The sequence below is a fragment of the Moraxella haemolytica genome (assembly GCF_030177935.1).
GTDB classification, from domain to species: Bacteria; Pseudomonadota; Gammaproteobacteria; order Pseudomonadales; family Moraxellaceae; genus Moraxella; species Moraxella haemolytica.
Genome location: NZ_CP089974.1, coordinates 1 through 57,671 on the forward strand (window position 1 = coordinate 1; position 57,671 = coordinate 57,671).

Sequence of the window (57,671 nt, forward strand, 5' to 3'; positions counted from 1 at the left end):
ATGTACTTGTTTGATGAAGATGGGGAGAGCCCGCCTAAGTTGCCTAAATCGCAACCGACTTCGGTAGAGTTTTGGCAACAGTGCTTAGAATTTTTGTCTTCTGAGGTGTCAGAGGTGGATTTTACAAGCTGGCTTGCCCCACTACAGCCGAGCTTAGATGGCGGTGCGTTGGTGTTATCTGCCATCAATCACTATTTTGTAGAGCATGTCAATAAGCATCATCTTGAGCTGATTAAAGAGGCTGTCAAGCGTTGTGCTCCACCAGAGGTAGGTGAGGTTCGTTTGGCGGTTGCCAAGGTAATTGAGGCTGAACCAAAAGGCGATAAGCCTACTTTGAAAAAAAGCAAGGTAAGTACGCAGATTGATGAAAGTGAGCAAATAGAAGAGCATTATACTTTTGATGCTTTTGTTAAGGGTAAGTCTAACGCCTTTGCTTATAATGCTTGCTATGATTTGGGAAAAAAGGCAGGGAGTAGTCTATACCCTTTGGTGTTTTTGTATGGCTCATCAGGATTGGGTAAGACGCATCTGATGCATGCGGTGGCACACCGTTATCAAAAAGCTGGGTTGAAGTTTTGTTGTTTAACCAAAGACCACTTTTTTCGCATCACCAAAGAGGCATTTCGAGATAATAAAGTGGACCAGTTGGTCAAAAGGATTTGTAAGGCGGATTTGCTGATTATTGATGATATTCATCTAATTAACGCCAAAACCGCACCACAAGTATCTGAGCTACTGTTGACAATTTTTAGTGAATTTGGCAAAAATAAAAAACACCGCATTATTTTGGCATCGGACAGACAGCCAACCCAACTAAATAACTTTGATGAACGCTTTAAATCACGGTTTTCTGGTGGGCTAAACTTACTGATTGAGCCACCTGATATTGATATGCGGGTGCAAATTTTGGAAAAAAAGGCAAGTATCTTAAACATGGAGCTGCCTAAGGAATGTGCATTATTTATCGCCCAAAATGTCGCCCCTGATGTTCGCCGCTTAGAGGGTGCGTTAAATCAGGTGCATGCAAGTTTCACCATGTCAGAGGAGCCTGTTAGTTTATCCTTAGTGCGTCACGCCATTAAAGATCATGTTGAGGCACGAGCTAGGGCGGTTAATGCTGATAATATCCGTGATTTGGTCGCTCAGTATTATGGTGTGTCCGCCAAGGATTTGATGGGTAAAAAACGCAGTCGTAATATCGCAAGACCACGCCAGATGGCGATGGCATTGATTCGTGAGTTAACTCAAGACAGCTTTCCTGAGATTGGACAGTTTTTTGGTGGGCGAGACCACACGACCGTAATGCACGCTTGCAAGGCGATTGAAGAGTTGCGTTCAAGTGATGTAAAGGTGGAAAAAGCCTATCAAGCCTTAAAAGCAACATTGGAATTTGAATGATGAATGCTGTAGCCAAACAAAACTTGTGTTTGCCTTAAAAAATGAGTAACATAGATACACTAAAAATTAGGAAGTAGCAATGAAATTAACCATCAATCGTAACACCCTGATTAATGCCATCAGCCTTGTGGCCAAGGCGGCAGATAAGCATCATCGCTTAGGACCTATCTTGGCAAATATTAAGTTTGTTTTGGAAGATGATCTGTTGACTTTGGTGGCGTCTGATTTGGAGCTTGAATTAACCGCTCGGGTGCATCTACCAGAAGGTGCTTGCATTGAAGCAGGTGAGACCACTTTACCTGCCGAAAAACTGTTTGTGATTTGTAAGGCGTTGTCTGATGAAGTGGTAACGCTTGATGTTGGTGATTCACGCTGTTTGGTGGTTGGTGGCAAGATTAAATATACCTTAAAAACCTTGCCTGCTAAGGATTTTCCAAGCATTGGCACACCAAGCGTGGCTACCGCTATTGATATTAATCGTGCTGCCTTATTTGATTTAATTAATCACACCCGTTTTGCCATGGCAACCCAAGATGTCCGCCATTATTTGACAGGTATGCTGTTTGAGATTCATCAAGACAAACTGACGGTTGTGGCGACAGATGGGCATAGATTGGCGGTGGCTCACAGAGTATTGAGCGCCAGTTATGATGAACGCCGTGTTATTATCCCTGGTAAAGCGGTGGGTGAGCTTGAAAGACTACTGAGCGAAATTGTTAAGTTTACAGAAGATGAGGTGGTGTCGCTAGGCTTTGATGAGCAGTTTTTGCAGGTATCTTTGACATTTAGTAGTGACAGTGATTATGCAGGTATGCAGGTAACTATGGTGGCACGCTTGATTGAGGGTAAGTTCCCAGACTATCGCCGAGTGTTGCCACCAAGCTATGATAAGGCAGCGGTATTTAATAAAGATGAGGCGGTTGAGGTATTGCGTCGTCTGTCGGTATTGGTCAGTAAAGAGTCGCCAGGCGTGCTGTTTGATTTTGCAGAGGCTGATAAAGTCAAAGTAAGCGTACGCAACCAAAGAGAGCAAGATGAAGCAGAAGAGTATCTTTCTGTCAGCTATCAAGGTGAGCCACTTGAGGTGTCATTCAATGAAGCCTATCTGCGTGCAGTACTAAGAGTCTTGCATGGCGATATTCGCATTGAGATGACTGAGTCGGTAAAACCTGCACTCATCTACCAAGTGGGTGATGAGATGAATTATCAATATGTTGTTATGCCGATGCGTGTATAGTTATGATTCATCAATTACGCGTTCATACACTGCGTAACTTGCATCAAGTTTCACTGTCATTGGCGGATTGCAATCTTATCATTGGTCAAAATGGCAGTGGCAAAACATCGCTTTTAGAGGCGGTGTTTTTGCTTTCTCGAGGCAAAAGTTTTCGCCATCATGAGCCCAGACGGTACATCACACATCACACTAAAGCCTGTACCATTTGGGCAAGGATTGATGGTGATAAGACCATTGCCATCCAAAAGCAGTTGGATGCTGCTTCGCTTGCCACCACGACACTAAAAGTTGATCACAGCGTGGTTAATAGCCAGAGCATCTTGTCATTTTTATTACCAACCTTATTGATTGATCCGGCTGGCATGGCGGTATTAGAAGAGGGTAGTGCCAATCGCAGACAGTTGCTTGATTGGCTATCGTTCCATGTGGAACCAAAGTTTTATCCTGCTTGGCTAGCCTATCAGCGTCTATTAAAACAGCGTAACACCTTGCTAAAATCCGCCTATCTACCCATCAATGAGCTAGGGGTGTGGGATAGAGAGTTATCGTCTTATGCTTCTGTTTTGCACGAGCATCGGCGAGCGGTGTTTGATGAGTGGCGAGGTTTTTTTGATGCGATGGTGGGGCGACTTTTACCCAGTTATCAAGAGCGGATTTATCTTGCTTATCAAGCAGGGTTTGATGATAAGTTGGGGTTGTTTGATATACTGCAATCTCGGTCTGCTCAAGATAGAGAGCTTGGATATACACGCATCGGAGCACATCGTGCTGATGTTACCATACTGTTAAAGCAGACGAATGAGCAGGGCGAAAAAATCAGAGAGCAGGCGGTTAATGTCTTGTCTCGTGGTGAAAAAAAACTGCTGATTACCGCCCTAAAACTCTCACAATTACAGATGATTTGTCAGTATTTGGATGGTATAAAGCCCGTGGTGCTGATTGATGATATTGATGCAGAGCTTGATGAGCAGGCGGTGGATTTATTGCTTGGGGTTTTGCTATCACTGCCTTGTCAGGTATTCATCACAAGTTTGCAGATGGACATCAAAGATAAAATTACTGATAAACTGCGACATCTTAATAGGGGTTCTGGGCAGTTTAAGGTGTTTCATGTGGAACAGGGTGATGTGGAGATGGGTTAGGTTTGAAGTGATATATAACCGCCGTCCGTGCAAATTCATGACTTTTTGCGAAAAAAAATGCTATAATAGACAATCATTTTAATTTTTAGTCATGCCTTTGCAGGCAAAAAAATTAAGCATAAATCTTAAGGAAGTTTCATGATTGAGCAGCCACAACACGGTGATTCTACCGATACCCAGAATACTGAATACAGCTCAAAAAATATCCGAGTTTTGCGTGGGCTTGAGGCTGTGCGTGTCAGACCAGGTATGTACATCGGTGATACAGATGATGGTACAGGCTTGCATCACATGGTGTTTGAGGTGGTGGATAATGCCATTGATGAGGCATTAGCTGGGCATTGTGATGAGATTAACATTGTCATTCATGAAGATGAATCAGTTTCGGTCATGGATAATGGTCGTGGCATTCCTGTAGATATTCATCCAGAAGAAGGGGTGTCGGCAGCTCAAGTGATTATGACCGTGTTGCACGCAGGTGGTAAGTTTGATGACAATTCCTATAAGGTGTCAGGCGGTCTGCACGGTGTGGGTGTGTCGGTGGTCAATGCTTTATCCAAGAAACTCACCCTAAACATCTGGCGTGATGGTTATTTGTACACCCAAGATTACACTGATGGTGTGCCCAACTTTGATTTAAAGCAGGTTGAACCTACTGATAAGACTGGCACACAAGTGAGATTTTACCCAAGCGGTGAAATTTTTAGTGGTACGGTGTTTGATTATGATATTCTTGCCAAACGCTTGCGTGAATTATCTTTTTTAAATTCAGGTGTACGCATCGTCTTAACTGATGAGCGTGATGATAAGGTGCAGGTTTTTGAGCATAAAGGCGGTCTGTCTGAGTTTGTTACTTTCATCAATGAAGGTAAACAAGCGCTCAATGATATTTTCCATTTTACCGCGCAGACAGCAGATGGTATAGGTGTGGAGGTAGCACTACAGTGGTCGGACAGCTATAATGAAAAAGTGTTGTGCTTTACCAACAATATCCCCCAAAAAGATGGTGGTACTCACCTGTCGGGTTTTCGTTCAGCACTTACTCGCTGTTTAAATCACTACATGGAAGCTGAGAATATTGGTAAAAAAGAAAAAACTCAGATAACAGGTGATGACGCACGAGAGGGTTTGGTTGCGATTGTTTCGGTTAAGGTTCCTGACCCAAAATTTAGTTCACAAACCAAAGATAAGCTAGTTTCTAGCGAGGTAAAATCAGCGGTTGAAGCCACCATGCATGAACGATTGAGCGAGTATCTGCTTGAAAATCCAGCCGCAGCCAAAGCGATTGCAGGTAAAATTATTGATGCTGCTCGTGCTCGTGAAGCGGCTCGTAAGGCACGAGAAATGACTCGCCGTAAGACTTCGCTTGATATTGCAGGCTTGCCAGGAAAGCTGGCGGACTGTCAAGAAAAAGATCCTGCTTTGTCTGAATTGTATATTGTCGAGGGTGATTCGGCAGGTGGCTCTGCCAAGCAGGGTCGCAATCGTAAGATGCAGGCAATCTTGCCACTTAAGGGTAAGATTTTAAATGTGGAGCGTGCTAGATTTGACAAGATGTTATCATCTGCTGAGGTGGGCACGCTGATTACAGCACTTGGTACAGGCATTGGTGCTGATGAATATAATGTTGAAAAACTTCGCTATCATAAAATCATCATCATGACCGATGCCGATGTGGACGGCTCGCATATTCGCACATTGCTATTGACTTTCTTTTTCCGTCAAATGCCAGAACTCATTGAGCGTGGGCATATTTATATTGCTCAGCCACCACTTTATAAGGTTAAAAAAGGCAAGCATGAGCTGTATTTAAAAGATGATGAAGCATTAAAATCATATCTGTTATCATCAACCATTGATGATAATCAGTTGTTCTTGGACCAAAATACCCCTGCGGTAACGGGCGTGGCACTAGAAAAGTTGCTTAATGACTACAACCAATCACAAGTCATCAAACATCGCTTGCAGAATAAATATCCATCAGAGTTGCTAGATGCACTGACGCTCATCCCAAAATTCTCGGCTGATTTTGGCAATCAAGCTGTCATGCAGTCATGGGTAGATGAGCTGCAAATAAAACTAAACCAATCAGCAGGGCATTTGTCGCCGAAGGTGGAGTTGATTGAAGTAACAGGTGGTGATGATGCCCAAAAGCAACGATGGCTGCCACGAGTAACGATATTTGTCCATCGTTTGCCACAATATTATACGCTAGATTCAGCATTCCTAAACTCATCGGAATATGCCCGATTGCTTAAATTTTCTAGCCAGTGGAATACCGTGCTTGGCGATGGGGCGTTCTTGCGTCGTGGCGATAAAGATTTGGTCATCAAAGATTTCCATCATCTGTGGGAATACATGATGACAGATGCACGCCGTGGCATGACCATTCAGCGTTACAAGGGTTTGGGCGAGATGAATGCTGATCAGCTTTGGGAGACGACAATGGATCCTGAAAATCGCCGAATGTTAAAAATTACCATTGAAGACGCCATCGCTGCCGATCATCTGTTTAATTGCTTGATGGGTGATGAGGTTGAGCCACGCCGTATATTCATTGAGGAGAACGCACTCAACGCTGAAGTGGATGCTTAATCAAATCAATAAAAAGCCCAAATTTATGTTTGGGCTTTTTTATGGCGATGGGAAGCACCAAGCATTGCTTTTTTGGTGCTGTCATTAGAATTATTGGGTGGGCAAGTAGTGTAGTGGTCGCCATTTTCTCTAAAAAATGCTAAAATAGCCATATTATCTTTACGCATCACAAAGGACGCACCATGACCGCAAACATCACCACCGACCGCATTTTGATTTTGGATTTTGGCTCGCAGTACAGTCAGCTCATCGCCCGCCGTGTGCGAGAGGCTGGTGTGTATAGCGAAATGTATGCCTATGACATCACGGATGAAGAGATTCGTGCTTTTGCTCCTAAAGGCATCATCTTATCAGGAGGTCCTGAGAGTGTGCATGAGGCAGGCTCACCACGTGCACCAAAAGCGGTGTTTGAATTGGGTGTGCCTGTACTGGGCATTTGCTATGGTTTTCAAACGATGACCGAGCAATTAGGCGGTAAGGTTGAGGCGGGCGACATCAAGGAGTTTGGCTATGCCAAAATTGATATTGTCCAAAACGATGGCTTGCTTAATGGCATGGCGGATGCACAAAATCAATCGCAAGTGTGGATGAGTCATGGCGATAAAGTCACCAAACTTGCTGAAGGTTTTGGTGTTACCTCCAGTACGCCAAGCTGTCCTTTTGCGTCTGCCTCCGATGAAAATCGCAAACTGTATGGCGTGCAATTTCACCCAGAGGTTACCCATTCAGAAAAAGGCGAACAGCTGATTAGCAACTTTGTGCATGGCATCTGTGGCTGTGGCAATGCGTGGAATTCGGATAATATTATTGAGCTTCGTATTCAGCAGTTGCAAGAGCAGATTGGCGATAATCAAGTATTGCTGGGTCTATCAGGTGGCGTGGATTCATCGGTGGTGGCAGCACTCTTACACCGTGCCATTGGCGATAAGTTGACTTGTGTGTTTGTGGATAATGGACTGCTGCGTCTCAATGAAGGCGATCAAGTCATGCAAATGTTTGCTGACAATATGGGCATTCGCGTGATTCGTGCCGATGCTGAAGAGCGTTTTTTAAATGCACTGGCTGGCGTAACTGACCCAGAAGCCAAACGCAAAATTATTGGTCGTGAGTTTATTGAAGTATTCTCAGAAGAAGCTCGTAAACTAGATGGCATCAAATTTTTGGCACAAGGCACGATTTACCCTGATGTCATTGAGTCTGCCAAATCCAAGCATGGCAAGGCTCATGTGATTAAGTCTCACCATAATGTTGGTGGTTTGCCCGATGATTTGGCGTTTGAGTTGGTTGAGCCTTTGCGTGATTTATTCAAAGATGAAGTGCGTAAACTTGGCGTGGCATTAGGCATTCCTAAACATATGATTTATCGCCATCCGTTCCCAGGGCCGGGTTTGGGTGTGCGGATTTTGGGCGAAGTCAAGAAAGAATATGCCGATATTTTGCGTGTGGCGGATGATATTTTTATGCAAGAGCTGCGTGCAAGCGGTTGGTATGATAAGACCGCCCAAGCCTTTGCCGTATTTGAGCCTGTTAAGTCGGTTGGTGTGGTGGGCGATGGTCGCCGCTATGCGTGGGTGATTGCCCTTCGAGCGGTGGAGACGGTGGATTTTATGACCGCTCGTTTTGCTCATCTGCCTTATGATTTAGTAGATAAAATCTCAACTCGCATCATGAATGAGATTGCCGATGTCTCTCGTGTGGTCTATGATGTATCAAGTAAGCCGCCTGCGACGATTGAGTGGGAATAATCATGGTCTTGGCATTGTAGAACGCCATAAACAAACCCCCTTGTATCATAAGGGGGTTTATTGTTGGTGCTATTTAAGAAGTTCTTTTACTTTGTCTTCAAATGCCGGTAAGTGTTTTTTTGTTGCTTCTTCAACCTTTTGTAAAAACTTCGCATCTTTACTGATAATGTCAATCGCTTTGTTGCTTACCTCATTCATTATCATATTTTCTTTAACGACAATATCCTGACCGATGGGGGATTGATAAAAATTAATCATCGCATCAACTTCTTGTTGGGTGTGGTGCTTTTTGGCGACCTGTAGATAAATTTGTTTGGTCTTTTCAAAAAGTTCGATGGTGTCATCAATGTCTTGCCATACGGTTTCGCCAAATTCGTTGAATAGAATTTCAAGCTGTGCTTTTTTGTCATCAGGCAGGTGTCGAAAGCCAGGTCCGAGTAAAGCTGATTGGGTCAATGAGCTGGTAAAACCAAGCTTCATGCTATCTTTTAAAACTTGCTCGGCATGAGTAACTTGCATCAATTGGTCTAATGATGTATCGCTAGGGGTCTGGGCAATGGCATAAGTGCCAAATGTTAATCCTGCCAATAAATATGCTGTGATGATGCCTTTTTTGAGTGTCATGATAATTCCTATTAAATGCAAATCATTATCTATTATATCAAAAAGATGGATTCTGTCAAGAAGACTGGCTGTTTGCACCAAAAACAAAACCCTAAATCGTATATGATTTGGGGTTTTGTTTTTGGTGGTTAAAATGGTTGGGTTTATTCCATCTCACCTAAAAACCCACCAGATTGCCTTGCCCAAAGACTGGCATAGACGCCGTTTTTGGCGATGAGTTCATCATGGCTGCCCATCTCAATGATTTGTCCTTTGTCCATCACCACCAGCTTGTCAAGACTTGCAATGGTGGATAGACGATGAGCGATGGCGACAACGGTTTTGCCCACCATCATGTCATCTAGGCTTTGGGTGATGGCATATTCAACCTCACTATCTAGGGCGGATGTCGCCTCGTCCAAAAGAAGAATTGGGGCATTTTTGAGCATTACACGAGCGATGGCGATACGCTGACGCTGACCACCAGAGAGTTTTACGCCACGCTCGCCCACTTGGGTATCTAGCCCTGTGTTGCCGTATTTATCTTGTAGGGTTTGGATAAAGTCCCATGCGTGTGCAGCTTTGGCAGCGGCGATGATGTCTTCATCGGTGGCATCGGGTTTGCCATAGGCGATGTTTTCACGGATGCTGCGGTGCAATAGGGCGGTATCTTGGGTTACCATGCCAATGTTCTTGCGTAGGGAAGTTTGGGTAACATGGCTGATGTCTTGACCATCAATATAGATGCCACCACTATTGATGTCATAAAAACGAAGTAGTAGGTTAACCAAGGTGGATTTTCCTGCACCGCTTCTGCCGACCAAGCCGACTTTCTCGCCTGCTTTAATGCTTAAATGAAACTGCTTGAGCAACTGGCTTTGGTTGTCATCTTTGCCATAATTAAACGACACATTGTCAAAAACAATCTCACCACGAGTAACGCTAAGTTCATGAGCATCTGCCCTGTCAGTAATGGCGTGGATGGTGGTTAGTGTACTCATGCCATCTTGTACTGTACCGATATGTTCAAATAGGCTTGCTACCTCCCACATGATCCACTGAATCATTGCTTTTAGGCGTAGGGCGATGCCAGATGCAACTGCAATCGCTCCGACTGTTACCTCGCCCATCATCCATAGATATACACCAATGGCGGTGCTACCGACAATCATGAATAATGAGACTGTTTCACTGGTGGTACTAAGCATGGATACCCATCGCATTTGAGCGTGTACTGTTACCATAAACTCTTGCATGGCGGATTTGGCATGGCGAAGTTCACGGTTGGAATGGCTAAATAGCTTGACCGCACTGATATTGGCATAAGCATCGGTTACACGCCCTGTCATTAAGGCACGAGCATCTGCTTGGTTGCTGGCGGTTTGTCTTAGGCGTGGCAAAAAGAACTTTAGCATTGTTGTTACAACAATCAGCCATAGGACAAATGGGGCAAATAACCAAATATCCAACCCTAACAAAATCACGCCACTGGTAATCAAATATGCCAAGACGAATGACACCATCTCTGCCATCGTCATGATGGTATCACGCACGCTCAAGGCAGTCTGCATGACCTTGGCAGAGACTCGTCCGGAGAATTCGTCTTGATAAAACTGCATGGATTGTCCTAGCATGTGCTTATGAAACCACCAACGCAGTCGCATGGGAAATACGCCTTGTAGTACTTGAAAACGCACCAGATTACCGATAAATTCGCCAATGATTGACAGTATGCACAGACCCAGTATCATGATGATGGTCTGCCCTTTTTCCTGCCAAAGGGTTGTGGGTGTATAAACAGTCAGCCAATCCACCACATCACCTGCCCAAGCAAATAGCAACGAGCCAAATACCCCAAGCAGAATTGATAGTATCATGCGAATAAAAATCCAAAATCTCGCCCCTTCGCTACACGCCCACAGGAATGAAAAGAGCTGACCTTTGGTCATGATGGGCATGTCGTTGTCTGGATATGGATTGATTTTGCGTTCAAAATAAGAAAATAAAGACATGATTTGGCTGTTTATTATAAAAATTGGTTTTATTATAGCAGATTTTGATTGGCGGTTTTGTGCTTTAAGTTGGACAAAAACCACACCCAAAGAGTGTGGTTTTATGAAAAGGTCTATATTTTTGATGGGTGTATTACCCAGTATCAAAGCTTATTTTGTGTTGGCTAACCAATCTTGCATTTGTTTGATTTCTGGCGTTTGGGCGTTTTTGATTTGAGTTGCCAGTGCTTTGATATTAGCATCTTTGCCATATTTTAGTTCGATGTCTGCCATTTCAATGGCACTTTGATGATGGGGAATCATGCCTTTAGCAAAAGCGATGTCAGGATTTTCATCCATGATGCCATTCATCATCTCGTCATGACCTGATAATTGTTCATAATCTTGAATGTGCGAGCTGTCATCACTGGTTAATGACGCATTGTCTTTTAGCCATGATTGCATGATGTCAATCTCTGCTTGCTGACCGTCAATGATGGCTTGAGCCAATTTTCGAAGCTCACCATCTTTGCCATATTTTAGTTGGATTTGAGCCATGGCAACTGCACCTTCGTGATGGGGAATCATGCCTGCCACAAATGCTGTATCAGGGTGGGCGTGCTTCATGGCGGCGGTCATTTTATCGTGCATGACCTGCATGGCTTCCATGTATTCTACAGCATGTGCAGGTGCGTTATCGGCATGATGATGTGCATGGCTGTCCGTTTCGGTGTGTTGGGCGGTGTCTGTGGCAACGGGTGCGTCAGATGTTGCTTCTTGTTTAGGCTGACTACAAGCGGTTAAAGCGATGAGTGTAGAAATTGTCAGTATGGCGTGATAAGTTTTCATTAGATAACCTTTAAAATGGATAACAAAACAGCTCTTGGCGGTCTTGCTTTTTAGTGTGGATTAAGAAATATTATAACAAAAGATACTATAACATAAGTATGAAGATTGTCAAATTAGGCGATGAGTTCTAATCAGACGACCTTGAAAAATTTGTCAAATCGGTGCTAATGGGTGGATTGATATATCTTTGAATTTAAATGATATAATCACTCTTTGCGATTAGGGCGATTAGGCTTGGGTTTGTTTGGATTGATTTTTTGCAAATGTCTTGTTTTCGCTGTGGGTATGATATAGAATATCTGTAAGGCTTGCTATTGGCAAGCTATTTTATTTTGCCCCTTGTTTTATTATTGTTCATATATAAGGACTGTTATGAAGATACTTATCTTGGGCGGCGGTGTGATCGGTGTAACATCCGCTTATTATCTTGCTAAAATGGGCGTAGAGGTCACTGTCATAGACCGTCAGCATGATGTTGCTGAAGAGACGAGCTTTGGTAACGCAGGACAAATATCCCCTGGTTATTCAACCCCTTGGGCAGCCCCTGGTATTCCTATCAAGGCCGCCAAATGGCTTGTGCAAAAACACGCACCATTTTCCATCAGACCTGATGGCTCATGGTGGCAGGCAAGTTGGGCAATGCAAATGTTTGCTAACTGCAATGAGTCTTGTTATGCCATCAACAAAGAGCGAATGATGCGTGTTGCAGAATATAGCCGTGATTGCTTGCGAACATTAAGAGATGAGACAGGCATTCAGTACGAACACCGCACCAAAGGTACGCTACAGCTGTTTCGTAAGCAGGCACAGTTGGATGTTGTTGGGCGTGATATTGAGGTTTTAAAAGAATGTGGGGTGGCTTATGAGCTACTCAACAAAGACGACCTAGTAAAAGCTGAGCCTGCCTTGATTCATGCCAAAGATAAACTGGTTGGGGGTCTAAGACTACCCCATGATGAGACAGGTGATTGTAATTTATTCACAAAACGCCTAGTGGACATTGCCAAAGGACTGGGTGTAAAATTCTTGTTGAATAACAACATTCACGCCATTCATCACAACGGCAATCGCATCACAGGCGTATTGACGGATGAAGGTATGTTAACCGCTGATGGTTATGTACTGGCGATGGGTAGCTATTCACGAGAAATGGGACAAACTTTGGGTTTGGATTTACCTATTTATCCTGTAAAAGGTTACTCGCTGACCATACCTATCATTGATGCTGACAACGCCCCTGTATCAACTGTACTTGATGAAACTTATAAGATTGCCATTACTCGCTTTGATGACCGCATTCGTGTGGGTGGCATGGCAGAATTAAGCGGATTTAACCTGATGCTAAATCCTGCTCGCCGTGCTACGCTTGAGATGGTGGTGAGTGATTTATTTACAGGAGGTGATTTGTCAAATGCGACTTTTTGGACAGGGCTTCGTCCAATGACTCCAGATGGCACACCCATCATCGGTGGTACTAAGTTTGATAATTTATTCATCAATACAGGACATGGTACGCTTGGCTGGACGATGGCGTGTGGTTCAGGCAAACTTATTGGCGATATCATCACAGGGCAGATGCCTGAGATTAGCCTTGATGGGTTGTCGCTGGCACGGTATTGAGAAAATTTGGTTATTTTATTAGGAGAGAATGATGACAACCATCACCAAACTAGACAGTAATGCCACTTTAAGTGAAATTGCCATTCATGGTGGCGTGGTTTATTTGGCAGGGCAAGTACCCAATGATGACAGCCTAGATATTACAGGTCAATCCAAAGAGGTGTTTGCCAACATTGATGCTGCTCTGGCTAAGGCAGGTTCAGACAAATCAAAAATGCTATCAGCACAGGTGTTTATTACCGACCTTGCCAACTTTGATGCTTTTAATACAGCATGGAATGAGTGGATAGATGGTGTTACACCGCCTGCTCGTGCAACCGTTGAGGCCAAGCTAGTCAATCCAAATTGGTTGATTGAAATCATGGTCATTGCCGCGATTTAATTGCCTAGCTAAACTAAACCCCTTGAATCATTGATGTATTTTAATGCTTCAAGGGGTTTTTATTGGGTTGGTCAAGGGTGTGGGTGGTGCTTAGCCTTGTTGATAAATTTTTCTTACCACTTCACCAATAGTAGCAATGCCTTTGATTAGGGTGTCATCATCTTGGGCGATAGATAGGCGGATACATTCATGTGCGTGCGGATAATTATCGGTATCAATGCCTAAGAAAAAATGCTCGCTTGGAATGATGAACGTGCCTTTTTCTTTTAAAATTTCGTACAATTTGGTTGTAGAAATTGGGAAATTTTCAAACCATACCCACAGGAAAATCGCCCCTTCAGGTTTATGAATTTTAACCGGTAAATCACAAAACTGCTCTTTTAAGAGTTTGATGGCAAATTGGGCTTGCTTGGCATAAAATGGACGAATATGCTCATTAGATAGGCGTATGATGCTATCATCGGCGAATAATGGCGTCGCAATCGTTGCTCCAAAACGCACAGGCGAGAGATTGACGATGGCATTCATCGCACTCACGGCACGCACCACATCGCTATTTGCTACATAATACCTGTTCTGGTGCCAGGCAGTCCGATTTTTGATAGGCTAAAACATAAGATCGTCTGTGTATCCCAGTTGAGTGTTGCTTGGGTGTGGATGATGTTGGGAAAGGGAGCACCATAGGCATTATCAATGATCAGTGGAATGTTGTATTTTTTTGCAAGTCGGTCTAATCTTGCCATTTCCTTATCGGTCAGCACATTGCCTGTAGGGTTGGTGGGGCGAGAGCAACAGATTGCTCCGATTTTGCCATTTGTAAGTTCTGGTAGATTTTCAAGTTTGTCAAAATCCACTCGATATTTAAAAAATCCTTCTTCGCCATCGTGATTGATCTCTTCGATGATGGGCGGTATGGATAAAAAATGTGTGTCATCAATATGGGCTTCCGCATAGCCAACATACTCAGACGCCAAAGGCAACAAAATTGCCTTTTCACCATCATCAAAATGCCCAGCAAATAAATTAAATAGATAAAAAAATCCATTTTGTGAGCCGTTGGTTAAGACGATGTTATCCGCTGTCAGTCCCCAACCGTAATGACGATTAAAAAAATCTACCAAAGTGGCGATGAATTTGGCATCACCTTGCGGGGTGGAGTAATTTGCCATGCTCTCTAAGGCGTGTCGGTCATTTGCTATCTTAATAAGAGTGTCTTGAAAGACAGTATTAACCGACCTGATTACTGCTGGATTACCACCACCGAGCATATTGATGGGTTTGTCGCTTGCTAGGGCTTTGCCCAGATCGTCCATCAGCTGTAAAATACCGCTATTTTTGGTGAATTTCTTACCGAAGCTTGAAAATTTCATTGCCTGCCTGCTGGTTGCTTGCTTTGTTGGGGTTTGGTGTCATATTTTATGCCAATTCATCAAAAATTAAAATATAAAGATCATATGTTCCACATGAAACATATGATCTAAAAACATAGCTTGGAATTTACTTAAACTGTTAAGATTTGTCTAAGCCATCTATACGGCGTAAGACTTCTAGCTTCTGTGTACCATCAGGACTTTCTTTTTCTAAGCCACCTATGCGGTGTAAGACTTTTACCTTTTTGCAGTCTTGCTTTTCTTATGTTTCTAAGCCACCTATGCGGTGTAAGACTTAAAATTGTCGCTTTAATGGACAACAAGGGTTTTCTAAGCCACCTATGCGGTGTAAGACTGCAGTTGGCTGGATTGCGGTATTTCCTTAATTTTCTAAGCCACCTATGCGGTGTAAGACTTTTACCTTTTTGCAGTCTTGCTTTTCTTATGTTTCTAAGCCACCTATGCGGTGTAAGACTTAAAATTGTCGCTTTAATGGACAACAAGGGTTTTCTAAGCCACCTATGCGGTGTAAGACTGCAGTTGGCTGGATTGCGGTATTTCCTTAATTTTCTAAGCCACCTATGCGGTGTAAGACTAAGCCGTGAACAGCTGACACAGCCTAATTACTTTCTAAGCCACCTATGCGGTGTAAGACGGACGAGTTCAATTCAGCTAATCAAAGCGTCATTTTCTAAGCCACCTATGCGGTGTAAGACTACGCCTATTGTGATTAACAATGAAACTGGTGTTTCTAAGCCACCTATGCGGTGTAAGACAAAATTTATGCTTAATTGGGGCGACAGGCTCATTTCTAAGCCACCTATGCGGTGTAAGACATTGGATATTGCGATAAATAGGAGCTAGTAATTTTCTAAGCCACCTATGCGGTGTAAGACTCGGGTCAGTAGGCTGATGTCTGATTCGTTCTTTTCTAAGCCACCTATGCGGTGTAAGACATCCGAGTGGTAATCCCAGCTCAAACCCTGTTTTTCTAAGCCACCTATGCGGTGTAAGACACATCGCTGACGTTTGCAATGATATCGTGATATTTCTAAGCCACCTATGCGGTGTAAGACAATAAAACCCCAAAAACCAAAAAGCCAAAGGATTTCTAAGCCACCTATGCGGTGTAAGACTGCCAATGCCCACGACGGATATGTGGTCGCTTTTTCTAAGCCACCTATGCGGTGTAAGACTGTACAAGTCGCCGTCGTTATCTTCCGATAAATTTCTAAGCCACCTATGCGGTGTAAGACGCAATAGTCAAAAATGAATTGATAGACCGCTTTTTCTAAGCCACCTATGCGGTGTAAGACATGGCAAAATGGCAAAAACGGCGTGGAATCGCTTTCTAAGCCACCTATGCGGTGTAAGACACTACATCACAGGCGAATGTGATTTGATAGATTTTCTAAGCCACCTATGCGGTGTAAGACTAGAAGAACGACGCCAATGTTGCGAAAATCACTTTCTAAGCCACCTATGCGGTGTAAGACGTCAATGTGGCACAAGGTGGTACAGACGACAATTTCTAAGCCACCTATGCGGTGTAAGACTTGGCGATATTATGACTAAATCGGTGGCAAGCTTTCTAAGCCACCTATGCGGTGTAAGACACCAAGAATCGGCAAAAACGAATTTCACGTGCTTTCTAAGCCACCTATGCGGTGTAAGACTTTGGGGTATTGGTTGGGCTGGTGCTAGGATTTTTCTAAGCCACCTATGCGGTGTAAGACTGTCAACGATGCCACGAATGCCACGAAAAAATTTTCTAAGCCACCTATGCGGTGTAAGACTAGATATTTTAGATAAAAAACCAATAAAATTCAAGGTAGTTAGCAAATTTTTTGCCAAAAAACCAATGATTTTTTCCCTAATTATAACTTATTGATTTTATTAAGTTTTTAAATAGTGCTAAAAATAAAGGGTGAAAATCACCATCTTTTTACACTTGATTATAAAATAGCTTTGCTCATAATTCAAACCTTCTTGACAATGACCAATCATTGTGGTTGAATTTAAAAAACTTTACATTGAGTTGCGGATAATGGACATCCTTAAACCTACTGACCTAAAAGCCATTCTGCATTCCAAACGAGCTAATATTTATTATCTGCAATATTGCCGTGTGATGCAAAAGGACGGACGGGTATTGTATCTGACAGAAGGTCAAAACGAGAATCTTTATTACAATATTCCAATCGCTAACACCACCTGTATTTTATTGGGTACAGGTACTTCCATAACTCAAGCGGCGATGCGACTATTGGCAAGTGCAGGGGTGTTGGTGGGATTTTGTGGGGGTGGTAGCACGCCTCTTTTTACTGGCTGCGAAATAGAATGGCTCACACCGCAATCTGAATACCGACCAACAGAATATGTACAAGGCTGGTTGTCGTGGTGGTTTGATGATGACAAACGCTTAATCATCGCCAAACAATTACAATTAGCACGACTTTGTTTTTTGCAAAAAGTTTGGCAAAAAGATAAAGACTTTAAATCTTATGGTTTTGATATTAAGGATGAGTTTGTTGCCAAACTGCTTGATCAATATCAAAAAGAGATTGTATTACAAGACAGTAATCATGATTTGCTTGCATTAGAAGGACGAATGACCAAAGAGCTTTATAAAATCGCCGCCCAAAGCACCCGCAATGCAGGATTTCATCGTGATGTTGATGGCATTGATAAAGCCAACCGGTTTTTAAATCATGGCAATTATTTAGCCTATGGTTTGGGGGCAACCACCACTTGGGTGCTTGGCATTCCGCACGGCTTTGCGGTGATGCATGGTAAAACAAGGCGTGGGGCATTGGTGTTTGATATTGCTGATTTAATTAAAGATGCGATTGTGTTGCCACTTGCTTTTATTTGTGCAAAAGACAATGCCAGTGAACAAGAGTTCCGCCAAGAAGTATTAAACTATTTTACCGATTATCATGCACTTGATTTTATGTTTGATACGGTTAAGGAAATGGCATTAACAAAGGATTTTTCAAAAAGAGAGGGGCAATGAATGTTATCTTTATTTCAGAGTGCCAGAAAAAAGCCTTAAATCGTACTCGCAAAGTATTGGATGCTTATGCCAACCGCATTGGCGGTAATGCGTGGCAAACTGCCATCACCGAAGAAGGTTTGGCGATGGTCAAAAAGCTACTTCGCCAATCGGCAAGCAAAAATACGGCAGTGAGTTGCCATCGCATTGCCACTCGAAATCGCACGGAACTGGTTTGGATGGTGGGCAATAAAGACAAATTTAATGAACAAGGGTTTGTACCCGTTAATTATACAGAAAAGGCAGTTTTTATGGATTTACCAATTGAAACCAAAGGTATTTTAGCCAATACACACGGACAACCATTAAGCCAGCATTTATTTGCGGTGGGCTATTTGGCATATCATATTATTGAAAAATTAAATATAGACAACCCTAATTTATCAAAATCAGCATTTATCGCAGGGATATTGCACGATATTGGCAAACTTGACCCCAAATTTCAAGAATGGGTAACAAAAAAATATAGTCCCAATAGCGATGATGAGTTGGATAATATCATATTGCCTGATGATGGTGTACATATTAGCAGTAATGATAAAGGGTTTTCTAAATTTAGTTTTGAAAAATATCCCCGTCATCACGAAATATCTTGGTTGTTGGCAAATTCTTTATTAAGAGATGAAAAATCATTAAATAAAAGTCAATTAAAACAAATCTTTCATGCCATTTATTGGCATCACACTCGTCCTTATCGTAAAAAAGAAGATGAAAAATATTTTGAAACCGCTCGTGGTATTGATAAAAAATGGCAAGAATATGTAAAATTAGCCCCATTAAAGAATCAAATTTCTGCTGTTTTTAAAGACATTCAATCTTATATTGAACATTTTGATTATCCTATTGCCCTACCAAAATTCAATGATGATTATGAATTAAGTGACAATGACCTACCAGATTATAGAGAATATGATAATTTAGCCGATAAAATTGATGAATTTACCGTTAATATTCAAGATAATGCCCTACATAATTTGGTGCGTATGGCGGTAATTAGTGCCGATAGAATGGTCTCTAAAATGTCGCCTGATGATTTGGCAGAATATTTGGCGGAAAAATCCTTAATTCACGCCCTAGATAATGAATTAAATCATGGCAATTTATTATCATCACATATTGAACATTGTTTAAATCAGTTTAATAAAAACCACCCCAATAGCGAAAGAAATAAAGCACAAACAATCTGTGCTGACCAATTAAAGTCGGTTGGCGAATATACAGGCTTTGACAAAAATTATATCGCCGTATTGCAAGGACCTGCTGGCTGTGGTAAAACCAAAATCGCCCTAGAATGGGCGTTTAAAACAGACGCCAAACAAATCATTTGGGTTTGTCCAAGAGTGCAAGTATGTTTGGGGATTTTGCAAGATTTAACAGGAAAAGATTATTTACCAAATGCCAGTATTGAAATTTTTACGGGCGAATACAAAAAGATTATAACAAATCATCAAACATTTGATGATGCATCTGATACCAACCCAAATGATTATTTTTCTGGGGATATTGTGATTACCACCATTGACCAAATGGTAAATCACATTATTTCTCATCAAAAAATTACGGGCTTATTAAAATTTATGCAATCACATATTGTGTTTGATGAGTTTCACGAATTAATTGTTCAGCCTGCCCTAAACTTATTATTTGCTGAACTGATTGAGATGAAAAAACATCAAAAACAGCATGCCAATACATTGCTGGTTTCGGCAACACCGCATTATTATTTCATTCAAAATGTATTGAAATTGGATAATAACGACATTGTCAAAATAGACAGTTTTAATACTGCTCAATATCGTATTTCTTTGCAATCTTATGACGAAACTTGTGAAAATAATCCATTGGTGCATCAAAAACAGGACAGTCAGAAAAAAACCTTTGTGATTAGCAATACCGCCCAAAATGCTCAAATCGGTTTTTTAGTACATCAAAATGATGAAAATGCCATTTTATTGCATTCCAAATATACTCGCCAAGATAAGGCGGATTTATTTTATCAAGTTTTTGAATGTTTTAAACAAAATGGCAATGGCGATTATGACATTTTGCGTAGTGGACCGATTGTACAAGCGTCATTAAATATTAGCTGTGAAAAAATGCTGACTGAAATGACGACCGCCGAAAATTGGTTACAGCGAATGGGGCGACTTGACCGTTTTAATTTAAATGGACAAGTAAATGATTATATTACTATTTACCCAAATTCTGCCATAAGCGGTAAACAAACCAGTAAAACCGCCAAATTTTTAGCCAATATGAATGGCTGGTACAGCAGTGTGGCTTGGCTGAATTTTTTACAAAATTATTTAAAAGATAAAGACACAGATACCGTTTACATCAATGAATTGTATCAAGTTTATGATAATTTTTATCAAAATGCACAATGCCAAGAAAAAATTCAAAACGATGTACTCGGTGCTTTAAAAGAAAGTGTGAAACTTATCAATGATAAAGTTACCGACCCAATCAGTACGCCTGCAAACAAAAAATCAAAAGACGGTGTGATGAAAATGTCTAAAACTTCATTGCGTGGCGATAATTGTTTTGTGCAAATGGCGGTGTGTGAAGTGGACAATCAATTAACACCAACATTTATTGATGAATATGCTTATGATGAAGATACCGACCATAGCGAAATTGTGGTTGGGCTGACTGAAAGCATCAATCGCATTCAAGGTGGGCGTTTTGAAATGCGAGACAGCAATAAAAACCTATTGGCATTTATGCACAAAAAACATCACAATATTATGAATACCAAATTGGGCGATAATCGCATTAAGGCAAGTAAATTTGATTGGGAATTATTAAAATTGGCTCGTTCGCCCCAATACCCAATTTATTTAAGTTATACGCCCAGTGATTTAGAACCGATTGGCGGAGAGCGAGAACGCCATGAGTTTGCGATGTATTATGTTAGATCAACCAAGCAACCTGTGGGAACAATGCCTATTCAGTTATTGAGAACCCCACAATCCGAAGATGGTGGGGTGGATGAAGCAGAATGAAAGAAACCACCTATGCGGTGTAAGAAACATAAAATACCACTATCAATTACTAAGCTACCTATGCGGTAGTTGCGTGTATTTTAGCACCTTTTGAAATATTTTTCTAAAATACCACTATCAAGGATTGATTTTTGAAAGGCAGAGTGTTACCATACAACCTTTGGTAAGGCTTTTGCCTTTTTCAATCGTTATTATTTATCAATGGAGCAAATAATGCAAAAAATTGCTGGTATTAAAAGCGTTGATTTTAAAATTCAAGCGTTTGGACACGGTGTGGTCAATTGGAATGGTCCGACTACATTAAGCAGTGAAGGGCGTACCGTGGATAATCACACTTTGCCTAAATTGCGTGGTTATAGCAATTTAACGGGCAAAATTAAAGATGAAACAGGCTACAAATACAAAAAAGAAGCGACCGATATTGATTTTAAACAAACGCCTTTATATATTAGCCAAAATTGTATTCGTCATCATTTATTCCGTGAACAAGCCTATGATTTGCACTTTGCCAATGACAAAGGCTTGGATAAAGTATTGGCATCGTTAACAGGATTAATTCGTGGTTATGTTGTGCCGGCCAGCCAATGCAAACGCACCAGCCCATTATTGTTGGAAGATTTTGTGGATATTTTGGGTAATGGTAATTTTGAGCAATTTGGACAAGCTGGCGAGAGAGACAGTTCATCGTTTTTCTCCAAAACCACTTTTGGTGATACTGAATATATCGCTTATGGTTCTATTAGCATTGAGCAATTACAATTTATTTCACTGGATAATAAATTTGACCGTTGTGCCATGATTATTAAAGACAACCAAGGCGAACAAATTGCCAAACAAATCCAAGATTTTATTCAATCTTTGGATAATACTCGCACGCCAAAAGCCACATTCCACGCTAATTATGTGCGTAAAGGCACGATTTATGAACAAGGCGAAGTGGGTATTTTATTGGACGATGTGGCGATTGATATTTTGATTGATACCACTTTAAATCTGATTCGTGATTTGGCAATTCGTCAAGCCAAAGGCTATATGTATGTAGATAATATTGAAGTGGATTATAATGACAGCAATAAAATGATGCGAATTAAACGCAGTCCTAATGAAGTCAAACCAGAACAATCAGGTCATTATGCAGTTTATTTTGAAGCCAAATGATATTGGGGGATGAATAATGCGAATTATCATTGAATATGAAGCCTCTTGGCGAAATTCTTTTTTGGACGGCTCTAATGATGAGCCGTTACCCAGAAAGGGGCGTAATTTTATTGGCTCAATGACCGAATTGAAAAGGCCTGAAAACTTTTTGCCTAGAGAAGTTAGTAAAAATACGGTGTTGGGGATTTTAAGTCGTTTGATTGGCGACCAAAGAAAATTGTATCAAGCACGGCAAAGCCAAGATTATTATTTTGCGGATTTGGAAGATTTTATTGATTTTAAAGATAATCCCAACATTATCAATCACGAAATTGCTTATATTCGCAATATGAAAGGCAGTACTGACCAAAATGCCTTTACAGGTATGATTAAAGTTAATGACCCGATATTTTTGTCAGATTATTCTTATGAATTTTGGAATGTATTGTCGTTAAATATTGATGAATTATGTGATTTTATTATCAATGATAAAGCAATTACTGATTTTAAGATTGATAATCCAATTTCACTTGACCCTATTGCTATTTTAAATCGCCTTGAAACCATTGGAAAATCCAAACCAGTGGACTGTATAGATGTCATTAAACGAGCGTCAGACAAATTAGCAAGTTTATTTGATAAATACAAGCCATTGAATACTAAAGGCTTGCAACTGATTTTACCAATGTATTGTTCGGCATTGTATTTGCAGATGCAGCGATTGGCAAAGCGTTTTGACATGACTACCGCCAAGTCTAGAATGGGTGGGATTAGTGGCATTTCTAATAATGGTTTTACGCCCAAAGATTTTATGGACAAATACACAACAGGGGCGAAAAAAATAATTTATGGTAATCCCTATGTGCGTGAAGAGTTTATCAAAGGTGAAGGTAAAATCAACCACACTTTAAAAAAGGTAAGCGGGCAACTGGAAATCATTTTAAATATTGAACCACAAAAAGCCATTGAGCTGAAACAAATGATTGATAATGCAGGCGTATCGTCATTTTATTTGGGCAAGAAGGGCTTGGCGTATGTAACAGACATTCGGGAGAAATAATGAATTATTATCTTGAAATCACGCTGATTGATGGTGAAAAATCATTATACGAATTGTGGGCAGCTTTGTATTTACAAGTGCATTTTTCATTGGTAGCAATGCAAAAAATGAATACTCACAATATTGGTGTCAGCTTTCCCAATTACCGTTTTATACAAAAAGACGGTAGAACTTTTGCCAGTTTGGGTGATAAATTGCGGATTTTTGCTGATGACGAAGAGCTTTTAGGGGTTTTTATGGCGGATTTGCAAAATCGCTTGAATGATTATGTAAAAAATTGGGAAGATTTTTTGCATTTTAAATCGATTAAAGCTGTTCCTGAAAACCATGGCCACGCCATTTTTAAACGCTACCATGCCAAAAACATGGAAAAAGTCGCCCAAGAATTTGCCGAATTTAAGGGTATTGATTTTGATACGGCTTTGACCCATTGCCAAACCCACAAAGCCCAGCCCAAACACCATCCGTTTATCCGCCTAAAAAGCGAAACCACAGGGCAAGATTTTTGTTTGATGATTGAAAAACAAACCGTAGAACAGGCTGTCATTGCTAAGTTTAGCAGTTATGGCTTAGGCGGGGCGAGCGTGCCTGATTTTTCATAACCATAAAAAACACAGTCGTTTTTGACTGTGTTTTTTATGAGTGGTAAGCTTAGCCTTTTTTTGTAATGACTTTGCGTACTTTTTCTCGTGCTCGGTCTTGTTTTAGGCGAGATAAATAGTCCACAAAAACAATGCCTTTTAAGTGGTCAAGCTCATGCTGAATGCACACCGCTAACAAACCGTCTGCTTCAACGCTAAATCCCTGCCCGTTTTCGTCCAGTGCTTCGATTCGCACTCGAGCAGGGCGTTCTACCGTATCGTACACCTCAGGAATGGACAGACAACCCTCTTGATAAGGAACAAGCTCATCGGTCAAAGGGGTAACTTTAGGATTGATATATACTTTTGGTTGTGGCTCTTCATCTTCTTTGGCAAGGTCCATCACCACTACTTGTATATGTCTGTCCACTTGCGTGGCAGCAAGTCCGATACCTCGTGCATCATACATGGTATCAAACATATCCTGAATTAAGGTCTTGATGTCATCATCAATGTTATCCACTTCTTTGGCGACCGTACGCAGGCGTGGGTCAGGGTAATTTAAAATCGGTAATAATGCCATAATAACTGCTCATTTTTTATTAAATCGTCCCATTATAATGCAAAGCCCAATGATTGGCAAAATTTATTGTTATATTGATGATAATTTCCCCAAAAGTCGCTTATTTTTGTGTAAAATGATCAGTTTGTATCATTCACCGGTCTTTTAGCCAAAAATATCTTTATCAGGAATAATGATGACAACACCACGCACCGCCCAGATTACCAGAAATACCGCCGAGACGCAGATTTTTGTGGCCATCAACATTGACGGTACAGGCATTAGTAAACTTGATACGGGTGTGCCATTTTTGGATCATATGCTAGAGCAGATTACCAGACATGGTCTGTTTGACTTAGAAATTAAATGTGTGGGCGATACTCACATTGACGATCATCATAGTGTAGAAGATATTGGTATTGCTTTGGGTCAGGCATTAAAAATTGCTTTGGGTGACAAAAAAGGCATTCGCCGTTATGGTCATTTTTATGCACCACTTGATGAAAGTTTAAGTCGTGTGGTGGTGGACATTTCAGGTCGCCCAAGTTTGCACATGGACATACCGTTCACCCGTGCTTATGTGGGCAAGCTCGATGTGGATTTATTTAGTGAATTTTTTTATGGATTGGTGAATAATGCTGCCATTACTTTGCACATTGATAACCTAAAAGGTAAAAATAGCCACCACCAGATTGAAAGTGTGTTTAAAGCATTGGCACGAGCATTGCGTATGGCGTGCGAGATTGATGAGCGAGCCAATGGTGCGTTGCCATCAACCAAAAATGTATTATAAGGTACTTTTTTATGACAAAAATTGCATTATTAGACTATGGCGTGGGCAATCTGTATTCGGTTGCCAATGCTCTAAAAAAGGTGGGTGCAGATGTCATCATTACTAATGAGCCTGCCAAGATTGATGTCTCTGACAAGGTGCTACTACCAGGGGTTGGGGCAATTGGTGATGCGATGCGTTACATGATGGATGCTGGTGTGGATGTGGCGGTCAAAAAGGCATTAAATGAAAAACCTGTCATGGCAATCTGCGTGGGTATGCAGGCGATGTTTGATTACTCAACAGAAGGTGGGCAAGTGCCATGCCTAAGCGTTATTGCAGGCAGTGTACAGCGATTTGATGCCAGCTGGACAGATAACGGGCAGGCTATTAAGATTCCGCATGTGGGGTGGAATGTGGTAAATGCCGATACCGACCATGTGCTGTGGCAAGGATGTGCTGGTAGGCACTTTTATTTTACACACAGCTACTACTGCGAGCCTAATTTTGATGATGAGAGAAATAAGGATATCATCGTGGCGACTTGTGATTATGGCAAGGTATTTTGTGCCAGTGTCATTAAAGACAATTTGTTTGTCACGCAATTTCACCCAGAAAAAAGCCATGATGCAGGTCTAAAACTACTATCCAACTTTGTTGAGTGGCAACTTTGATGTTTCATGTGGAACATTGATGGTGTCATGGGGTGTATGGTTTTTTGGTGGAATGCCAAACACACATAGAAGGACCAATAAACGCTCAAGAGAGTATTAAAAATAAAATGCACATCACATCCGATGTGCATTTTCATTTAGGTCAATAGCCAGTGGGATAGGCTTTTTTGAATAATGTCATCAGTTTTGCCAGCGGGCAAAGACCAGACTGCCATTTGTACCACCAAAACCAAAGCTGTTGCTAATGGCGTAGTTGAGATTGTTTACTTGTCTGGCTGTATGAGCGATGTAGTCTAGTGTACAGCGTTCATCAGGATTATCTAAGTTGATGGTGGGTGGCAAGGTTTGGTTTTGTAGGGCAAGCACCGTAAAGATTGCTTCAACCGCCCCTGCTGCACCGAGCAGATGCCCTGTCATGGATTTGGTAGAGCTTACCAAGATGTCATCGCCAAAGACGGCTTGAATGGCGGCACTTTCAGCGACATCGCCAGCAGGCGTGCTGGTGCCATGGGCATTAACATATCCAACTTGGTTAGCATCAATACCTGCATCATTTAGGGTATTTTTCATGGCACGCTGTGCTCCTTCACCATTCTCTGGTGGGGAAGTAATGTGGCTTGCATCATCGCTCATGCCAAAGCCAATCAGTTCTGCCAAGATGGTCGCTCCACGAGCCTTAGCGTGAGCTAGACTTTCAAGTACCAACGCACCAGCACCATCACCAAGAACGAAGCCATCACGGTCCTTATCAAAAGGGCGACTGGCTTTAGTTGGTTCGTCATTGCGAGTGGATAGGGCATGCATCGCTCCAAAGCCTGACATGCCAAGAGGTGTAGAGGCTTTTTCGCTACCACCGACCAGTACCGCATCCAGATCGCCATAAGCGATAAGACGAGCTCCAAGTCCGATGGCGTGTGTTGAGGTGGTGCAGGCGGTTGCGGTGGCAAGGTTTGCCCCTTTTAATCCGTGGCGAATCGCAATCAGACCTGCTGGCATATTAACAATTGCACCAGGAATGATAAAAGGTGAGACCTTTTTTACTCCATGTGTTTTTAAGGTGTCTCGGCTGCTTTCAATGGTGCCAATTCCACCGATTCCAGAACCCATCACGACGCCAAAACGCTCACCACCAACATTGATGGGTAGGCGATCGCCTTTGGTGCTGTCAATCAGACCTGCATGATGCAGTGCCTGTGCAGAGGCAACCTGTGCATAGCACATGAACTCATCATAACGGCGGACTTCTTTGGGGTTTAGATGCTCTTTGGCATCAAAGTCTTTCACCATTCCTGCAATTTGTGAGCGTAGTTCTTCAACAGGTGTGCCATCAAAAAAAGCATCAATCTTAGTAATGCCACTGATACCATGAGTAAGGTTATGCCAAATGGTGTCAAGGTCATTGCCCACTGGTGTGATAGCCCCCATGCCAGTGATGACGACACGCTGATGGTCTGGACGCTGGGAGTAAATGATTTTTTGTGTCATGGCGATATTCCATTAAAAATTGACTTGGCATCAAGTGCCAAGAGTGCATTCATGTTTTGTTACAAATTGCCTTATCTTAGCATGATTTTTTAGTGATGAAAAGTTTACAAGTGTATTTTTATGCTAATGGGTTTTATTGATGTTATTTGTTTGGTTGCATAAAATATCGTAGGTCTGTGCCGTGCTTTATCCGAAAACAAGACAATAAGCTATTGAGTTATTTAGAAGATGCTGAATTGATAGGGCTAATGGGTATCTGCTAATGAGTACTTGACTTGCTTTTACCCCTGATTGTTTGAGCTGTTTTGACTGTATTTAACAAACTGAGATAGCCCATAAGTTTGATGAATGCTCTTTATTATCAGATGATGGCTTGTTCAACGCTCACTGCATTAAGAATCATGTTTAATCCAGTGAATATAGGCTTATTTATTGGTAAAGTTGTCATCATGCCTTAAAAATAAAAACCGCAATTTATGTTATGCGGTTTTTGTTTTATGAAACGATAAGTTATTTAAGGAAAGCACACCTGACCTAGCACCACACTTTGACTTGCACCTGTTACACTTGGCAAATTGCCAGTACGCAAGAGCATGGTTTGGCGAGCTAGCCAAGCAAAGGCTAAACTTTCAACAAGCATGGGCGGAACACCCATGTCATCACTCAAATGAATCTGCCAATTAGGCAGATGAGTGGCAAGTCGTTCTATGAGATAGTCGTTTAACGCACCGCCACCACAAACGACCAGCTTGCCGTGCTTGGCGATTTGTAGTAGTGCATGAGCAACGCTGACGGCAGTCAAATCAATGAGCGTGGCTTGAACATCAGCGGCGGTGTAGGGAGTAGGATTTGTCTTGTCAAAGATACTTAGTTCTTGGTCAAGCCATGATAAGTTAAACTCTTCTCGTCCTGTGCTTTTTGGATAAGGTTGCCCAAAAAATGGGTGGGTTAATAGCTGACCAAGTAAATCGGGGATAATTTGCCCAGTTTTTGCCCAGTTGCCATCTTTATCAAAATCTTTCCCAGTATGGCGTTTACACCAGCCATCAAGCAATAGATTGGCACAACCTGTATCAAAGCCAATGGTTGCACGCTCGCCGTTAGATAATAAAGTAATGTTGGCAATACCGCCTAGATTTAGCACGGCTTTTTCGCCGTGTTCGTCAAAGTTGTTAAAAATTGCTTCGTGAAATGCAGGAGTAAGTGGTGCTCCTTGACCACCCACCGCCATATCACGGCGACGAAAATCACTGACGACAGCGATGCCGGTGCGTTCAGTCAATACATTTGGGTCGAGCAATTGGAGGCTAAAATGCCATTTTGGGCGATGACGCACCGTTTGTCCATGACAACCAATCGCACAGACGCTCTCGGCCTCTACTTTTGCCTTATGAAGCAGCTCCAGCACCACAGATGCCGCCAACTCACCATAAAACACACTCGCCCAGCCAAATACATCAAGCTCGCTTTCAAAAGCAAGACAATTTTTCTGAATGTAGTCGCTCACACCATTAGGTACAGTAAGAGCCAGTAGGGCGGCTTTTAGGTCGTCAGGAAAACGAACGCTATGGCTTTCAATGACCACAGGACGCTCATCATCGAATCGACACAAGACCGCATCCAAAGCATCTAAGCTTGTGCCGCTCATCATGCCGATGAAATAAGGCTGATTGTCTATGTTTGCCCAGTCTAAGGATTCGTGTTGTAGAAACTCGTTCATCATGATTTGCCATCGCAAAAAGTCAAAGCATAGCAAATTTTCCAAGAAATTGTAATCATCGTCGTAAAATGTAATGATTTTTTGCAAAAAAGGGATTTTTGGGGTCCAATATTGCTTGGTAGCAATAAATTTTAACCATATTGTGCTACAAACCCTCGCTTTTTAGACCTATAGTTTCATCATGGAACAGTAAGGCTCCATATTCTGTGTATTGTCACTATAAGGAACAATAATGAAAGCTCTAAAAACAATCGCCCCAGTTCTTGCCCTTGGTTTGGCTTTTGCAGGTACTGCACACGCACAAACGATGGACGCTCGTCAAGCCGATGCGACAGCAACCAAAGTTCGCCAAGTAACTTACCAATGCAACGCAGGTGGCAGAGTTACGGTCAATTTTGGCTTTAATAAGCACAATCTGCCAACTTTCGCCGAAGCTCGTTTGGGCGGTAAGACTCGGTTCTTGCCAATCAACTTGTCAGCATCGGATAATGTAGACACCAATTTTGGCGACGAGAACAGCTGGAACATCAGCACCGATGCTTTGACATTGAACAACTACCACAAGTCTAGCTTGATGGTACAAGATTCAGACTCAAGCATCGCTTACAAAAATTGCCGAGTCGTCAGCACTAAGAGAATTAAAGGCTGACAGTCAAAAGCCGATGTTGATTCTACAAAAAACAGCCCACACCCGGGCTGCCCCCCTTAAAAAACCCCATAAAAACCAACCACCTACAAACTTTCTACCACATTCTTAAAAAAACCTCTTTACAACCAAAAAAATCAAGGTATAATACCCACCACTCAAGCACAGCAAGTCATAAAAAACTTATTTAAATTCAATAAGTTAAAAAATTTGAGACGAGAATTAACAAATCTCAAAAAAAACTTTAAAATTTTTAAAAAAAGCTTGACACCAAATAAAAACAGCGTATAATACGCACTCATTCGCTGGACGACAACGAATGACACTATTTAAAATCCAAACTAAAGAACAACTTGTGTGGATTTTTGCTAATACAAGATAATACAAAAATTATCATTTATCAAGCAAAAATACTCAAAGTTAATTCATTTACACGATGAGCAAATTTGCTAGTAATAAATGAGCCAAGATTGACCCACTTAATGGGTTACTTAGAAAGATTAAACTGAAGAGTTTGATCATGGCTCAGATTGAACGCTGGCGGCAGGCTTAACACATGCAAGTCGAACGATGACGCTCTAGCTTGCTAGAGAAGATTAGTGGCGAACGGGTGAGTAATGCTTAGGAATCTGCCTAGTAGTGGGGGATAACGTAGGGAAACTTACGCTAATACCGCATACGTCTTACGAGAGAAAGGGGGCTTTTAGCTCTCGCTATTAGATGAGCCTAAGTCGGATTAGCTAGTTGGTGGGGTAAAGGCCTACCAAGGCGACGATCTGTAGCTGGTCTGAGAGGATGATCAGCCACACTGGGACTGAGACACGGCCCAGACTCCTACGGGAGGCAGCAGTGGGGAATATTGGACAATGGGCGAAAGCCTGATCCAGCCATGCCGCGTGTGTGAAGAAGGCCTTTTGGTTGTAAAGCACTTTAAGTGGGGAGGAAAAGCTAGTTGCTAATACCAGCTAGCCCTGACGTTACCCACAGAATAAGCACCGGCTAACTCTGTGCCAGCAGCCGCGGTAATACAGAGGGTGCAAGCGTTAATCGGAATTACTGGGCGTAAAGCGAGCGTAGGTGGCTGCTTAAGTCAGATGTGAAATCCCCGGGCTTAACTTGGGAACTGCATCTGATACTGGGTGGCTAGAGTAGGTGAGAGGGAAGTAGAATTCCAGGTGTAGCGGTGAAATGCGTAGAGATCTGGAGGAATACCGATGGCGAAGGCAGCTTCCTGGCATCATACTGACACTGAGGTTCGAAAGCGTGGGTAGCAAACAGGATTAGATACCCTGGTAGTCCACGCCGTAAACGATGTCTACCAGTCGTTGGGTCTCTTGAAGACTTAGTGACGCAGTTAACGCAATAAGTAGACCGCCTGGGGAGTACGGCCGCAAGGTTAAAACTCAAATGAATTGACGGGGGCCCGCACAAGCGGTGGAGCATGTGGTTTAATTCGATGCAACGCGAAGAACCTTACCTGGTCTTGACATACAGAGAATTCGCTAGAGATAGCTTAGTGCCTTCGGGAACTCTGATACAGGTGCTGCATGGCTGTCGTCAGCTCGTGTCGTGAGATGTTGGGTTAAGTCCCGCAACGAGCGCAACCCTTTTCCTTAGTTACCAGCGATTTAAGTCGGGAACTCTAAGGATACTGCCAGTGACAAACTGGAGGAAGGCGGGGACGACGTCAAGTCATCATGGCCCTTACGACCAGGGCTACACACGTGCTACAATGGTTGGTACAAAGGGTTGCTACACAGCGATGTGATGCTAATCTCAAAAAGCCAATCGTAGTCCGGATTGGAGTCTGCAACTCGACTCCATGAAGTCGGAATCGCTAGTAATCGCAGATCAGAATGCTGCGGTGAATACGTTCCCGGGCCTTGTACACACCGCCCGTCACACCATGGGAGTTGATCTCACCAGAAGTGGTTAGCCTAACGCAAGAGGGCGATCACCACGGTGGGGTCGATGACTGGGGTGAAGTCGTAACAAGGTAGCCGTAGGGGAACCTGCGGCTGGATCACCTCCTTAACGATATTATCTGATTAGCAAGAATTCACAACAAGTTGTTCTTTAGTAAGATGTTTAAAACGGGTCTATAGCTCAGTTGGTTAGAGCACCGTGTTGATAACGCGGGGGTCATAAGTTCAAGTCTTATTAGACCCACCATATTGGGGTTATAGCTCAGTTGGTAGAGCGCCTGCCTTGCACGCAGGAGGTCAGGAGTTCGACTCTCCTTAACTCCACCATATTTAAACATCAAAAGCATACATAAGCAATTTGATAAGAGATTTCTTATTTATGCTTTAACTTTATGAACTGACGAAGTTCATATCATTATTTAACAACGAAAATATGAGTCTGGGTTAATTATTTAATTCCAACAAATAATTAACCATTCCAATCACACTCCACTTCTTTTATAGAAGGTGATTGGATAAAGTAAAGAGAACTGAATCAAGCGTAAACATAGGTAAATCGTTACACATTACCCATAAGACCCCTTGGGGTTGTATGGTCAAGTAATGAAGTGCACATGGTGGATGCCTTGGCAGTCAGAGGCGATGAAAGACGTGATAGCCTGCGATAAGCGTCGGTGAGGTGGCAATATCCTGTGACCCGGCGATTTCTGAATGGGGAAACCCACTTATCATAAGATAGGTATTCTATTCTTTGGATAGAAGGCAAACCGGGAGAAGTGAAACATCTCAGTACCCCGAGGAAAAGACATCAATTGAGATTCCCCAAGTAGCGGCGAGCGAACGGGGAGGAGCCGATCAAATTTACAGTAGCAAAATGGCGTGGGAAAGCCAACCATAGTAGGTGATAGTCCTGTATGCGAAACTGTTTATGAGACATATTAAGTAGGGCGAGACACGTGAAATCTTGTCTGAAGATGGGGGGACCATCCTCCAAGGCTAAATACTCCTGACTGACCGATAGTGAACCAGTACCGTGAGGGAAAGGCGAAAAGAACCCCTGTTAGGGGAGTGAAATAGAACCTGAAACCGTGTGCATACAAGCAGTCGGAGCGGACTTGTTCCGTGACGGCGTACCTTTTGTATAATGGGTCAGCGACTTATATTCTGTAGCAAGGTTAACCGTTTAGGGGAGCCGTAGGGAAACCGAGTCTTAATAGGGCGTCTTAGTTGCAGGGTATAGACCCGAAACCGAGTGATCTATCCATGAGCAGGTTGAAAGTGCCGTAACAGGCACCGGAGGACCGAACCCACTGTCGTTGAAAAGCCAGGGGATGACTTGTGGATAGGGGTGAAAGGCTAATCAAACTCGGTGATAGCTGGTTCTCCCCGAAAGCTATTTAGGTAGCGCCTCGGACGAATACCATTGGGGGTAGAGCACTGTTTCGGCTAGGGGGTCACACCGACTTACCAAACCGATGCAAACTCCGAATACCGATGAGTACTATCCGGGAGACAGACGGCGGGTGCTAACGTCCGTCGTCAAGAGGGAAACAACCCAGACCGCCAGCTAAGGCCCCAAATTCCTAGTTAAGTGGGAAACGATGTGGGAAGGCACAGACAGCTAGGATGTTGGCTTAGAAGCAGCCATCATTTAAAGAAAGCGTAATAGCTCACTAGTCGAGTCGGCCTGCGCGGAAGATGTAACGGGGCTCAAACTAGGAGCCGAAGCTGCGGATTTAATTGTTTCAATTAAGTGGTAGGGGAGCGTTGTGTAAGCCTGTGAAGGTGTATCGTAAGGTATGCTGGAGGTATCACAAGAGCGAATGCTGACGTGAGTAACGACAATGCGAGTGAAAAGCTCGCACGCCGGAAGACCAAGGGTTCCAGTCCAACGTTAATCGGGGCTGGGTGAGTCGACCCCTAAGGCGAGGCCGAAAGGCGTAGTCGATGGGAAATTGGTTAATATTCCAATACTTGTTTATGATGCGATGGAGGGACGGAGAAGGTTATGTCAGCCTGGCGTTGGTTGTCCAGGTGGAAGGATGTAGGTAGGTTTAGTAGGCAAATCCGCTAGACTATTACTGAGATCTGATAGCAAGCCAGTTTACTGGCAAAGTGGCAAATACCATGCTTCCAGGAAAAGCTTCTAAGCGATAGTCATAAACAAATCGTACCCGAAACCGACACAGGTGGTCAGGTAGAGAATACCAAGGCGCTTGAGAGAACTCTGCTGAAGGAACTAGGCAAAATGGTACCGTAACTTCGGGAGAAGGTACGCTGCCGATGGTGATAAGACTTGCTCTTTGAGCTGTTGGCAGTCGCAGATACCAGGCTGCTGCAACTGTTTATTAAAAACACAGCACTCTGCAAACACGAAAGTGGACGTATAGGGTGTGATGCCTGCCCGGTGCTGGAAGGTTAATTGATGGGGTTAGCGTAAGCGAAGCTCTTGATCGAAGCCCCAGTAAACGGCGGCCGTAACTATAACGGTCCTAAGGTAGCGAAATTCCTTGTCGGGTAAGTTCCGACCTGCACGAATGGCATAATGATGGCAGCGCTGTCTCCAGCAGAGACTCAGTGAAATCGAAATCGCAGTGAAGATGCTGTGTACCCGCGGCTAGACGGAAAGACCCCGTGAACCTTTACTACAGCTTTACATTGAACTTTGACCTAACTTGTGTAGGATAGGTGGGAGGCTTTGAAGTGGTGACGCCAGTTGCCATGGAGCCAACCTTGAAATACCACCCTGGTTATGTTGGGGTTCTAACTTAGATATAACAGTATCGAGGACAATGTATGGTGGGTAGTTTGACTGGGGCGGTCTCCTCCTAAAGAGTAACGGAGGAGTACGAAGGTGCGCTCAGAACGGTCGGAAATCGTTCAAAGAGTATAAAGGCAAAAGCGCGCTTAACTGCGAGACCCACAAGTCGAGCAGGTACGAAAGTAGGTCTTAGTGATCCGGTGGTTCTGTATGGAAGGGCCATCGCTCAACGGATAAAAGGTACTCTGGGGATAACAGGCTGATACCGCCCAAGAGTTCATATCGACGGCGGTGTTTGGCACCTCGATGTCGGCTCATCTCATCCTGGGGCTGAAGCAGGTCCCAAGGGTATGGCTGTTCGCCATTTAAAGAGGTACGCGAGCTGGGTTTAGAACGTCGTGAGACAGTTCGGTCCCTATCTACCGTGGGCGTTGGAAATTTGAGAGGATCTGCTCCTAGTACGAGAGGACCAGAGTGGACGAACCTCTGGTGTTCCGGTTGTTTCGCCAGAAGCATTGCCGGGTAGCTACGTTCGGATGGGATAACCGCTGAAAGCATCTAAGCGGGAAGCCCACCTCAAGATAAGATTTCCCTAAAGAGCCGTTGTAGACTACGACGTTGATAGGTTGGGTGTGGAAGCATGGTGACATGTGTAGCTAACCAATACTAATTGCTCGTTTGGCTTGACCATACAACACCCAAGTGGTTTAAAACCATTTCATGTGTTGTATAAGTAAGTGTAAAGATTTTACCTAACAAGCTTGAATCAATCTTGAATAAAAATAAAAAAACAGACTCATACAGCGTTGTTAATCCTTTTACGCTGACGACAATAGCAAGATGGAACCACCTGATCCCTTCCCGAACTCAGAAGTGAAATGTCTTAGCGCCGATGGTAGTGTGGTTCGCCCATGTGAGAGTAGGTCATCGTCAGCACCTTATTTCAAACCCCTCACATTGGAAAATGTGGGGGGTTTATGTTTGGGGTTGGGTTTCATATTGTTACTTTAAGTGTACTAAAGGCATACTGAAAATTCATGAGAAATCATTTACAATGAATTAAATACTAAGGTATTGTTTTTATTCACTTTTTATAGGTTTTAGTAATTATGAAAATTCATACAACAGTGGCTAGACGCCCATCTTGGCGTGGTATTCTTGCAGGACTTTTGATGGGTCTTGTGGTTTCTATGATGATGTTAGCCTTAGCATTGGTGCTAAGCTCATTTTTATCGCTAGATCTTCGCGGTGCAGGTATTACAGCGGGCATTTATGCTGCCGTAACCGCTTTATTGAGTGCATTTGTGGCTGGCTTCTTTGCTGTCAAAGCCTCCGCACCAGAAGCCTTATTTGGTGATGGTACTGACATTCTACCAAAAGATGCAACATTGACAGGCATTCTGACCGCAGCTGCGATCGTGGTGATTACTTCTGTTTTTGCAATGAACAGCGTATCAGGTATTGTAAGAACTGCAGGAAATGCGGTTGGTACGACAGCAAATGCTATAGGTGGAGCCGCTAGTGCTGTAACCTCAACAGCTGCTACCGTTGCCGGTGCTGGTGCGGTAGCTGCTAATTCAGATGGCAATCTTGCAGGTCGTGCAGAAGAGCTGTATCAAAAAGCAACTGGTAACATCAATCGTCAAGATATTGAAGCATGGGTTGCCAAGAATAATGATACTTTTAATCAATCGCAAGTACATGCAACGGTGAATGTACTAGAAGATATGTTAAACAAAACTCGCAATGATGTCGCTCAAATGGATTTTACCAATCTTGATACTTGGAAAAATATTGATGAGTATGCTAAACAGCGTGCAGATGAGATTGAGACTGTATTGACTGGCGATGAATTGATTGACCGTTTACAAGCAGAAGGTCTAAATCAAGCTCAAGCTGTTGAAGTTCAACAAGAAACATTAGCTTCTTATCACGAATATCTTGATAATACTAAGCAAGCCGTTGCTGATGCTCGTGCAACCATGGAACAAGCATTGCAAGTTGCCGAAGATACTGCTCGTAAAGCAGCTCTATACTCTGGTCTTTTCTGGTTGATAAGCACGCTATTAACTTTCTTGGCAAGCATCATTGGTGCAAGAACAGCTGCCGCTAATTATAGACTGTCTGTCTCACCAGTAGTATTGCGTGATGAGCGTAAATAATTCATGATTAAATCAATAAAACCTGCAAGTTAGCAGGTTTTATTTTTGATCTAAATTTGACTAAAAATCGCCTTAAATTGAAAAAGACGATCCGCAACCACAAGTGGTGGTGGCATTAGGGTTGTTAACCACAAAACGAGAACCTTCTAGCCCTTCAATATAGTCAATGGTCGAGCCATGCAAGTACTGATAACTTAGACTGTCTACAACTAAAATTGCATCGCCATTTAAAAAAGTGGCATCATCTTCTTCAACTTCTTCAGCAAAGTCAAAGCCATAAGAAAAACCTGAGCAGCCACCACCTGTAACATAGACTCGTAGCATGAGCGAATCATTATTTTCGGCCATCTTTAGTTTTGCTAACTTTTTGGCGGCATTGTCCGTGAGTGTCATGAGATTGTTCATTGTCGTCTCTGATTGTTTTTGTGTTGGTATTATATCATAATCGGCAAGATTTTAATTATACAAGGAATGTCTCTGTTATAATAGATGGCAAACTGTTTGGAAGTATTTTATGATTGATTTTAAAAATGTGTCGGTTCGCCGTGATGGCAGGTTGCTGTTTAGCGATGTCAATTTACAGCTGCACAAATCGCAAAAAATTGGTCTGACAGGCAATAATGGCACAGGTAAATCCACCTTGTTTGCTACTTTATTGGGCGAGCATCAGACGGATGTGGGCAGTGTTGAGATGCCAAGTGATTGGCAGATTGCTCACATGGCACAAGAAGTGCACGCAACTAAGATACAAGCGATGGATTATGTGCTGTCTGGTGATGGTGAATGGTATGAGTTAAATCAAAAATTACAAAATCAATCGGCATTGTCCGCCGAAGAGATTGCTCCTATTTATGGGCGGTTTGAGGAGATTGATGGCTTTCGTATACCGACTAAGGCTGCACAGATTCTCTCAGGTCTTGGCTTTAGCGATGGTGATCACACTAGAGAAGTGGCAACTTTCTCTGGTGGCTGGAGGATGCGACTCAATCTTGCTCGTACACTCATGCACCGTGCTGATGTTTTGCTACTTGATGAGCCGACCAACCATTTGGATTTGGATGCGATTTTGTGGTTGGAAGAGTGGCTTGCTAAGTTTGATGGCTTGATATTGTTAATTAGTCATGATAAGGATTTTTTGGATGCGGTGGTGGGACATATTTTGCACATTGAGCAGGGCAAGATTACGCTGTACTCAGGCAATTATAGTCAATTTATTCGTACTCGTGCCGAACGCCTTTCTCAGCAAGCACAAGCCTATGAAAAACAGCAAGCAATAAAAGCACATTTGGAGAATTTTATCCGCCGTTTTGGGGCAAAAGCAACCAAAGCCAAACAAGCCCAAAGTCGTGCCAAACAGCTAGAGCGTATGGCTGATATTGCCCCCGTGATGGCGGATTCAGCTTTTAGTTTTGAGTTTTATCCGCCAAGTCATATGGCAAGCCCATTGATTGTACTGGATAATGCCACCATCGGTTATGACAAACCGCTCATGACAAAGGTAAATTTACAAATCACGCCTGAAGTGCGTTTGGGTATCTTGGGGGCAAATGGTGCGGGAAAATCAACCCTAATTAAGGCGTTGGTTGGCGATTTGCCATTGCTTGGTGGTGCATACAAGGTGTCAGAAACTGTAAAACTTGGGTATTTTAATCAGCATCAGATGGATGCGTTAGATGGCAATGCCACGCCGATGATTCTGCTTCGTAGGCTAGCAGGGGCAACCTCAGATGCTGATTTACGGGCATTTTTAGGGAGTTTTGATTTTCGTGGCGAGAAGATTGATACGCCGTGCTATCTTTTCTCAGGTGGTGAGCGTGCCAGATTGACCCTAGCACTCATCGTTTGGCAGCGTCCGAATGTACTGGTGCTTGATGAGCCAACCAACCATTTGGATTTGCAGATGCGAGATGCACTCATGCTTGCTCTACAAAATTTTGAAGGGGCGTTAATTTTGGTATCGCATGACCGTGGATTGATTACTTCAGTTTGTGATTCTCTCATCTTGGTAGCTGATGGGCGAGCAGAAGAATTCGCTGGCGATATGGTTGATTATGCTGAGCATCTAAGACACGCAAGATTACAAAGACAAGCTAAGACGGTCAGTTTAAATACGCAAAACAAAGTTGCCAATCAGACATTAGGGCTGTCCAAAGAAGAAAAGCGTAAACTGGCGGCTCAAAATCGTGCCAAGACTGCACCACTGCGTAAAGAAATAGAAAGGCTGGAAAAACAGCTAGACAAACTTTCTGATGAGCTGAGTCGTGTTGAAGAAACCTTGTCCGACCAAAGCCTATATGATGATGCTAATAAAGAGAGGTTGTTGTCTTTGTTATCTGAGCAATCTAATTTACAATCTGAGCTTGGCGAGGTAGAAGAGTTACTACTTTTGGCGATGGATAAGCTTGAGTGCTTAGAGCAGTCATTAGAACAAGGTGGCTAGTGATGAAACATGATGTACCTGTTGATTATTATGCGGTTTTGGGTGTGTCAAAGTCAGCAAGCAAAGATGAGATAAAGCGTGCTTATCGCAAACTTGCCACACGCCATCATCCTGATAGAGTGGGAGAGGGTGGTGAGATTGTGCTTATCAATGAAGCCTATGCCACTTTAAAAGATGTGGAGAGTCGTGCCAGATATGATGCTTATCACACCATTTATTGTAGTGTGATGGGCAAGGCGGTTCATCAAATTGGAAAAAAACTGCAACAATCGCCCACAGCTATGGCAAATCTACAAAAAGCCCAAATCAAGGTGCATCAGCTGATGCGTGCCACCGAGCGGCGTTGGCAGACATTGGAGTATGATTGGCAGCATGATAAGGGTGCTTTTAAAAATGCTAAAATCTTAATAGATAAAGCATGGACGATGTTCAAGCAAGCCCAAAGCCACACCAAACAACAAGCACTGCCTGTACTTGTCATTAGTGCTGATGTCGCTATGCATGGCGGACAAGTTGGCTTTGTGCATTTTGGTAGGAATATTCGCACCACGCTACCTAAGGGGTTATCAGATGGCTTGCAGGTTAAACTTGTCATTGATGGTGCGGAGGCATGGTTTGTAATCAAGGTGTCTGATGTATCATGTTGATATGGACGGCTGTGGTTAGGTGCGTATTGAAATTTAGCAAAACCTTGCCTTGATGGATTTATAGATTTGTTTTTTAAGGAATGATAAGAGAGATGATGAATACAACTTTTGCTCCGCCTTTTTGGCTAAAAAACCCACACATTCAAACAATCCTACCAAAATTTTTGGTGAAAGATACACTTGATTATGAACGCCATCTTTACAAAGACAGTTTGGATGAGAGTGATGTGGCATTTGATTATCTACTGGCGGATGATGTCTTGGTAGATGGTAAATACCAAAAACCGTTGGTTGTACTGTTTCATGGCATGGAGGGTTCAAGCCAAAGTCATTATGCACGAACGCTTGCTAAGCAGGTGCAGACGGCAGGTTTTCATTTTGTGGTGCCTCATTTTCGCTCGTGTGGCGGCGTGGCGGTATCTGGCAAGATATTTTATAATGCAGGCGATACTGCAGAGTTACACCATTATTTAGGCATCTTAAAACAGCAATATCAGACCATCTATGCGATGGGCGTGTCTTTAGGTGGTAATGCCCTTGCCAAATACATGGGCGAGTATGGCACTGATGCCATCTGTGAGTGTGCGGTGGTGGTGTCTGCTCCTGTGGACTTGGCGAGTGCGTCGATTGCGATGGATCGACTGCTTGGCAAGAAAATCTATACGCCATATCTGTTAAATCCTATTATTAAAAAAGCACTGGACAATCAGATTACTGCTGATGAAATCACTGCTCTAAAGCGTGCTAAATGTATGGGTGATTTTGATAATATATTTACCGCACCTCGCCATGGTTTTGTCTCTAAAAATGATTATTATCGTCAAGCGTCCGCTTTGCCTTATTTAAAGGAAATAGTCAAGCCGACACTCATCATCACCGCTAAAGACGATCCGTTTTTGGGGGTAACGGCGGAGCGTGGCGATGTTTCATCACAAGTTGTTCTGCTAACTACCGAGCATGGCGGTCATATTGGCTTTATTGATTATGATTATGCTACTCGTGCATTTTGTATGGATTATATTCCAAAGCGGGCATTGGCATTCTTTGAGGGTTGTGTGTGATGCGAATGCTATTTTTGGTGGTCATTGTCATTTTATTTCAGCTGTTTACTTTTATTGTCGGTCGTGGGCTTGAGTGGTTGGTGCGCCCGTATGTCGCCAAGCCTAGACGATGGATCACGCCGGCGTTCTTTGTGGTGAGTAATGTGTTTTTGGCGGTGTTGTTCTTCGGTCAATTTCGCCTTGGTGTGGGCTATCTGGCGGTGTTGTGGCTTGGCGTGCTAACCGTGATGATGGTGGTTTTGGCATCGTTTATCTTGCGTAGGTTATCGCTTGATGGGCGGTTTTCTACCGTGATTAGGGTATTTGCTGTTTTGGTGTTTGGTGTGTTGGTGGGGTTGTCAGTTTATAATGCCTATACACCGACCGTGCGATATCTGTCGGTGCAAATTGATAAACCGATGGCAAAGCCTGTACGCATTGGGTTGGTATCAGATTTACATTTGGGCAGTCTGTTTGGTGCAAATCAACTAGATAGACTATCTGAGTTATTAAAAGATGAGCGAGTTGACCTGTTACTCATGGCAGGCGACATCATGGACGATGATACAAAAGCCTATGACGAACAGAATATGGCGGCGGCGTTTGCACGAGTGGTTACAGCTACCACAGATGGCGTAGTAGCAAGTTTGGGCAATCATGATTTGTATGATACCGATGCTTACCTTGATATTGTTCAGGCGATCCGTGAGGCAGGAGCGACTTTGCTTGATGATAAGGTTGCGACCATTTATGCAGGCGGTGTACCGCTTTCTATTATTGGTCGCTTTGATGATCATGTGCTTAATAGACAAAGCAGTGATGAGTTGTATGGTCAGCTTAGTCAGCAACAACAGTTACAGCCTGTAATCCTGCTTGATCATCGTCCCAGTCAGATCGATGAGAATGTCAAGTTGCCCATAGATTTGCAGGTGTCGGGACATACGCATAATGGGCAGTTGTTTCCTGCCAATTTTATTGTAAAAATGCTAAACCGTGTTGCTTATGGGTATAGACTCATCAATGGCACACACATCGTGGTATCATCAGGCTATGGTTTTTGGGGCATACCTTTGCGTTTGGGCAGTCAGTCAGAGCTATGGGTGATTGAATTGTCAGGTAAGTAGGTCTTATTCATCAACCGCAAAAAATTAAAGAGTAAATAAAAAAGCGTTTTGATAATGAACGCTTTTTTATTTACTTGATAACCTAGTCAAAGCTGTGCAAGCCAGTATTTAACTGGCTTTTAAACCTAAGACATCTTGCATGTCGTACAGACCTGCTGGTTGCTTGCTTGCCCAAATGGCAGCACGCACTGCCCCTGCAGCGAAAGTTAGGCGACTCATTGCTTTGTGTGTGATTTCGATGATTTCGCCATTCATGATGAACTCGACCGTATGCTCACCGACAATCTCACCGCCACGAATGGCGTGCATACCAATCTCGCCTTGACTGCGTTTGGTCGCACCTTGACGACCATGAACAAGGGCGGTTTTTAGGCTTTGCCCACGAGCGGTGGCAACCGAATTTGCCATCATTAGGGCTGTGCCAGACGGTGCATCAATCTTATGTTTGTGGTGATGCTCAATAATCTCAACATCAGCATCTAACCCCAATACCTTGGCTGTGGTGGCAAGTAGATTTAGGCTTAGGTTGACACCTGTTGAGAAGTTGCCTGCATAGACGATGGGAATGGTTTTGCTTGCTTCTTGTAATTTGGCTTCTTGTTCATCACTAAGACCAGTTACACCCATCACAAGGGCGGTCTTATGGGTAGTGCATTGAGCGAGTACTTCATCTAGTGCTTCAGGTAAGCTAAAGTCAATGAGTGCGTTAATTCCTGACACATCCAGCGTGCTTAGAGCAACGCCATTTTTGCCTGTCCCAATAAACTCACCGGCATCTACCCCAATGAGACTTGAGATACCACGCACAAATGCACCTTTTAGGGTGGTGTTTGGATTGTCTTGGGTGGCTTGTAGTAGCATTCGCCCCATGCGACCTGACGCACCCATGATGCCGATATTTAGGCTATTCATGCTTTGTCCTTATATTAGATGATTTGATGTGTTTTGATTATAACAAACCTTGTGTGGTTTTTCATCAGTATCTGTAAAGAAAAAACCGATGAAAAACCAAAAAATCTCGCCAAAATTGATGTTTTGGTGAGATAATGGCAATTACCAAGTATAGCCCAATCGGATACCTGCTTTGGTTTGCTTATCTGTTTCGTCACCATAATGCTGTTCAACCTGCACGCTGGCATTTAACAATCCTCGTTGCACCATCACACCAACATTGGCATATTTATCATCGCCAAAGTGTTGTGCAAAGCGATGATTATTGACCGATACCACACCCATGCCTTGATTATGCTGATAACCCAAGCCGATACTTGGGGTGATGGTCAATGTGCCATAACTTAGGGCGGTTTGTAGCTGGATATCGCCACCAATTTGGTTGATATGCGTGCGGTCTAGTGCGATATTTGCCCCATTGAGATGATAATTTGCCCCATCAAGTTTGTGATGGCGAGCATAGACGCTTGGTAAGATTACGATTTTTTCGCCAAATTGATGATTAATGCCTATGCCAACGCTTGAAAAATGACGCTTGTTATGATTGCTTGCCACTACAGCATTGGTGCGACCAAAGCCTAAATCCAACATAAAGGCAGTATCATGCCAATGATATTTGGCAAAAATATTAGCAAGCATGCTGTTTTGTTCAGTATGCATACTATCAGCCAGTTGAGCGGTACTGTTTTGTTTCGTGATGGCGACGCCGTAGCGTAGATTGTCCGTTTGGCGACTTAAGCCAAGCTGTTGACTGTTGGTTTTGCGGTCATATGGACGGTATAAATTGCTTTGATGCGTGCCTTGACTATGATCAGCTTGCAACCAGATACCGCTCAAATTACCATGTAAAGTCTGACTTAGGCGATGACTCAGCGATAAAATATCGTACGCCTGCAATGATAAATCTGACAACGCAGCATTGGTATAACGGCTGATGATGTCAGCTTGTTTTTGTTGAGCTAAACGCTCACGCTCTGCTTGTTCAGCCTTAGCCTTTTCTTCTGCTTCACGAGCTAAACGCTCTTTCTCTGCTTGCTCTTTTGCTAAGCGTTCCGCTTCTAGTCTTTCTTTTTCAAGTTGAGCTAAACGCTCACGCTCTGCTTGTTCAGCCTTAGCCTTTTCTTCTGCTTCACGAGCTAAACGCTCTTTCTCTGCTTGCTCTTTTGCTAAGCGTTCCGCTTCTAGTCTTTCTTTTTCAAGTTGAGCTAAACGCTCACGCTCTGCTTGTTCAGCCTTAGCCTTTTCTTCTGCTTCACGAGCTAAACGCTCTTTCTCTGCTTGCTCTTTTGCTAAGCGTTCCGCTTCTAGTCTTTCTTTTTCGGCTTGTTTGTCCAATTCTGGATTGTACAAATAGAACGCTTGTGCGTCATTGCCCAGCGTATAACGGTACGCTCCCAAATCCACAGCACTGTTCGCTAGTGTTATGGTCGGGTTGTTTTGGTTGCCCAGTGTCTTGATGAGTGTGAGCTTGCTGTTTGGGGCGGCAGGTTCTGCACCGTCATTGGCAATGTGCAAAGTGTGCTGACCTGCGGTCGTGCCATGCACCACAATCTGATCGCCCAGTAGGTCTTTGATGCGGGTGCGATAATAAATCTGGCTACTGCCTGTCAAATCGCCCAAAACATTTAGGGTGTGAAAGTCGCCATCTTGGCTGAGTTTGATGGCACTACTGTTGAGTGTCAAATTGCCAATCGTGCCATTTTGATTCATCTGCCATTGACTATGATTGAGTTTTAGATTGGTGTTTTGAGAACCCAAGATAGAACCTGTCCAATCGGTGGCGGTCAAGGTTGCCCCAGCGTTGCCATCAAGATGGACATCGCCTTTCAAGACGGTATCTACTCGATGAGTTTGCTGGTCGGTAGGCGACAGCGTTTGGCAGTCAATCAAGCCGTTATAGTCTGAGCGAACGCACAGTTTGCCCTGACTGTTTGGCAAAAATCCAATGTCAAATTTGGCATTGTTTTTCCCCACCAAATTGGCATAGATGGCATTTGCCCCTCGTGCCGACATGACGGTGGCGTGATTATTGGCGTTGATGGTTTTGGCAGTATATTGTGTCTCTACCCAAGTGTTTTTATTGGGGTCAAAATCTTTTTGGCTAAGATGGTCAAACGCCTTTGGTGTGGGTCTGCCTGCCAAAATAAGTGTGCCATCTTGGGCGGTCAAGTCATTGACAAAACTACCGCCTGTCAGTAGCCATTTTGCCTGTTTATTTGTGGGATTAAAGACGACATTAAGCTCGCCTTGTTGTTCTGTATTGCCCAACTGACCTGCAAAAGCGGTCATCACGCCTTGACTGTCCAGCAAGGCTTGTTTGGCATTTTGGGCTTGCGTGGCATCACTGCCCAAATCGATGTAGTTGGCGGTATTTGCCCCAGATTGTCTGTCCAGATGGGCATTGCCAATGACGGCATAATGTCCGTTTTCATCCTTGCCAAAGACAAAATCACGAGACGAACGCCATGTCAAAGTAGAAGCCGCTTGGGTGTTGTTATTGATGATTTTGGCACCGTCGTCAACATTGTGCAGGTAGTTGGTGGTGATGGATTGACCGTTCAAATCCAGCACACCGCCTTTGTGTCCAAAACGAAAATCGTTGTTTTTGACTTGGTTGGCACGGTTGAGAATGACTTGACCACGACCGCTGGCCAGCTCTACATATTTGGCAGCTTGCCCGTCTTTATCCAAGATGACTGTGCCATCGCCCACGCTGATGCCGCCTTGATTGTTGCCTTGCCCACTGATGGTCAGTGTGCCAGCACCCAGCTTGGCAAGATATTCGTCGGTTTGCCCAAGCTGGCTGTACACGGTGATCTTTTCTTTGATACCAACTTGGTAATCCACATGACTACCATCGCCCACATAGATACCGCCGCCTGTGTGCGTCTTGTTATCGCCTGTGATGAGCAGGTTGGTTGGTGCGTCTGTACCAATATAAAGTGAGCCGCTTTTTTGGTCAATGTCGCTGGCAAGTGTTAGTGTACCACTGGTGTCAATGTACACATCTTTGTGTTTTTCTACCAAAGTCTCGTCAAGCTGTGTGTCATCCTCTTTTTGTTGCCAGACCAGCGCGTCCGATGTAAGGGGGGGGGCTATGGCATTATTGTATTCGGTCAGTTGTTTGAAATATGGGTCAAACAGGGTGTATTGGTCGCTATACGCATTGACTCGGTTGATGCGGTCTTGGTTGGTCGCACCGCCATTGCCACTTTGTACAAAACCGATTAATTCCCATTGCTGGGTCAGTTTGTTAAAACCATAAAGACCGCTGCCGCTATCACCCGGCTGAATGGCAGCGGCTAGGGGTAGACGCTCGCCATCTGGTGTGACGATAGGGGTGTCATTGGCATCATAAAATTTGCGATAATCGGTGTCTTCGCCAATCAGATAAAAGGACAGATTGTTGGCATCGGTGTTGTTTTTGCTGTAATTGACAGAAAGTTCTGGTTTTAGGGCAGGGGGCAGACCTGCGGTCAAAAATTCATGCACAAAAGTATTTGTGCCCAAGTCTGTATGATGTGGGTACACGCCTTGGAATGATACAGGATCACCTGTGTTTGGGTCTACCATTTCTAGCACGCCAGCACCCACATGAACAAAAGCACTGTAATTTTCTACCTTAAAGTTGCCCATGTCATCTAGGCTTGGTGTTGGTGCGGTTTCGGTAACTAGCTTGTGTAAGCGTGGTAGGGCAATGTCATACACAGAGCCCATACTATAATATGTCCAAAAATCGCTATTGGCATCGCTTGCGGTTGCTTCATCTTCGGTCTTGATGATTTTGTGGGCATCAAGCCCTACTGGATAGCGACCTGCGTGTGAAACATGGACATCGAGATCTTTTTCCATGTCGTTGCGTTTGACGACAAAATAGTGATTTTTTGGGGCGTGATGACTGTCATTTGCCCCAAAGCTCAGTCCATCGTACACCAGTTGCAAATTGCTAGCGGCGGTGTTGGAACGATCTTTGGCAAATTGTTGATGGTCTTGCCCAAGCAGTACATAGGTCGGATTGTGCTGTACTGTCCCTGTTAGCTGTGGTGAGATGAGCGTAACCACGCCAGATTTGGTATTGGCGGCACTAAAATCAGGCACGGGCACACCTGCTGGCAGTAGCGTACCGATGATGTCGCCATTTTTGTTGCGAATCACAATGTCGGTTGCACCAGCTACAAATTCGCCTTTATTTTCGGCAAAATCTCGATAGGTTTGCAAATCAATGTCATCACGAATACTAGAAGCATGGGCAATATGGCTGGCAATGGCGGTGGCAAGAAGGGTGCGTTTTAGCATAAAAAATCCTTTGTTGAATCTTATTAGGGAAAATTTTTTGTTATTATTCAATAAAAAATACCCAAAAGCAAGACAGACAATCTGTAAAACTTCACTTTTTTGCAAAGATTGGGTAAAAAACCCCAACGATTGCTGGGGCTTGAAGTGATGGGGTCTGTTAGCTCGACAAAAAGATGATACAAACAATTTTAACTTTTACAAGTTAGAATTGATATAGACGGCGTTGTAAAAATTATTTAATCACTGTTGCATAAAGTGCGGTTACCAAAGCTACCTAAGGATATAATGTTGTTTTCTTATTAATATTTGTTTGGCTTGTATTTTAGTAATTCTTGCCTTGCGTTCTTTAGCTTCGACCTCCAAGTGTTCAACAATATTTTTCTAAGCCACCTATGCGGTGTGCTACTAGATATTTTATATAAAATATCTTATGTAATCAAGGTTTATGGTGTGATATATTAAAAATACCAATATTTTTTTGTTTATTGATAAACCCTTGATTTTATTTTTAAAAATTATAAACAATAAGTGTCTACATATTGATTTTTGGTGAGTGATGGACTGATTGCAAAATTGAAAAAAGCACGGCTTGTTACCGTGCTTTTTTCAATAGATTAGTCAAACAAATCTTTGACATCATCTTTTATTTTATCAAAAAAGCCTTTTTTCTTGGCATTGGCAATATTTTCCTTGCCGAGACTTGCTTTGAATTGACGCAACAGCTCTTTTTGTTCATCACTTAGGTTGGTTGGGGTCTCAACGATGATACGACAAATTAAATCGCCCACCATGCCACTGCGTACAGTCGTAACACCTTTGCCACGCACTCGTAGCAGTTTGCCAGTTTGAGTGCCTTCAGCAACTTTGATTTTTAGGCGACCATCTAGGGTTGGTATCTCAACTTCATCACCTAAGGCGGCGGTGGCTATATCTACAGGAATATCCATGTGCAAATCCGCACCGTTGCGGGTAAATATTTCATGATCTTTGACATGAATCTCTACATACAGATCGCCATTTGGCATACCAGTATCGCCTGCCTCACCTTTGCCTGCTAGACGCACACGGTCGCCATTGTCCACACCAGCGGGAATGGATACCTCTAGAGTCTGAGATTTTTGTTGTTTGCCTTCGCCATGACAGTCTGGGCAAGGGTTCTTGATGGTTTTGCCAGTTCCATGACAGTTAGGGCAGGTCTGTTGCATAACAAAAAAGCCTTGCTGTACACGCACTTGACCATGACCGCCACAACTGGTACAAGTAACGATGTCGGCGTCTGATTTCGCCCCTTTGCCATGACAGGTGGTACAGCTGACCGATGCACTAAAGTTGATTTCTTTTTTACAGCCTTTAACCGCTTCTTCGAGTGTTAAAGCCAGTCGGTATAATAGGTCATTGCCCTTGCTAGCACGAGAGCTACGAGAACCACCAAAAAAGTCGCCAAAACCACCACCGCCGAACTGTCCAAAAATATCGCCAAAGATGTCGCTAAAATCGCCACTAAAGCCACCTGCACCACCAAATCCGCCATTATTCATGCCTTGTTCAAAGGCGGTATGACCCATGCGGTCATAACTGGCACGCTTTTGGGCATCGGATAATACCTCATATGCCATCGTGGCTTCTTTGAATTTTTCTTCGGCACTGGGGTCGTCTGGGTTTTTATCGGGGTGGTATTTCATTGCCAGACGGCGATAGGCTTTTTTGATTTCTTTCTCGTCTGCTGATTTATCCACACCTAGGACGGTATAAAAATCTCTACTCATGTTAATTCCACAATATCAAGATAGTTTTGCCTTTAATGGTGGTTGTGTCTGTTTTATCAAGGCAGATGATAAGAAAAATTAAGAAAATTATGAAAATGAAGCAAAGCGGGTAGATGTGTCATTCACCAACACAGGCTGAGTTGGTGAATGACTAAGTTGAACCAAGCAGTAAAACCACAAAAGGATAATCAACCGGGCTGTTGTGAATAGGTTGCTTGTTTATCAGCCATATTAAAAAATATGCCCAATTCATCAATGGTTCGTTGGATGATTGATGACATCACCAATCGTTAGCTACTGGGCATTGACAAAATCAATCAGCTCGCTTGTGTCAATCTGTCCTTCAAAGAGTGTGCCGTTTTCATGAAAAATGGCAGGCGTGGCAAAAATGGCTAAGGCGTGGGCGATCTGTTGGTTACTGGCAAGTTTGTTGTCTAAACTTTGACAATCTTGGGCGGTGTGAATGTCTTTCATGGCAGCACTTAATAGTGCAGCTCGCTTGTCATTATCAGATTCGCACCAGATTCTAGCCATAGGAACATGCGACTCATCATAGATGGGGTAGCCGATGGCCTTGACGGTGATGCCTTGACTATTTAGTTCATGGATTTTTTCATGAAAAATCCTGCAATACGGACAATGAATGTCAGTGGCCACATATAAAGTAGCATGGCGTTGACCTTTGGCAGGGTAGGTGGTTAAGGCTTGCTCATCAAGTTGGGTAAAAACATGGCGGTTTTTGGTGAGTTCAAACTCATCATCAAGACCTGCTAAGCGACCATTTTTGATGACAGAAATCTCTGAATTGATGAAATATTTGCCATCACTACTCACCAAAAAGGTCGTGCCACTACCTGACACGCCCCACAGTAGCCCATCAACATTTGTGTGATAAAACATACTTTGCTCATTGATGTTTTTTAGAGCGGTCATGTTGTTCAGTAAGGCGGTTTTATGGGTGTTGCTGATGGGTGTACCTGCCTTTCCTGAGCTGATTTGTCCATTGATGGGGGTGATTGGGCTTGGGTTTGGTTCGATGTTGCCACCAATGATGTAGCTTAGGTCATCAGTGATGAGTAGTGGTTCTTGATCACCTGCCAAACGAATCTGTGTGAGTGATGTGATGGGGCTTGGGCTAATATCTGCAATCGGTACAATCAGCCCTGCATCAAAGAGCGTACGGCGGATATCGTCATGCGTTGGTGCGGCGTTGGCGGTGTGAATGCTTGCCATGATAATGAGACTTGCAAGTATAGACTTGATGATGTTCATAGATTTCATATGTGTCACTAATAAATATTGTGCGTAAGTGTTTAATTGATGATATTGACTATTAAAACTGAGCCACTTCTTCTGCTGTCAAAAATCGGCATTCGCCCATCTCTAGACCGTCTAGGTTGATTGCACCGATACTGGCTCGGTGAAGTTTGATGACTTTATTACCAAAATACGCCATCATGCGTTTGACCTGATGATACTTGCCTTCGGTGAGTATCAAGGTAGCGTGTGTCTCATCGCTAAAAGACAGCTGAGCAGGACGAGTTTTAACATCATCACCTGCTAATAAGATGCCATTTGCCACCTGCTTAATGGCGTTCGCTTGTTCATCGGCAGTCATGGGGTCGGCAAGGGTGAGTTCATAGCGTTTGGGCTGATGGCGTTTGGGGCTAGTAACTCGGTGTAGCCACGCCCCATCGTCTGATAGGAGCAATGCTCCTGTGGTATCAACATCAAGCCGTCCTGCGATGCGTAAACTTGATACTTCTGGCACAGCGATCAGCTCGGTTACGATGGGGTATTCTTTGGCTTTTAGGGTGCATTCAAATCCATCTGGTTTGTATAGCAGAATGTAGCGGTTGCCGTCCGCCACGGATAAGGGTTCGCCCGCCCACAACACTTCATCATCTACGCCAATGTGCGTGCTACCATTTTTGTTGATTTCGTCATTGATGGTAACCTCGCCTCGGTGGAGTATCTTTTTGCACTCACTACGAGACAGCCCAGTCGCTTTGCTTAGAAATTTATCAAGTCTCATGATTTTTATCACTTAAATAAAGTAAAATAATGGGTTAAAATAGCCTTAGTCTATCATATTTACCCAGATTAACAAATAAAAAATGACCTATCACACTCCTGCTATCCCCTGCCAAGCTGTCTATGAAATCAAAAAGAGCGAATTTCTCGCCTTTGCTTATCCCATTAACAATAAAAGCGATATCATGTTTCATGTGGAACATTTACGCCAGACCTATCCTGATGCTCGCCATCATTGCACCGCTTATATCATCGGTGATCCACATAACACCACATCGGCAGGCTTTGATGATGATGGTGAGCCAAATGGTACGGCAGGAAGACCGATTTTAAATGTTTTGCAACATAAGGGCATTGGTAATGTGTTGGTCGTGGTGGTGCGATATTTTGGGGGGATTAAGCTTGGGGCAGGGGGGTTGACTCGAGCCTATGCGACCGCAACACAACTGGTGGTAGATGAGATGGCACTGACCATCTTTGTGCCTAAATCTGTGCTGACCGTTGCCACCACCTTTGCTCACGAAGCCCAAGTTCGTTATTTGGTTGGGCAAATGGACGGTGAGATTTTATCGGTGGATTATGGTGCTGATGTCGTGATGAGTGTGCAGATGGATAGCGAAAAAGTGAGTGAATTTGGCGGTGGTCTTGGGGTTTATGGGTTGCTTTTGGACGAAGAGAGCGAAGAATAAAAAAATCCTTTAAAATTCGCATCTTAAAGGATTTTTTGGTGGGGTTATTGATTAGATTTTACATGCACCGCCTTCACAATCATCAATAGCGGTGTCGCTGTCAAAACCGCCACTGACTGCACTGTCGGCAAAGTCGCCTAGCATGACATCAAAGTCTAGTTCATCAAAATTGACATCAAGTTCATCGGATTGGGTTTGTGCGTTCATAACATACCTTTAATGTTTGGTCAAATCTAAGAGAGTGATTAGTGAGCCATTATATCAAAAATGACATCAAAAAACTGCCAAAATTAGCAAGGTGTGCAGATATTGGCGGTTGTGCGATTGTTTATCATCATTTTATAATTAAACATAAAGCCACAGAGAAAACCCTGTGGCTTTATGTTATCTTACTTTTCCATCTACTCCATGTTTGTAATCCATCACTTATCAGCGTTCATCCATGTGGCGTATCCATTTGCCATCTCCTTGCTGATGTGCGTATTATGCCAATTTCTGATATGTATGAAAATACGCTAATATCGTAAAGTTGTGTAAGAAAATGCTTACAAGAAGTTTACCACATCGGTGGTATCTATCTTGGCAAGCCTGCTTGCCCTTGCCATAAATATAGCTAAAAGCTGATGCCAGATGCTAAGCATTGCCAAGCTCGTTGCCCAAAATAGATAAAACACTTTATAATACCCCCATGATGACCACTGGTTCAACTCTTTATTACTCATGCTAAAGCCAAAAACTAAACCAACATTAGAAACAAAATGACAGCCAAGCCCAAAGACTTGCCCATGCTAGACGGTGTATCCGCCAGTATGATTTATCTAGAGAAAATGGATGCTGTGGTGCAACCAAAGCGTCTTTTTGATTTTTTGTGCCAAAAGTTCGCCCACATTGCTGTTGATGAATGGCGACAGCGGTTTGTTGATGGGTTGGTGTTTTGGGATGATGGTGTGCCTGTTTGTATTGATGATGAGTATGACTATGGGCGGACGATTTATTATTATCGGTTTTTAAAACATGAAATCATTGTGCCGTTTTCTCATGAAATTATCTTTGAAAACCAAGAATTGATGGTGGTGGATAAGCCACATTTTTTGACCATAACACCCAGTGGTCAATATGTACAACAGACACTACTGACTCGCCTAAAAAAAGACAGTGGCAATTCCAAGTTATCGCCCATTCATCGACTGGATAAAGAAACGGCAGGGCTGATACTCATCAGTAAAAATCCTGCCACTCGTGGGCTTTATCAATCCTTATTTAAAAGCCAAAACATCAAAAAAATCTATCATGCCATAGCACCTGTTAGGCATGATTTAATGTTTCCGCTGGATTTGCACTTACATCTGGTGCGAAAAGAGCCATTTTATACCATGAAAGTGGCAGACGGCACGCCCAATTCTCACACGCACATCACCCATCTTCAGACAAGGGGCGACTGGGCAAAGTATGAACTATATCCCACCACAGGCAAGTTACATCAGTTGCGTGTGTATCTAAGTCATCTGGGCATTCCCATCAAAAACGACCCATATTACCCTACGGTACGCCATAAAGCACCTGATGATTTTGGTTCACCGTTGCAACTGCTAGCAAAGTCGTTGTCTTTTATTGATCCTATTACTGGCGAGCTGATGGCTTTTGAGTCGAAGCGTCAGTTGGAATTCTAGCTTGCAGGTATGATTGACAAAGGTGTTAGGAGATGCTAATGTGGCAAAATCCGCACAGCTGATGGCAAGATTGGCAGGTGGATGATTGATGAGACATAGATTGTTATCAAGGAGTGTGCGATGAGCGAATTTGTTACTTGTGATTTATTGGACGAAAATGAGGATAAGGATATTGGGGTTGTCAGCCCAAGCATTGACGGTCAGTGTTTTAGGAATTTTGGTGGTAAGTTGGCATTTGGCGGGCAAGCCGTTACTGTAAAATGCTTTGAGGATAATTCTCGTGTTAAAGAGCTGTTGGCAACCAAAGGTGAGGGCAGAGTGCTTGTTGTTGATGGCGGTGCTTCCATGCGTTGTGCATTGCTTGGCGATATGATTGCAAAAGGGGCAGTAGAGCAGGGTTGGGCAGGCGTGATTGTCTATGGGTGCGTGCGTGATGTTGATGAATTGGCTGTGCTTGATTTGGGTGTGCAGGCATTAGGATGTATTCCCAAAAAATCCACCAGAAAAGGTGTGGGTGAGACGGGCATTACCCTAAATTTTGGGGGTGTGAGTATCTGTGAGGGCGACTATGTCTATGCGGATAATAATGGCGTTTTGGTTTCTAAGATCAAACTATTATGATTGCCCAGATTGATGCTTTACTGTTCCTTAAAACCTATCTAAACTTACCCAAAGGCAAATTTAGCGTTTAATTTCTACTTCATCACCCATTGCTCTTGTCATTTGACTTAAGACTTACATAAACTCCATAGACTAACACGGTAGAACCTACCGCTTGTTGAAATTAAGATAAAGTTAAGACTTTATCCGCCTGTTTTAAAATGTTTAAGCTTGCATTGACATCACGGTCATGATTTGCCTTACAATTTGGACAAGTCCAATGACGTGTTGCTAATGTCAAGTTTTCTTTAGTTACTACAAAACCACAACATGAACAGGTTTTACTACTTGGATAAAATCTGCCCACTTCTTTGACGGTTTTATTGTGTATATTGGCTTTATAAATCAGTTGTCTTTTAAACTCATAAAAACCCAAATCGCTGATAGCAAGGCTTAGTTTACGGTTTTTACCATACCTTTGACATTTAAGTTTTCTATACAAATCACATCAAATTGTTTAACAAGCTTGCTTGTTAATTTGTGCAAAAAGTCTTTTCTGACACAACTGATTTTATGGTGCAATCGTGATAGCTTGGTTTTCGCTTTTTCACGGTTGTTACTGCCTTTTTGTTTTCTTGATAAAGATTTTGACAATCTTTGTAGTTTTTTAAGTTTGCTTTTTAAAGGTTTTGGTGCTTTAACTTTTTCGCCATTGGATAATACCGCCAAGTCTGTAACCCCTAAATCAATGCCAACACTTTTGTGTGTTTTGGTATTTAATTTTGGTAGATTGTTGATTTCTACGCCAACAGACACAAACCATTTACCGCCTTTTTTAAAAACGGTAGCATTCATCAATTTACCCATAAAACGCAAGTTTTCTGTTAATTTTACAAAGCCTAGATTTGGGATTTTTATCTTTTTGCCAATGATTTTGAACTGGTCATTGGTTAGGCTAAATCTGTCATTCACGCCTTTGGTTCTAAATTGTGGGTATTTGGCTCGCCCTTTAAAAAAGTTGTCAAATGCCTTGCCTAGCTGAATAATGGCTTCTTGTGGGGAGCATTTGGTAACTTCGCTCATAAAGGGGAATGCTTGCTTTTTTATGCTATTAAGCTGTTTTCTTAGTTTAAATTGGCTTGGGTTTTTAAGTTTGCTGTTGTCAACTTGTATGCCATTTTTTAAGCAATCATTACGGTATTTTTTATCGGCTTCGTATTGTGTTTGCCATTCATTTAACGCCCAGTTATAGGCAAAGCGAGCCACTCCGCAAGCTTTTTTAAAATATGTCGCTTGTTTGTTATTTGGAGCAAGCTCTATGATGTGTCCTAATATCATGGCTGTTCTTTGACCATTTGCTTGACTTGTTTTTTGTATTTTCTAAGCCCATACAATCGGCTACTAAAGCTATGAATGATGGCAAGCATATCTTCAACCAGCTCTTGTTGTGGCGATAGTTTTTCTTGATTGGCAACCACAATTTGACAGTTATGGCGGTTTGCCATGTGTTAAAATAATTAAATCCAAAACGTGCAAGACGGTCTTTGTGAGCGACATACAAAGTTTTTATCTCACCAATTTCTTTCTGTCCATAAGTGATAAAAAAATTTTGCGTTTAAAGTTTAAGCCGCCACCGACTTCACTATGCCATTCATCAACGGCGATGCCTTGTGCTAAACAAAAGGTTTACATGGCTTCTAGTTGTGATTGCAAATCGTCTTTTTGAGCATGGCTTGACACTCGGCAATAAACAACGATTTTACCTTGATTGTTTGGCTTTTCAAGATTTAAGACTTTAAATATATCATCATCAGTATAAACACGGTGGTTGGTTTCCGTTCTAAGTGGTACAAGGCGTTTTTCTCTATCCCAACGCCTCAATGTAGATACTGACACACCGTTTTTTAGCAAATTCTTTGGGTTTATACATGATTAATAACCTATCTATTTTATAGTATTATAGATAGTTTAGATATATTTTCAATGCCTAGTTAATTGCTCTAAAAACGCCTAAATAAGGGCGTTTTTTGGTTGTAGGCGGTCATTCATGACGATTAGTTTGGCTAAGGTGAGTATTTTTGTATCAATGTATCAAAGAAAATTAGGTATAATTATGGTGTTTTTTGTCAAATGACCATCGGTATGCCTAACACGATGTTTTTTGTTCAGAATTTTCTCAATGATGGAAAACGCAGTGGATGACGATTGATGTGGTAGAATGTTGGGTTTTTTGAATCTTTAAATACTTAAAAGTAAATGAGTACATGTTGGCTCATTGATCAATATTAAGCAGGAGTTTGTATGCGTGCTTTGGTAAACGCCTATCTAAAAGCAGGACTAGTACCCATGATTATTTTAGGGTTGGTGCTTGGGGCGATTGTGGGGGCGGTGTTGCCTTCGGTTGGTGCGGCTGTCGGCATTTTGGGGTCAATTTTTGTGGGTGCGTTAAAGGCAGTTGCTCCGATTTTGGTATTCTTCTTGGTGATTGCAGCGGTAACTTCTCATCGTGGCGGTGGCGATTTACGCATCAAACCTGTGTTTATTCTGTATTTGGTAGGGACATTTACTGCGGCATTGACAGCGGTTGTGGCAAGTTTTGCTTTTCCAACAGAGCTTGCACTCGTAGCGGCAGAGGGCATGGAGCAGACGCCACCACAGCATCTGAAGGAAGTCTTGACTACGCTACTGATGAATCTGGTGGCAAACCCTGTCAAATCATTGGCAGAGGCGAACTACATGGGTATCTTGACTTGGGCGATACTCATTGGCTTGGCACTGCGTCATGTCAGTGAGGCTACTCGCCAAGTGGCAACCAGTCTAAGCAGTGCCATCACAAGCGTGGTCAAGTGGATCATCGCCTTTGCTCCGATTGGTATCTTTGGATTGGTGGCGGTAACCGTCGCTGAAACAGGACTTGAAGCATTGTTTGGCTATGCTCATTTGCTAGCGGTGTTGGTGGGTTGTATGTTATTCATCGCTTTGGTGATAAACCCCATCATTGTCTTTGCCATGACTCGAAGCAATCCTTATCCGCTGGTGTTGGCGTGTCTGCGTGAATCAGGTGTAACGGCGTTTTTTACTCGTTCATCGGCGGCAAACATTCCTGTGAATATGAATCTTGCACGCAAACTTGGACTCAATGAGGAGACCTACTCAGTAACCATTCCTTTGGGGGCGACCATCAACATGGCAGGTGCTGCCATTACCATCAATGTGCTGACCTTGGCGGCAGCTCATACACTAGGTATTGATGTGTCATTTGGTTCGGCATTGTTGCTTGCCATCATTGGTAGCTTGGCGGCTTGTGGTGCATCGGGTGTGGCAGGTGGCTCACTGCTACTGATTCCGATGGCGAGCAATTTATTTAGCATTCCTAATGACATTGCCATGCAGGTGGTAGCGATTGGCTTTATTATTGGTGTGGTGCAAGACTCGGCAGAAACGGCGTTAAATTCATCAACCGATGTGCTGTTCACGGCGGCGGCTGACCCCAAATACCACTATAAGGGCTAAAAAGCCAATCATAAGAAAACCGACCATCATCAGGTCGGTTTTTGTTTTTGTGCTTGTGCATTGTATGGGTAGGTAGTGATTAACATTCAAAATAAATTGATATTATTTTTTTGTGTAACTGCTTGTATCTTGGTGATTATGATTTATAATAATAACTTATACATATATTACTAGGATTGATAATCGTGAGTACCACACTGCGTCAGCTACGAGCTTTTGTCTTGGTTGCTGAACAAAATAGCTTTACTAAGGCCGCTGAAACTTTGTGTTTGACTCAGTCTGCTCTAAGCGGTTTGATTAAAGAGCTTGAACAAAATCTAGATGTCAAGCTCTTTGACCGTACGACTCGCAAGCTAAACCTATCTGATGCAGGAATGCGACTACTGCCACAGGCTCGCCGTGTGCTAAACGAAATGTCTGTGCT

The 57,671-nt window shown here is 42.9% G+C and carries 41 protein-coding genes, 2 tRNA genes, 3 rRNA genes, 3 pseudogenes and 1 CRISPR repeat array (1 of these 50 running past the window's edge); of the genes and pseudogenes, 30 read left to right on the forward strand and 19 right to left on the reverse strand.

The genetic code is table 11. The annotated features are described in order from the left end of the window. The 4 genes from dnaA to gyrB all read left to right on the forward strand — a co-directional run bounded on the left by dnaA (position 1) and on the right by gyrB (position 6,372). Positions 1-1,398 carry a chromosomal replication initiator protein DnaA gene (gene dnaA / locus LU276_RS00005; protein WP_284673682.1) on the forward strand — a complete coding sequence of 466 codons (1,398 nt, stop codon included), beginning with the start codon at positions 1-3 and terminating at the stop codon, positions 1,396-1,398. A 79-nt stretch (positions 1,399-1,477) separates the two neighbouring features. After that, the gene (gene dnaN, locus LU276_RS00010; protein WP_284673683.1) at positions 1,478-2,635 is read left to right on the forward strand and encodes a DNA polymerase III subunit beta; all 1,158 of its coding nucleotides are present in this window, start codon (positions 1,478-1,480) and stop codon (positions 2,633-2,635) included. Positions 2,636-2,637: 2 nt separating this feature from the next. After that, positions 2,638-3,777, forward strand: a complete 1,140-nt coding sequence (recF, locus tag LU276_RS00015; RefSeq protein ID WP_284673684.1) for a DNA replication/repair protein RecF — start codon at positions 2,638-2,640, stop codon at positions 3,775-3,777. 138 nt (positions 3,778-3,915) lie between these two features. Then, entirely contained in the window at positions 3,916-6,372 is a 2,457-nt protein-coding gene (gene gyrB / locus LU276_RS00020; protein ID WP_284673685.1) for a DNA topoisomerase (ATP-hydrolyzing) subunit B, read from the forward strand. Between the two features lie 23 nt (positions 6,373-6,395). On the opposite strand, the gene LU276_RS00025 is transcribed toward gyrB, so the two are convergent. Further along, positions 6,396-6,539 (reverse strand): hypothetical protein, encoded by a 144-nt coding sequence (locus tag LU276_RS00025; protein ID WP_284673686.1) that lies wholly within the window; start codon positions 6,537-6,539, stop codon positions 6,396-6,398. A gap of 15 nt (positions 6,540-6,554) precedes the next feature. On the opposite strand from LU276_RS00025, the gene guaA reads away from it, so the two are divergent. Continuing rightward, positions 6,555-8,117 (forward strand): glutamine-hydrolyzing GMP synthase, encoded by a 1,563-nt coding sequence (guaA, locus tag LU276_RS00030; protein WP_284673687.1) that lies wholly within the window; start codon positions 6,555-6,557, stop codon positions 8,115-8,117. Positions 8,118-8,186: 69 nt separating this feature from the next. Here the strand turns inward: guaA and LU276_RS00035 are convergent, their stop codons facing one another. The 3 genes from LU276_RS00035 to copM all read right to left on the reverse strand — a co-directional run bounded on the left by LU276_RS00035 (position 8,187) and on the right by copM (position 11,560). Then, the gene (locus LU276_RS00035) at positions 8,187-8,741 is read right to left on the reverse strand and encodes a DUF2059 domain-containing protein (RefSeq protein ID WP_284673688.1); all 555 of its coding nucleotides are present in this window, start codon (positions 8,739-8,741) and stop codon (positions 8,187-8,189) included. Between the two features lie 143 nt (positions 8,742-8,884). Next, a complete protein-coding gene (locus LU276_RS00040) occupies positions 8,885-10,732 on the reverse strand; it encodes an ABC transporter ATP-binding protein (protein WP_284673689.1) in 1,848 nt (615 codons plus the stop codon). 150 nt (positions 10,733-10,882) lie between these two features. Next, positions 10,883-11,560: a CopM family metallochaperone gene (copM, locus tag LU276_RS00045; protein ID WP_284673690.1), complete on the reverse strand. Its 678-nt coding sequence runs from the start codon at positions 11,558-11,560 to the stop codon at positions 10,883-10,885. 372 nt (positions 11,561-11,932) lie between these two features. On the opposite strand from copM, the gene LU276_RS00050 reads away from it, so the two are divergent. Together LU276_RS00050 and LU276_RS00055 are read left to right on the forward strand one after the other, a co-directional pair. Next, positions 11,933-13,180, forward strand: a complete 1,248-nt coding sequence (locus tag LU276_RS00050; RefSeq protein ID WP_284673691.1) for a D-amino acid dehydrogenase — start codon at positions 11,933-11,935, stop codon at positions 13,178-13,180. A 31-nt stretch (positions 13,181-13,211) separates the two neighbouring features. Next, positions 13,212-13,562 carry a RidA family protein gene (locus LU276_RS00055; protein ID WP_284674640.1) on the forward strand — a complete coding sequence of 117 codons (351 nt, stop codon included), beginning with the start codon at positions 13,212-13,214 and terminating at the stop codon, positions 13,560-13,562. A gap of 90 nt (positions 13,563-13,652) precedes the next feature. On the opposite strand, the gene LU276_RS09995 is transcribed toward LU276_RS00055, so the two are convergent. Then, on the reverse strand, positions 13,653-14,111 hold the full coding sequence (locus LU276_RS09995) for a hypothetical protein (RefSeq protein ID WP_335342684.1): 459 nt from the start codon (positions 14,109-14,111) through the stop codon (positions 13,653-13,655). 11 nt (positions 14,112-14,122) lie between these two features. Continuing rightward, positions 14,123-14,932, reverse strand: coding sequence for an aminotransferase class I/II-fold pyridoxal phosphate-dependent enzyme (locus tag LU276_RS10000; RefSeq protein ID WP_335342685.1), 810 nt, complete (start codon positions 14,930-14,932; stop codon positions 14,123-14,125). Between the two features lie 147 nt (positions 14,933-15,079). Then, positions 15,080-16,728: a CRISPR direct-repeat array (repeat unit 28 nt; unit sequence TTTCTAAGCCACCTATGCGGTGTAAGAC). A 251-nt stretch (positions 16,729-16,979) separates the two neighbouring features. Between LU276_RS10000 and cas1f the strand changes: the two genes are divergently transcribed. The 5 genes from cas1f to cas6f all read left to right on the forward strand — a co-directional run bounded on the left by cas1f (position 16,980) and on the right by cas6f (position 23,791). Further along, positions 16,980-17,948 carry a type I-F CRISPR-associated endonuclease Cas1f gene (gene cas1f / locus LU276_RS00065; RefSeq protein ID WP_284673692.1) on the forward strand — a complete coding sequence of 323 codons (969 nt, stop codon included), beginning with the start codon at positions 16,980-16,982 and terminating at the stop codon, positions 17,946-17,948. Then, positions 17,945-20,992 carry a CRISPR-associated endonuclease Cas3'' gene (locus LU276_RS00070; protein ID WP_284673693.1) on the forward strand — a complete coding sequence of 1,016 codons (3,048 nt, stop codon included), beginning with the start codon at positions 17,945-17,947 and terminating at the stop codon, positions 20,990-20,992. Before cas1f ends, LU276_RS00070 begins: the two co-directional genes overlap by 4 nt. A 213-nt stretch (positions 20,993-21,205) precedes the next feature. After that, entirely contained in the window at positions 21,206-22,150 is a 945-nt protein-coding gene (gene cas7fv, locus LU276_RS00075) for a type I-Fv CRISPR-associated protein Cas7fv (protein WP_284673694.1), read from the forward strand. Positions 22,151-22,166: 16 nt separating this feature from the next. Further along, positions 22,167-23,189: a type I-Fv CRISPR-associated protein Cas5fv gene (cas5fv, locus tag LU276_RS00080; protein ID WP_284673695.1), complete on the forward strand. Its 1,023-nt coding sequence runs from the start codon at positions 22,167-22,169 to the stop codon at positions 23,187-23,189. Continuing rightward, positions 23,189-23,791, forward strand: a complete 603-nt coding sequence (gene cas6f / locus LU276_RS00085; RefSeq protein WP_284673696.1) for a type I-F CRISPR-associated endoribonuclease Cas6/Csy4 — start codon at positions 23,189-23,191, stop codon at positions 23,789-23,791. Before cas5fv ends, cas6f begins: the two co-directional genes overlap by 1 nt. A 49-nt stretch (positions 23,792-23,840) precedes the next feature. Here cas6f and def read toward each other — a convergent pair whose 3' ends face one another. Further along, a complete protein-coding gene (gene def / locus LU276_RS00090; RefSeq protein WP_284673697.1) occupies positions 23,841-24,353 on the reverse strand; it encodes a peptide deformylase in 513 nt (170 codons plus the stop codon). A 175-nt stretch (positions 24,354-24,528) separates the two neighbouring features. Between def and hisB the strand changes: the two genes are divergently transcribed. Together hisB and hisH are read left to right on the forward strand one after the other, a co-directional pair. After that, a complete protein-coding gene (gene hisB / locus LU276_RS00095) occupies positions 24,529-25,125 on the forward strand; it encodes an imidazoleglycerol-phosphate dehydratase HisB (protein ID WP_284674532.1) in 597 nt (198 codons plus the stop codon). 11 nt (positions 25,126-25,136) lie between these two features. Further along, complete coding sequence (gene hisH / locus LU276_RS00100; RefSeq protein WP_284673698.1) at positions 25,137-25,778, forward strand: imidazole glycerol phosphate synthase subunit HisH; 642 nt, start codon at positions 25,137-25,139, stop codon at positions 25,776-25,778. A gap of 180 nt (positions 25,779-25,958) precedes the next feature. Here the strand turns inward: hisH and fabF are convergent, their stop codons facing one another. Continuing rightward, complete coding sequence (gene fabF, locus LU276_RS00105) at positions 25,959-27,263, reverse strand: beta-ketoacyl-ACP synthase II (RefSeq protein WP_284673699.1); 1,305 nt, start codon at positions 27,261-27,263, stop codon at positions 25,959-25,961. A 514-nt stretch (positions 27,264-27,777) separates the two neighbouring features. Further along, the gene (locus LU276_RS00110; RefSeq protein ID WP_284673700.1) at positions 27,778-28,986 is read right to left on the reverse strand and encodes an anhydro-N-acetylmuramic acid kinase; all 1,209 of its coding nucleotides are present in this window, start codon (positions 28,984-28,986) and stop codon (positions 27,778-27,780) included. 229 nt (positions 28,987-29,215) lie between these two features. Between LU276_RS00110 and LU276_RS00115 the strand changes: the two genes are divergently transcribed. From LU276_RS00115 to LU276_RS00145, 7 genes are all read left to right on the forward strand, one after another. After that, a complete protein-coding gene (locus LU276_RS00115; protein WP_284673701.1) occupies positions 29,216-29,632 on the forward strand; it encodes an ACP-like domain-containing protein in 417 nt (138 codons plus the stop codon). 499 nt (positions 29,633-30,131) lie between these two features. Continuing rightward, positions 30,132-31,663: ribosomal RNA gene (locus tag LU276_RS00120) — 16S ribosomal RNA — on the forward strand. A 61-nt stretch (positions 31,664-31,724) separates the two neighbouring features. Then, positions 31,725-31,801 (forward strand) — tRNA-Ile (locus LU276_RS00125). 4 nt (positions 31,802-31,805) lie between these two features. Next, positions 31,806-31,881: transfer RNA gene (locus tag LU276_RS00130), tRNA-Ala, on the forward strand. Between the two features lie 267 nt (positions 31,882-32,148). After that, positions 32,149-35,006, forward strand: a 23S ribosomal RNA gene (locus tag LU276_RS00135). 131 nt (positions 35,007-35,137) lie between these two features. Beyond that, positions 35,138-35,251, forward strand: a 5S ribosomal RNA gene (gene rrf, locus LU276_RS00140). Together the 16S, 23S and 5S rRNA genes with 2 tRNA genes alongside form the textbook arrangement of a ribosomal RNA operon. A gap of 173 nt (positions 35,252-35,424) precedes the next feature. Continuing rightward, on the forward strand, positions 35,425-36,477 hold the full coding sequence (locus LU276_RS00145; RefSeq protein ID WP_284673702.1) for a hypothetical protein: 1,053 nt from the start codon (positions 35,425-35,427) through the stop codon (positions 36,475-36,477). Positions 36,478-36,549: 72 nt separating this feature from the next. On the opposite strand, the gene erpA is transcribed toward LU276_RS00145, so the two are convergent. After that, a complete protein-coding gene (gene erpA / locus LU276_RS00150) occupies positions 36,550-36,882 on the reverse strand; it encodes an iron-sulfur cluster insertion protein ErpA (protein WP_284673703.1) in 333 nt (110 codons plus the stop codon). Positions 36,883-36,991: 109 nt separating this feature from the next. Between erpA and LU276_RS00155 the strand changes: the two genes are divergently transcribed. The 4 genes and pseudogenes from LU276_RS00155 (at position 36,992) to LU276_RS00170 (ending at position 41,728) form a co-directional block, all read left to right on the forward strand. Then, entirely contained in the window at positions 36,992-38,917 is a 1,926-nt protein-coding gene (locus LU276_RS00155) for an ABC-F family ATP-binding cassette domain-containing protein (RefSeq protein ID WP_284673704.1), read from the forward strand. Between the two features lie 2 nt (positions 38,918-38,919). Then, positions 38,920-39,117: pseudogene (locus LU276_RS10025) on the forward strand (DnaJ domain-containing protein); the annotation flags it as partial. 539 nt (positions 39,118-39,656) lie between these two features. Continuing rightward, positions 39,657-40,625, forward strand: a complete 969-nt coding sequence (locus tag LU276_RS00165; RefSeq protein ID WP_284673706.1) for a YheT family hydrolase — start codon at positions 39,657-39,659, stop codon at positions 40,623-40,625. Beyond that, positions 40,625-41,728, forward strand: coding sequence for a metallophosphoesterase (locus LU276_RS00170; protein ID WP_284673707.1), 1,104 nt, complete (start codon positions 40,625-40,627; stop codon positions 41,726-41,728). The genes LU276_RS00165 and LU276_RS00170 overlap by 1 nt, the downstream gene beginning before the upstream one ends. Positions 41,729-41,836: 108 nt before the next feature. On the opposite strand, the gene dapB is transcribed toward LU276_RS00170, so the two are convergent. The 5 genes from dapB to LU276_RS00195 all read right to left on the reverse strand — a co-directional run bounded on the left by dapB (position 41,837) and on the right by LU276_RS00195 (position 50,776). Beyond that, positions 41,837-42,640, reverse strand: coding sequence for a 4-hydroxy-tetrahydrodipicolinate reductase (dapB, locus tag LU276_RS00175; protein WP_284673708.1), 804 nt, complete (start codon positions 42,638-42,640; stop codon positions 41,837-41,839). Between the two features lie 141 nt (positions 42,641-42,781). Continuing rightward, entirely contained in the window at positions 42,782-46,975 is a 4,194-nt protein-coding gene (locus LU276_RS00180; protein ID WP_284673709.1) for a S6 family peptidase, read from the reverse strand. 614 nt (positions 46,976-47,589) lie between these two features. Beyond that, positions 47,590-48,741: a molecular chaperone DnaJ gene (dnaJ, locus tag LU276_RS00185; protein WP_284673710.1), complete on the reverse strand. Its 1,152-nt coding sequence runs from the start codon at positions 48,739-48,741 to the stop codon at positions 47,590-47,592. A gap of 294 nt (positions 48,742-49,035) precedes the next feature. Continuing rightward, positions 49,036-50,013, reverse strand: a complete 978-nt coding sequence (locus LU276_RS00190; protein WP_284673711.1) for a DsbC family protein — start codon at positions 50,011-50,013, stop codon at positions 49,036-49,038. A gap of 61 nt (positions 50,014-50,074) precedes the next feature. Continuing rightward, a complete protein-coding gene (locus tag LU276_RS00195; RefSeq protein WP_284673712.1) occupies positions 50,075-50,776 on the reverse strand; it encodes a pseudouridine synthase in 702 nt (233 codons plus the stop codon). An 82-nt stretch (positions 50,777-50,858) separates the two neighbouring features. On the opposite strand from LU276_RS00195, the gene LU276_RS00200 reads away from it, so the two are divergent. Next, entirely contained in the window at positions 50,859-51,464 is a 606-nt protein-coding gene (locus LU276_RS00200; RefSeq protein WP_284673713.1) for a YigZ family protein, read from the forward strand. Between the two features lie 51 nt (positions 51,465-51,515). On the opposite strand, the gene LU276_RS00205 is transcribed toward LU276_RS00200, so the two are convergent. Together LU276_RS00205 and LU276_RS00210 are read right to left on the reverse strand one after the other, a co-directional pair. Then, complete coding sequence (locus tag LU276_RS00205; protein WP_284673714.1) at positions 51,516-51,671, reverse strand: hypothetical protein; 156 nt, start codon at positions 51,669-51,671, stop codon at positions 51,516-51,518. Between the two features lie 338 nt (positions 51,672-52,009). Next, a complete protein-coding gene (locus LU276_RS00210; protein ID WP_284673715.1) occupies positions 52,010-52,186 on the reverse strand; it encodes a hypothetical protein in 177 nt (58 codons plus the stop codon). Between the two features lie 36 nt (positions 52,187-52,222). On the opposite strand from LU276_RS00210, the gene LU276_RS00215 reads away from it, so the two are divergent. Together LU276_RS00215 and rraA are read left to right on the forward strand one after the other, a co-directional pair. Next, positions 52,223-53,134, forward strand: a complete 912-nt coding sequence (locus LU276_RS00215) for a pseudouridine synthase (RefSeq protein ID WP_284673716.1) — start codon at positions 52,223-52,225, stop codon at positions 53,132-53,134. Between the two features lie 120 nt (positions 53,135-53,254). Next, on the forward strand, positions 53,255-53,755 hold the full coding sequence (gene rraA, locus LU276_RS00220; RefSeq protein WP_284673717.1) for a ribonuclease E activity regulator RraA: 501 nt from the start codon (positions 53,255-53,257) through the stop codon (positions 53,753-53,755). A 163-nt stretch (positions 53,756-53,918) separates the two neighbouring features. Here rraA and LU276_RS00225 read toward each other — a convergent pair. Together LU276_RS00225 and LU276_RS00230 are read right to left on the reverse strand one after the other, a co-directional pair. Continuing rightward, a pseudogene (locus LU276_RS00225) lies at positions 53,919-55,072 on the reverse strand (RNA-guided endonuclease InsQ/TnpB family protein). Beyond that, positions 55,069-55,664 (reverse strand): annotated as a pseudogene (locus tag LU276_RS00230) (IS607 family transposase). The pseudogenes LU276_RS00225 and LU276_RS00230 overlap by 4 nt, the downstream one beginning before the upstream one ends. 371 nt (positions 55,665-56,035) lie before the next feature. On the opposite strand from LU276_RS00230, the gene sstT reads away from it, so the two are divergent. Next, complete coding sequence (sstT, locus tag LU276_RS00235; RefSeq protein ID WP_284673718.1) at positions 56,036-57,247, forward strand: serine/threonine transporter SstT; 1,212 nt, start codon at positions 56,036-56,038, stop codon at positions 57,245-57,247. 185 nt (positions 57,248-57,432) lie between these two features. Beyond that, on the forward strand, positions 57,433-57,671 hold the 5' end (the start) of the coding sequence (locus LU276_RS00240; RefSeq protein WP_284673719.1) for a LysR family transcriptional regulator. The gene runs 673 nt beyond the window's last position; 239 of the gene's 912 nt are visible here — the first part of the coding sequence; the start codon lies at positions 57,433-57,435; its stop codon lies beyond the right edge, outside the window.

Coding starts and splice junctions, on each gene's coding strand:
- dnaA (WP_284673682.1), top strand. CDS start 1: ATGTACTTGTTTGATGAAGATGGGGAGAGCCCGCCTAAGTTGCCTAAA.
- dnaN (WP_284673683.1), top strand. CDS start 1,478: ATGAAATTAACCATCAATCGTAACACCCTGATTAATGCCATCAGCCTT.
- recF (WP_284673684.1), top strand. CDS start 2,638: ATGATTCATCAATTACGCGTTCATACACTGCGTAACTTGCATCAAGTT.
- gyrB (WP_284673685.1), top strand. CDS start 3,916: ATGATTGAGCAGCCACAACACGGTGATTCTACCGATACCCAGAATACT.
- LU276_RS00025 (WP_284673686.1), bottom strand. CDS start 6,539: ATGCGTAAAGATAATATGGCTATTTTAGCATTTTTTAGAGAAAATGGC.
- guaA (WP_284673687.1), top strand. CDS start 6,555: ATGACCGCAAACATCACCACCGACCGCATTTTGATTTTGGATTTTGGC.
- LU276_RS00035 (WP_284673688.1), bottom strand. CDS start 8,741: ATGACACTCAAAAAAGGCATCATCACAGCATATTTATTGGCAGGATTA.
- LU276_RS00040 (WP_284673689.1), bottom strand. CDS start 10,732: ATGTCTTTATTTTCTTATTTTGAACGCAAAATCAATCCATATCCAGAC.
- copM (WP_284673690.1), bottom strand. CDS start 11,560: ATGAAAACTTATCACGCCATACTGACAATTTCTACACTCATCGCTTTA.
- LU276_RS00050 (WP_284673691.1), top strand. CDS start 11,933: ATGAAGATACTTATCTTGGGCGGCGGTGTGATCGGTGTAACATCCGCT.
- LU276_RS00055 (WP_284674640.1), top strand. CDS start 13,212: ATGACAACCATCACCAAACTAGACAGTAATGCCACTTTAAGTGAAATT.
- LU276_RS10000 (WP_335342685.1), bottom strand. CDS start 14,932: ATGAAATTTTCAAGCTTCGGTAAGAAATTCACCAAAAATAGCGGTATT.
- cas1f (WP_284673692.1), top strand. CDS start 16,980: ATGGACATCCTTAAACCTACTGACCTAAAAGCCATTCTGCATTCCAAA.
- LU276_RS00070 (WP_284673693.1), top strand. CDS start 17,945: ATGAATGTTATCTTTATTTCAGAGTGCCAGAAAAAAGCCTTAAATCGT.
- cas7fv (WP_284673694.1), top strand. CDS start 21,206: ATGCAAAAAATTGCTGGTATTAAAAGCGTTGATTTTAAAATTCAAGCG.
- cas5fv (WP_284673695.1), top strand. CDS start 22,167: ATGCGAATTATCATTGAATATGAAGCCTCTTGGCGAAATTCTTTTTTG.
- cas6f (WP_284673696.1), top strand. CDS start 23,189: ATGAATTATTATCTTGAAATCACGCTGATTGATGGTGAAAAATCATTA.
- def (WP_284673697.1), bottom strand. CDS start 24,353: ATGGCATTATTACCGATTTTAAATTACCCTGACCCACGCCTGCGTACG.
- hisB (WP_284674532.1), top strand. CDS start 24,529: ATGACAACACCACGCACCGCCCAGATTACCAGAAATACCGCCGAGACG.
- hisH (WP_284673698.1), top strand. CDS start 25,137: ATGACAAAAATTGCATTATTAGACTATGGCGTGGGCAATCTGTATTCG.
- fabF (WP_284673699.1), bottom strand. CDS start 27,263: ATGACACAAAAAATCATTTACTCCCAGCGTCCAGACCATCAGCGTGTC.
- LU276_RS00110 (WP_284673700.1), bottom strand. CDS start 28,986: ATGATGAACGAGTTTCTACAACACGAATCCTTAGACTGGGCAAACATA.
- LU276_RS00115 (WP_284673701.1), top strand. CDS start 29,216: ATGAAAGCTCTAAAAACAATCGCCCCAGTTCTTGCCCTTGGTTTGGCT.
- LU276_RS00145 (WP_284673702.1), top strand. CDS start 35,425: ATGAAAATTCATACAACAGTGGCTAGACGCCCATCTTGGCGTGGTATT.
- erpA (WP_284673703.1), bottom strand. CDS start 36,882: ATGAACAATCTCATGACACTCACGGACAATGCCGCCAAAAAGTTAGCA.
- LU276_RS00155 (WP_284673704.1), top strand. CDS start 36,992: ATGATTGATTTTAAAAATGTGTCGGTTCGCCGTGATGGCAGGTTGCTG.
- LU276_RS00165 (WP_284673706.1), top strand. CDS start 39,657: ATGATGAATACAACTTTTGCTCCGCCTTTTTGGCTAAAAAACCCACAC.
- LU276_RS00170 (WP_284673707.1), top strand. CDS start 40,625: ATGCGAATGCTATTTTTGGTGGTCATTGTCATTTTATTTCAGCTGTTT.
- dapB (WP_284673708.1), bottom strand. CDS start 42,640: ATGAATAGCCTAAATATCGGCATCATGGGTGCGTCAGGTCGCATGGGG.
- LU276_RS00180 (WP_284673709.1), bottom strand. CDS start 46,975: ATGCTAAAACGCACCCTTCTTGCCACCGCCATTGCCAGCCATATTGCC.
- dnaJ (WP_284673710.1), bottom strand. CDS start 48,741: ATGAGTAGAGATTTTTATACCGTCCTAGGTGTGGATAAATCAGCAGAC.
- LU276_RS00190 (WP_284673711.1), bottom strand. CDS start 50,013: ATGAACATCATCAAGTCTATACTTGCAAGTCTCATTATCATGGCAAGC.
- LU276_RS00195 (WP_284673712.1), bottom strand. CDS start 50,776: ATGAGACTTGATAAATTTCTAAGCAAAGCGACTGGGCTGTCTCGTAGT.
- LU276_RS00200 (WP_284673713.1), top strand. CDS start 50,859: ATGACCTATCACACTCCTGCTATCCCCTGCCAAGCTGTCTATGAAATC.
- LU276_RS00205 (WP_284673714.1), bottom strand. CDS start 51,671: ATGAACGCACAAACCCAATCCGATGAACTTGATGTCAATTTTGATGAA.
- LU276_RS00210 (WP_284673715.1), bottom strand. CDS start 52,186: ATGAGTAATAAAGAGTTGAACCAGTGGTCATCATGGGGGTATTATAAA.
- LU276_RS00215 (WP_284673716.1), top strand. CDS start 52,223: ATGACAGCCAAGCCCAAAGACTTGCCCATGCTAGACGGTGTATCCGCC.
- rraA (WP_284673717.1), top strand. CDS start 53,255: ATGAGCGAATTTGTTACTTGTGATTTATTGGACGAAAATGAGGATAAG.
- sstT (WP_284673718.1), top strand. CDS start 56,036: ATGCGTGCTTTGGTAAACGCCTATCTAAAAGCAGGACTAGTACCCATG.